Below are 57671 nucleotides of genomic sequence, written 5' to 3' on the forward strand. Positions count from 1 at the left end.
TAGTTCATAAACTTCTCTGCAAGCTCTTTGTTTTTCGCACCTTTTGGAATTGCTAACGTATCAGCCCAAATTGTGCCGCCTTCTTTTGGTACAACGTACTCTACATCTTTATTATCTTTTGCGATAAATGCTGCATCTCCAGACCAAACTGTTCCGATCCAAGCATCTTCTGTAATGAATTTTTGTTTAATATTATCTGTATCAAATGCTAATAAGTTTGGAAGCAGCTTCTTTAAATCATCTGCTGCTGTCTTTAACTGTGTATCGTCTTTCGTGCTGTTTGAGAATCCATGCTTTTTAAGACCCATTCCTAACACTTCACGAGAATCATTTAATAAAGTTACATGCCCTTTATATTTTTCATTCCATAGGTCAGCCCAGCTTGTAGGAGCTTCTTTCACATACTTTTTATTGTATGCAATACCTGTTACACCCCAAGTATATACTAAAGAATATTTATTCTCTGGATCAAACGCCGGTGTTTTGAAGTTAGAAACCATATTTTCGATATTCGGGATATTCTTTTTGTCTAACGGCGCTAATAAATCCATTTTCGCCATTGTTTTAACCATGTAATCAGACGGCTGAATTAAATCATACTTCGCGCCACCTGCTTGTAATTTCGCAAGCATTTCTTCATTACTTGCATACTTATCATAGTTAACTTTCACGTTATATTTCTTTTCAAAATCTCTTAGCACTTGCTCATCAAAATTGTCAGCCCAGCTATAAATATTTAACTCTTCTTTCTTTTCACCACAACCAGCAAGTACACCAGCAACAAGGCTAAAGCTAATTGCTGCGCCGGCTAATCTTTTTATTAATTTCATCGGTTTATTACCTCCTCGTACTTTCTATATCGTTCGTATTATAAAGGAAGGTGTCCTCCAGAGTTTTCTTCACCATCTGCACCTTTGTTACGGAAGATTTCAGATAGAACCATTAATCCTACGATAGCCACAATTAAAATTGTAGAAAGTGCATTAATTTCTGGTGATACTCCGCGCTTAACCATACTGTAAATGTATAATGGCAATGTTGTTGATCCTGGTCCTGATACGAAGAAACTAATTACAAAATCATCAATTGATAATGTGAATGTTAATAATGCGGCTGAAACAACTCCTGGTGCAATTGCCGGGAACGTTACATAACGAAATGTTTGCCACGGCGTTGCTCCTAAATCATTGGCAGCCTCTTCTAAATCACGTCCCATTCCAGAAAGACGTGCTGCTAAAATAACGACAACAAATGAAATACTAAATGTAATGTGCGCAATAATAATTGTTGTTTTGCCAAGCTCCATACCTAATTGACTAAATAAGATAAGTAAAGATAATCCCATTAAAATATCAGGAATTAAAATTGGTAAATACACAAGACCGTTAATAGCCCCTTCATAACGATATTTATAACGATGTAATGCAATCGCGAAAATCACACCAAGAACTGTCGTTACAACCGTCGTTACGATCGCAATCGTCATACTATTTACAAACGCATCAATAACATCTTGCTTTTGAAATAAATCTGTATACCAATGGAATGTAAAACCTTCCCATTCCGCATTAATGCGAGAATCATTGAAGGAATATACCATTAAAACCATCATTGGAAAATACAAGAACAATAAAATTAACCAAGAATAAGAAACTAAAAACTTCTTCATCTTTGCCTATTCCCCTCCGTTTCCATCATATTTATATACTTTCGTTGCACGATAATATAAGTAAATTAACAGAACAGAGAATAGAACAACAATCATAGATAACGCAGATCCAAACGGCCAGTCACGCGCTCCTAAGAATTGATTTTGAATTACGTTTCCGATTAATGCTACTTTCGATCCACCCATAACGTCTGATACAACAAACATTCCGATAGAAGAAACAAACACTAAAATAGAACCAGTAGCAATCCCTGACATCGTCATTGGTACTGTTACATTCCAAAATGCCTTTGCTGGTGTTGCTCCTAAATCATAAGCTGCTTCTAGCTTACGCTTATCAAGCTGCTCAATCGCTGCATACACCGGTAAAATCATAAATGGTAATAAAGAATAGACCATTCCGAGTATTACAGAAGGTGTGTTATATAGTAAATTTAAAGGTTCACTTATAATACCTAGTTTCAATAGCAATGTGTTTACAAGACCTTGTGAACGTAAAATAACAATCCATGCGTATGAACGAACAAGGAAGTTAATCCAAAACGGGATCGTTGCCAATAATAAAAGAATGGAACGGTATTTGCGATCAACAATTGTAATTGTATAAGCAAATGGATAACCAATTACTAAACAGATTACTGTTGTAATAACTGCAATCTTAACAGTTTCCCATAACGTTCCCATGTATAGTGGATCAAACACACGAGCTATATTCTCTAACGTAAATTGCATTTCCACTGTTCCATATGCCCCGCGCTGCATAAAAGCAAATGCCAATACAAACAGAAGGGGAATTAGGAAGAAGATTAACAGCCACGCGACTGTCGGTAGTGCGAGTAATTTCCCTTTTTTCAATTTAAGGTCACCTCGTCCTCTTGCTCCCAGCCTACGTATACATTATCTCCAATGCTCCACTGCGCTGCTTCTTCAGCAGTTTGATATGCCATTAGTAATTCTGATGTTTTCTCGTCACGTACATACAGCTTTTCCATATTTCCAACAAACTCAACGTCTTCAATATGTCCAAGATGGTATTCTTTTAAAATCGGCTCTTCAACCGAACGTACCTTTACGTTTTCAGGGCGAATTGCTACATAGCCTTCCCCGTTTTTCACAATATTATTTTCACCGATAAATGTCGCAACGAACATTGTTTTCGGCTTATTGTAAATTTCTTTCGGCGTTCCAATTTGCTCAATATGTCCTTTATTCATAACGACAATACGATCACTCATGCTCATCGCTTCTTCTTGATCGTGCGTTACGTATATGAATGTAATTCCTAAATTACGTTGTAAGTTTTTTAATTCACGTTGCAAATCTTTTCTTAACTTAAAGTCTAACGCCCCAAGTGGCTCATCTAGTAATAATACACGCGGGTTATTTACAATCGCTCTCGCAATTGCTACACGCTGTTGCTGTCCACCAGAAAGCTTTGCAGGTTTACGATTACGGAACTCAAGTAACTGCGTTAAACGCATTGCCTCTTCAGCACGCTCTTTCTGCTCTGCTGCCGGTACTTTCTGCATTTTCATACCGAAACAAATATTTTTCTCCACATTCATATGTGGGAATAGCGCATAATGTTGGAACACTAAGTTCATATGACGCTTATATGGTGGCAAATCGTTAATCTTTTCATCATCTAATAAAAGATTCCCTTTAGTTGGCGTTTCAAAACCTGCGATCATGCGAAGTAACGTTGTTTTCCCGCAACCACTCGGCCCTAAAATCGTTAAAAATTCCCCTTCTTTAATGTCTAAAGAAAGAGGTGGGATAATCACTTGATTTCCAAAATGTTTTTCTACTGCTTCAACTTTAATAATCTTTTTCATTTTCCCGTCCTATCTACCTTAAATTTTAATTTTTATATTCATGAATAAATATTTATGTTCTATAGACTATTTTTTGTTTCGATCCAAACAAAAATGGTTGTTTAGCAGCGTTCTCTTCTATTCTTTATGTAGTATGTTTGATTCATTTTTGCATGATACATATGTCGAACAGAAAAACCCCTTCCATTGCGAAGGGGCTATTATCATACGGCTACGCCTACTGATAAACACCATCATCATTTTAACAACTTTCGTATGAATTTTAAAGCACTTTTTGTAGAAGAGTAACGAATTTTCATATCGAATGCCGTAGATTGGGCTAAAATGCTTTTATAATGTGAAAAAGTCCGAAAACTTTCTTCCCCATGATAACTACCTAATCCACTACTTCCAACACCACCAAAAGGTAAATATGGCGTTGCAAGATGATAGACAACATCATTAATACAGCCTCCGCCATATGAAATATTACTCGTCACTTTCTTTTGTACTTCTTTATCTTCAGAAAATACATATAACGCTAACGGCTTTGGTTGTTGCTGAATTGTTCCAATTACCTCTTCTATGTTGTCGTATTCTACAATTGGTAAAATCGGACCAAAAATTTCATCTTCCATAACAGTACTTTGCCATGTAACATTTGTTAACACTGTTGGTTCTATATGTAAAGTTTCTTTTTTATAGTTCCCGCCGATTACCGTTTTACCATCTTTCAAAAATGCACATAAACGTTCAAAATGACGTTCAGTCACAATTCGTACATAATTGTCATTGTTTAGTGAATCTTTTCCATACTGCTCCGCAATTTCGTGTCGTAATGCCTCGATTAACTGTTCTTTCACCGAAGCATGCACATACATATAATCAGGCGCTACACACGTTTGCCCTGCATTTAAAAACTTCCCCCACACAATTCGTCTTGCTGTTACATCTATTTTTGCATCTTTATGTACAATACATGGGCTTTTTCCCCCAAGTTCTAACGTGAGTGGCGTCAACCGTTTCGCCGCTGCTTCCATCACAACTTTTCCAACACCGACACTACCTGTAAAGAAAATATAATCAAACGGTTCCTTTAACAATTCCGTACTCTTTTCTACACCGCCTTCTACTACCGCTACAAGCTCTTCTTGGAATAATTCCTCTAACATCCTCGTAAGCACTTTGGAAACGTTTGGCGTTAACTCTGATGGCTTTAAAACAATTGTATTTCCAGCCGCCAACGCTCCTACAAGAGGTGCAATTGCTAATTGAAATGGATAGTTCCATGGTGCAATAATAAGTGTCACACCGTACGGTTCAGGAACTACTTTCCCCTTTGATCCAAAATGAGTGAGTGCTGTTCGAACCCGCTTCGGTTTACTCCACGATGAAATATGCTTCAATTGAAAGGAAATTTCTTTTAATACATATCCAACTTCCGTTGTAAACGACTCATGAACTGACTTATTTAAATCTAATTTCAATGCCTGAAATATTTCTTCTTCAAAACGCTGAATGCCTTCATAAAGCTTCTTCAAATTATTCTTTCTCACTTCTACACTTCTTGTATGGCCATTATAAAAATATGCTTTTTGTTTATTTACAATAGAAGAAACACTCATTCATTCACCTTCTCCCACTATTTTTATCCAATTCTTTCATTATTTATATAGACTTCATATATAATAAATTTCTATTCGTAAAGTTACATTATATATAATTTCTTCTTTTATATAAAATTCATTGCTCACAAAAAAACTACCGAAAGAAAATCTCTCGGTAGTTTTACTGTATTAACGATATAAGCGAACAGCACCTGCAGAATTATCATCAGCTTGTCCTACTACTTCAAACTTTAGGCCAAGGTTCGGTAAAATACGTCCTGCATCTGGAATCTGTTGATTAATATACGTTTTTGAATCATCAAACTTCGACACACCTGCTAAGCCGTTATACGTATACGTTCCACGAGTTGGAGATACAACTTTCCATGCTGGCGTTTTATCGAATGAGAACGCCGCATCAGCGATTTGGAATCGTGTACTACTGTCAATTGTCGGTTTACCATTTAAAGTTCCTACAATTGCTTCTGGATGAGAGTCAACTACACCAAGGAAACCATGTCCTGGATGTAAACCAACCCAGTTATCTGTGTAAGCTGAGTCTGCATACCATACAACCATACCAGAGTTATATTCTGGACCGCGAGCAAATTTCAATGCGCTATCTGATCCAGTATGATTTCTCCACTCTACATAGTAGTTATGTTTTTTCTTCTCAGTTCCGTTAGAAACTGCGAAACCATCTAGTTTAAATTGTGGTGTACCTTCTGCATCATCAGAGAATACTACTTTGCCATCTACTGTTAATGAAGCATTATCAAGTAGGAAACCGTTTAATGCTAAACCACCATCTGTAATGTATTCAAATGTTAATTTTACTTTCTTACCTTTGAATTGGCTTAAATCATATGATTTATCAACCCATTTTCCATTTGTCGAATGTGCATTTCCACTATTTGCTTTCTCACCAAGTTTTTCAATTAGCGTTTTTTGCCCATCTTCTGTTACAGCATGTACTTCAAGGAAATCATACTCTGCTTCAATTTCATATAACGATTTGAAATCAAATTTCGCATTCGTTGCATTCGTTAAATCGAACAATGGTGTTTCTAACGTTGTATGAAGATTGTCACCTTTTGTGCTGTAGTAGTACTGCTTACCAAATGCTGGAGCAATCGTTTTTATATCTTTATCAGGTAAGTTTACACGAATCATACCTGGACGGTTCGTTTTCGTAACACTTTGGTCTAAATATGTTGCTAGACCGATACCTTTATTTAATTTCTCGTAATCTACTTCTACGATATTCGCCCAGTTACCACCAATTGTTTTTTGGAAAAACTCTTTATTTTGTGGTGAGAAACTCGTTGGCGTTGTTCCTGCAATCTTACCAGCCCAGCTTCCGCCACTCATAACAGACCAAGCTTGAATTGGCTCACCATGACCAGTATAGTCTGTATCATACTCATCTGGAAGGCCTAAATCATGACCATATTCATGCGCGAATACACCAACTGCGCCATCTTCTGGCTCAATTGTATAGTCGAATGCCGCTATCTTTCCGCCCCAATATGGAACTTTCGCTTGTGTACCTTCAATTGGGAATGGTTTTGGTCCAACTGTCCAGCGATGTGACCAAATTGCATCGTCACCTAATTTACCACCGCCTGCTTCTTGTCCAACACCTGCATGAATAATCATTAAGTGATCAATTAACCCGTCTGGTTGCTTTTGATTTCCATCACCATTTACATCGTATTGATCGAACTGATCAAACTCAGATAAATCAATACCGCTATCTACAGCTGCTTTTAATGCATCTTTTACTAAATCACGTGGTCCTTTTGGTCCTTTATTATCATGACCTGTAGCAGCATCCGCACCGTAATCAGCAGCTTTACCAGGAACTGTTAACCATTTTGTAACCGTTCCGTCTACTGTGTAACTACCACCAGATTGCTCTTCATAATATTGTTTAAACGTTTCGATTTTGCTTCCATCCTCTAACGCAAATGGCTCATTACCGAATAACATTTTTTCATAATGTTCTTTGTTAAAGTCTTCCGAATACATATAGCCAGGCTCTTTATCGATATTGTTATGTTTAAAGTCAGCGTACTCTACAAGTAAAACGAGTACTTTATCTTTACGAACTTCACCGTTATATTCTTTTCCCTTTGCTGGAGATGTTGGTACTTTACCATTTAGACCACCCTTAACTGGGCCTGTCGCTGCAGGTGTTCCTGTTGCTGGTTTGTCTAACTTTTCTTTCGTATCTGCTTTTGCATCTTTCACTTTCTTTAAAAAGTCAGATGCTTCTTTCGTAAGTGGGTCCCCATTTGTTACTTCTTTCCCAGGATTTTCACCCTTTTTGTTCTCTACGTATTTTTCGACAGCTTTCTTTGTTTCTTTCTCTGAAGCCTTCGAATCAATTACCCCACGTTTTTTTAGCGCATCCGCTAAACGTTCTTCTGGAATTAAATGATCATCAACTGGGCTCGTAGCTGTCTTATTCACAGGCGTTTCAGCATATGCAGATTGAGTACCAGCTCCGAACGAAAGACCTAATACAGCTGTCAAAGCGATTGATGACAAAACTTTGAACGGTTTCTTGTTCATCCCTTATTGCCTCCCCTAATAAATAATATGTATTACAAATTGAATTTTATTAAAAATTCAATATTTTTTCAATATTTAGTCATATTATGTAATGTTTTTAATATATTTGTAAAAATTCCATAGTTAGCATACGAATATATCACAATTCAACAATGTTTTCTGAAAATATTGAAAATACTTGTCAGAAACTTTATAATTTCCATAGAGGGAATTTAATGGGGATTTTATCTTTGTTTTATCTACAAAATATTTGATAATTCACTATATAAAACACAAAATGCGATTGCATTATCATATATTCTGTAGCAGCAGTTATGACCGATAATTAGGGAGGAATTACATTTGTACAAAGATAAGACTGACGCACTGGACCAAGAATGGATTGATTTAATACTTGAAGCTCTAGATGCTGGTATCGCCCTGCAAGATATCGAACATTTTTTCCAACGTATGAAGCCATCCAGTCAGGCTCAATAGGCTTGTTCTTTTTAACGAAGTTTATGTTATAATAATGACATCATAAGACGACTACATATTGATAGAAAGGTGCGCAAATATGATTGGAGAACGTATAAAACGCCTTCGCTTACAAAAAGGTATTTCATTAACTGAACTTGCCGAAAAAGCTGGTGTTGCTAAATCTTACATTAGTTCTATAGAACGAAATTTACAAAAAAACCCTTCCATTCAGTTTCTTGAAAAAATTGCAGCAGTTCTACAAATTCCAGTTGATACTCTACTTCATGATGAAACAGCAAAGGAAAATCACTTAGACTCCGAATGGACACAACTCGTTAAAGATGCGATGAGCTCAGGTGTCTCCAAAGAACAATTTCGTGAATTTCTTGAATTTACAAAATGGAAGCACGATCAAAAATAATAAATAGAAAGAAGTGCTTACAACCAGCACTTCTTTTTTCTTTATAAAAAAAGCGGGGAATCCCCGCTTTTTAATTATTTTTCTTCGCCAGCTTCTTGGTTAGCATTGAATGTCCATTCTAAATTCAATGAATCACCTTGGAAGATATTTTGTTCTTTCCCATTATCTACAAATTCAAATTGTACCCACAGATAATCCTCTGTGCCTGCTTCTAATCCACCCTTTTCTCCCCACTCAGGAGCAAAGATGTCTTTAGCTAAAAGATCTGGATCAGCATTTTGTAAATCTGCTAAAGTTGTTTCATATACAGGCTCACTTTGTTTATCCCAGTTCCAAAGGAATTTCACTTTAACGTGCTTACCAAAGTCTTCACCAGCATTATCGCCTTTTGCATCTTTCACAGTATACTTTGTTGCTAGTTTAACGTCTTTAATTGTTAATGTACCGCTATTCTTTAATAAGAACTCTTTCTTAATAGAATCCCCTGGTTTTAAATCTTTAATATCTACAAGCGTTTTAGGGTCTAATGTAAGATCTAACGTCCCAGCTGCAAATGTATTGTTAGATACTTCTTTATCGCTAAAGTAAGCGAATGTTCCTCCACCAATTAAAGATAACCCCAATGCTGCTGATGCAACTCCCATACCTAATTTCTTTTTCAGACTCACAATCAATTCCCCCTAGCTGTTTTTTATATTTTTATTGCTATCTCTTATTTAAAATAAGAGATGTAACTAAAACTATATTAGCTTAGCTAATATTTGTTCTTTTTTAAAAACCTTATGTTCATTATAACGAACAAACCTATATAAATACAACACATATTTGTTAATATTTTCAGTTATTTTTATTTCTCAATATTATTTTGATTTTTCAGTAAAATATCAAGAAATCAAGAAAAGATTTTGTTGATTTCTTGACCTATCTCCACTAATTAGTATCCCTCATCCATCTAACTACCTCTAGGTGGCTAAATAAGATGAGAAGGATACGAAAAATAGGCGAGTGATAGTGCCCTCCTCACCTATTTGTTTTATGATCCCTATTTGCTCTGGAATGTTACTATATTTTACTTACTATCTTTATTTTTCTGTTCTTCTTGTTTCTTCTTCTCTTCTAGCTTTTTCGCTTCTTCTTGTTTCTTCTTCTCTTCTAACTTTTTTGTTTCTTCTTGCTTCTTACTCTCCTCTAGCTTTTTCGCTTCTTCTTGTTTCTTACTTTCTTCTAACTTTTTCGCTTCTTCTTGTTTCTTACTCTCTTCTAACTTTTTCGCTTCTTCTTGCTTCTTCTCTTCTAATTTTTTCGCTTCTTCTTGTTTCTTACCCTCTTCTAGTTTTGCTGTTTCATCTACTAGTAACTTCTCAAAATCTTGAATTTGTTTATCAATCACCTGTAACTTTACCTCTTTATCAACATACTCACAATTGTCTTTCACTATATGGAAGCCCGCATTCACATACGAGAATACTTGCTTATTCGATTCGGTTGTATTACTTTTTAACTCTTCTTGCACTTGATTATAAGGACTCTCTATTGATACATATACTTTTTGTAACAATTCTCTTTCCGCAACTATTTTCTCACGCCCTTGCTTCCACGTAGTAAGCACCTGCTCTAACTCTTGAATGGAAGTAAAGGTTAATTTCAATTTCATCCCTTCATACTCACGCAAAATAACTTCCTTATGTTGCTTAGCTTGTTCTGTTAATTGATCAACTGTTTTTGGAAAAATACTTGCTGTAGAAATGGTAGCCGTTACTTTCGTTTCATGAACGAAAGCTGCTTCTGTATAAGTCATCATTTGAGAGCCTAAATAAAAAGTAATAGAACATAAACATGGCAATATAAGCATCTTTTTGAAATTGCTAGGTGGCTTCAGCATTTTAATCTCTCCTATCGAACAACTTGTTCTTTATCAAGAACTATATCTTTATTATAATAAAGTGAATTATAAAATGATATAAGAAATTATGTTTCTTTTTACATTTCACTTTTAGCAGAAAAAGAGACTATCACTTTTGATAGTCTCTTTTTATTGTCCTTATTATTTTGCTTCAGCATCGCCTTGTTGTGCATCAAACGTCCAAGTTAATTGTAGTTTATCACCTTGGAATTCATTTTGATCTTTTTTATTATCAACGAACTCAAATTTCACTTTGAATTTATCAGATTTACCTGCAGAAATACCTTTTTCATCCCAGAACCAAGCAGCTAAATCATTATCTACTGCTGTAAGTGTATCACCCTTCAATTTATCTAATGTAGTTTGTTTCACAATCGTCTCATGCTTATCTACATTTTTTAAGAATGTTACTTTAATATGTTTACCAAAATCATCTTTATTATCTTTCTTCGTATCTTCTACACTATAGTCTGTTTTTAATAGAACTTTTTTAATATCTAATGTACCTTTATTTTCTAATTTAAATTCTTTTTCAACTGTATCACCAGGTTTTAAATTCGATACATTAACAACTGTTGATGGATTTAATGCTAAATCAAGCGTACCAGCCGCAAATGTATTGTTTGATACTTCTTTATCGCTAAAGAATGCAAATGTTCCTCCGCCAACTAATGCTGCTCCTAATACTGCTGATGCAATACCCATCCCTAATTTTTTCTTTAAAGTCATGTCCATATCCCCTTAATCTATATATTTGTCAACTTCCTAAACGGAAAGTATAACCAAAATAACTAGACGGATTGTTCTACTTTTTTCTCTTTCTTTTCTCCGTCAATGCTACGAATAGCGCTAAAAATAGAAATCGCGGAATAGCCTAGCAAAAAGACTCCTGGAATAATAAGAAGCAATGCCGCTCCCGCTTTTGAATTCGCATAATTTAATGCATACCCTGCATAAGGTACTGTTATATCCGCATATTTACCAATAACATTGTCCGCAAGCACCGGTTCTAAGTCTGGTCCGTTGTTGTTATCCCCTTTTGTTTCATACATTACTTTTCCATTTATATCTTTCACACCGATAATACGGTGGGTGATAATTTTTTCATCTTTCTCTTTAAAAGTAATAACATCACCTTTTTGATATTTAGAACCATCTTTCGTCGGCTCTATTGCAATGATTGATCCTGTTAAAAATGTTGGTTCCATTGATCCTGAAAGTACGCTCTTAAATTGATATCCCAGCACTGTTGGATCACCACCACTCGCTTTTGAAGAAATAACTATAAAAGCTAAACAAACCATCAACGCAAATAAAACGAATGAGATAACGTTGCTAATCACCTTCCAAATTAATTTCATCGTCTCTCTCCCTCTCCGTTGTTTTATATTATTTGAAGTATGCAATATTCACTATTGTTCTTTAACAAGAACACAAGTAAATAATATAACGAACAAAACAGAAATGCAATAAGAAAATTTACAATTATTAGTTATTTTTAATATATAAAAAAAGACTGTGACAAAGTCTCTTCACAGCCTTTTAACTAGTAATTTATTTTTCTTCTGATTTCATTCCTGTTGTATTTCGGCGTAGCACTACAAATAAAATAGCTCCAAATAATAGAGCGGCACCTATCCCAATGCTTATTATTTTCACATTTGATTCGTTTACTTCAGGCGTAGCCGTATCTTTTTTAGGCATCGCAAAAGTAACATCTTCTTTGGAAAGAACATTTATCGTCGCAATTGTTTGATTGTTTTTCGTAATATCAACTGCACCAACTACCTCACCACGATGAATTCCTTTATGATACAAAGAATCTTTATCTAATGAAGCTGTACGGAAAATCGTCCTCACGTTTTTCCCTTCATCTTTCTTAAGCATAAGTTCTGCACTTTTTTCAAGTTCGCTATCAATATTTTTATTTAAATACGTTGTCTTTTGGTGCCAACTATGTTTATCTAGTACAGTTTGCTTCACAAATTGACCGAAAGAATAGTCCGCCATCTGCTTCAAATCTTCATAAATTTCAGGTCTTTGAGAAGCCATCACTACATTTATAATACGATTTCCATCCTTCTCATTTAATAAAACGAGCGTATTGCGCGCTTCATTTGTAAAACCCGTCTTCCCGCCAATGCTATATGGGTTTTCAAAATAAGTAGACTTGTTAAAAATAGAAACCGTCTGTCTAGATGTCGTAACTGTCGTTCTTTTCGTATTCATTGCTTGCAAAATTTCAGGATACTTTTGTACGCCTCTCGTAATCATAGCCATATCAAATGGCGTTGTATAATGGTTCGGATCATGCAATCCATTTGGCGTTACAAAGTGACTATCTGTAGCACCTAATTGCTTCGCTTTCTCATTCATCAGATGAGCGAAATTCTCAACACTTCCCCCAATACGCTCCGCAATCGCATGCGACACATCATTTGCACTCAGTACCATTAAAATCATAAGCGCAGTATTTCTATTAATCGTCTCACCAGGTTGAAATTCAATTTGATAATTACTCTTCTCTTGATCTAATGCTAATTGTGAAAACGTAAATTGATCCTCTGGCTTCGTATGCTCCATAAGTAAAATCGCCGTTAATACTTTCGTCATACTAGCGGGAAATGCACGATGATGTGCGTTTTTATCATACAAAACATCTCCAGTTTTCGCATCAATCGTAGTTGCAAACTGACTAAAAACATTTGGCCCTTCCTTAGGTGGTGGTGCCACTTGCTCCGGATTCACTCCAATATTCGTCTCAGCACGTAACGTCATAGGTGTCAAAAAAAATAAACAAATAACGGTAATAAAAGCCAAAATTTTCTTAAAATTTACCATATGACTCTCCCTTTTCCTATACTCTCACAGTCTAAAAACTGAATCTACCAATCCATACGTAATTTGTATTAAATTGGAAGAATATTCACTGTTTTTTACTATATCATACTTTTACGATAAAGAACATAAATATACAATAAAAAATAAGAAAGAATTATTCTTTCTTATCCTTCTCATCAATTAATGAATCTATTAAATTTTGACTAGCTTCCTCAGGTGTAATCTCATCTGTCATCCCCATAAATGACCAACCTTTAGAATCGACCCACTCAACAAACTCTTGTAAAAACTCATCATGTGTAACATCCACATCAAGAATTGATCCATTAATCGAAATCGTTCTATTTCTAGATACACGCATCTTGAACGTTTTCCTTACCATTACAATAATTCTCCCTCTACTCTTGAATATTTATAAAGTGAAACTTTAATCCGTGGGGGTTTTCTTCATCTCCCACGGATTATTAGTTGAACCAATCGGGCTTTTACGGGCAGTTAATCTCCCACCTAACTTCTTCGCTTTCGCTGAATTTTGAGCAGGGATCTTACTGCCCGTTAATGCGGGGTAAAATAATCTTGTATCTCTGTTATACATGATTTTAAGTAAATTGTAAAAAGGATATATTGGCCAGTTTGCATATTGAATCCAAAAACCTATCATCCTGCAAAAATATCAAACGATATGTAAATGATCATAAATGACTAAATAAATTCACATAAAAATAAAACAACTTACATTTTATCACACCAAATACAAATGACTTTCGTACAATAGAATGGAATATAATGGTAGAAAACTTAACATGAGGAGGAACTCTATGGCGCGTTGTACGTATTGTAAAACGAAGTGGACAATAAAAGATGTATGGTCAATACTCGTGACATTTGAAAAAGATTGTCCGTATTGTTTCGGAAGGCAGTATCTATCAAAGAAAACATTGAACGCTATGCCAGAACTTATTAGCTTACCTTTACACTTCTTATTCCCTTTTCTTGTTGATTTAAGTGATGAAGGTCCTTTAGATTGGTATCGAAAAAAATAATATAACCACTTTATTCGAATCGACTTTTCATTACATTCTCTACTTATATATTCCTTAATACACGACTAGCACCATTCCAACTACTTTCCCTTCAAAAGTTTAATATAAAAATATTGTAAAATTTCAGTCAATTATATATAATTACTTTAGCATAAAGATTAAAGTTGCTGGTACATACGCATTTTTGAAGATCCCGTAGCTCAGCAGGGAGAGCGCCACCTTGACAGGGTGGAGGTCGTGAGTTCGAGCCTCTCCGGGGTCATAAAACCTAATAGTATCAGGGCTTGAGAGGATATTCTCAAAAGCTAAAACTGTGGGGGTCTCCATCAGACACCACAAGTTAACAGAGGACTACTTCTAGTCAGCAAATCAGCTGGCTCAGGGGTAGTCCTCTTTTTTGTTTCTATAAAACCGAGAAAGGACTGACAAGAAAATGCTACTTAAGTTTGTATAGTAATTAAAATTATAGTTTTTACACTCTTTGAAATCAGTGAGATAACTCTTAAGACTACTGTTTATTTAACTCAGATTCCCAGTTTCACCTACAGTAATCCCCCTCAGATATCCTAATTTAACGATACTCTACTTAGTAATTCTATACAAAAAATAAAGCAAGGATTTCTCCCTGCTTCTGTTAGCTTCTTTTATTGAGAAGATTAACCACCAATATTCTTATCTGCCATTCTATACAGTTTATATCTATTTTGCCCTCTTCTTTTTTCGATTTCTAAATATTACCTCTAACACTACTACTGCGATGAATCCTACAGTTAGTTGTAAACCTGTAAACAGAAGTTTAACATTTAGAGGAATGTCAGGTGCACTCCACATTAACGTTGGAGGAATAAGGATACCAATAATTACAATAATTCTCATTACCTTCCCCATTTTTTTCTCCTATCATATCTTTAAGATTTACGTTTCTTTTTACAATTCTACTAATTTCTCACGTAGAGCCAATTCACTCTCAGTCATATACCCTCTCATTTCTTCCACAATCTTATCGTGATTAAAGCATAATACTTTTTCCTCACCCAAATAGCCAACTGGATAAGGAACACCTATATAATTGAACTCACGATTATCCGCTGAAATAACCATTCTTCCAATAATCATCACAAATTGTTCTATATCTTCTAGCTTCACAACTGTTCCAATCGGTAAAAGTTTCATTTATTTATTCCCCCTTTTTTTATTGACTTTTTCCATAAGATTTATAACAAATGAGTTCCACACTAGAGAAAATCCAGTAAATATAAGAACAGCCAGCGAAATAACAATTTTATCTTTCCACGTTTCTCCATTTATCATAGCTAGTATAATTAATAGTACCGCTGCAATACATATTACTACTTGTGTGACTCTACGCATTTTAACCCCATCCTCACTCTTCCTTCTTAAATTTAAATGAGAATCCTCCACCATAACCATTAGGTGCTGTTGCGGAAAATCCTGATTCTTCACCTGCACGGATTTTATAACCATATCCACCCAGTATGATTTCACCTTTAACATCTATATCATAGTCACCTAATACAGGGATATAATCAGGGATCTTAATCTTCGTAATTTCCGCTTCGTATACTTGTAAAGCTATCATGCTTTCACTTTTAAAAGAAAATCCCTCAATCCCCTGTACATAAGAAGCTACTCCTTGTTTGCTAGTAAGAGTTAATTCCTCCCCAAAACCTTTAGAAGAATTATATTTATAGGCTATCGTCTCTTCTGCAACAGCGCCTTCTATTTTTAGTAGTTTTTTTACTCGTTTCGATTTTCTTCGTTACTTCTCCGAGCCTTTGCCCGACTTCTTCTGCTTTGACAGGTTCATTCGTAACATAGTATTCTTGATCCTTCCATACTAACATCGGTGGCACTTGTTCTCGTTTGTTACATATTATATAAGTAATACTAGCTATAAGTAGTAGGCATGTTAATAAAAAGAAGATAGTTTTTTATTCATATACTATGCTCCCTACCTATCATTTTATTAAATTATATAATACCCATTATATGTAGTAAATGGATATAGTGGGAATTTTCGGATTTTATATCAAAAAGAAAAACCTTACTCAAGTAAGGTTCATTCTATAGTGACTGATTTATTAAAACGATCATTACGATAATCGCTATAAACATAACAACTAAACAGCCGATCATTTTATAAAAGCCTCGTTTCGTTAACGTCCCACCTTGAACGTCTTTCCGAATAAATAAGAATACGGCTAAAAATAATACAATCCCAATGCCAAAAGCATACATCATTTGCATATATTAATCTTCCTTTCTCTCTTCCATCTTAATATCTTTTCGATAAAACAACAAATGAGATAAAAACTGTACTCATCGTAAGTGCCATTAGTATGTTTAATAGTTCAACCGCAGATAGTGTAATTACGTGTAGATTTAAACCGAAAGAGAAAAGAAGGTAATATGCCGTTAGCGCAAAAAAGCTGAAGAACATTCCTTTATAACGAATGAGTTTCATTCGCTCATCTTTTTCTTTAAATTGCGGATGTAAGTAACTTAAGCAGAAACACATAATCATCATCGCAAGTACTGTATACGTTGGAGCCGGTGGTGCGGAATGCGTCATTATGCCCGCTAATATCATGGTTCCACTCATAATACAGAAAATAATTCCCATAATTAAAAAGTACTTTTGTGAATAATTCATCCCTATTCCCCCTCTTCTTTTCCTTCATAAATAAATACATGTTCTATCGTTGTCTGAAATGTTTTTGCTATTTCAAATGCTAACGGAAGTGATGGATCGTATTTTCCCTTTTCAATTGAAATGATGGTTTGTCTGGAAACTCCAAGTTTCTCAGCCAATTTTTCTTGAGATAGTCCAAATTTTTTTCGGTATTCGACCATTTTATTTTCCAAGGAAATTTCTCCCTCCTCCCTTATCTCGAGTATATATGTAAAGTAAGCTTTACGTCAAGTTTCCTTTACATGCATTTCAGTTTGTTTCACTCTATTTATATAGAAGAAACTTTTTCATTTTCAGCACGTCTATTTTAAAATGAAATATGGAACACTGTAATGAACCTTTACTATATCTCCTCCTCTCTATTTTTAAAATTTAATATCTCCCTATTTGTTTTATCCTTTTAAAATATTTCATTCATCTCTTTATTCCACGAAATGCGTTATTGGTTTTACGGTGTTTTTCGTCATATTTATAGAAACTAACTGTTTATGAAGCATTTTTTATGTTTAGCAACTTTTTTTGTAGAAATCCTTCACTTTCCTTTCAATATTTAACACTATCTAAATAAAGTTTACGATAAATTCATAATTTTTTATTTTTTATACTATATTCCGTTATATTGTTGTATAATATCAATGAAAGCGCTTATTATTTCAATATACATAATTCGAACTCGCTTTTATCGAAACATTCCAATTATTATACTTATATTTACATGCAACAATTTTAGTTATTCGTGTAGGTATACCAAATATATCCACCCCATTTTTCTGTAAAATTACTTTATAACATGAAAGATTAACTTGGGTGATAAGTTATTGTGAATGTTTTTTTACAAAACAGATAAGTAATAGTGTTTGGTATTATGTAAATTATTGTAATAACATAAGAGTAAAGAAAACATTTACATTGATTATTGGTTCATCAATTATTGAAAAGAGCAAAATGCACCTTTTGTATGGAAAAAGGATTATATGCATTGGGAGGTTTAAACAAATGACGAGGAAGAATACAACGACAAACCCTTGGGCCAAGTTCCATGGTCCGAACCTTGGTTATGTTATTGAGCAGTATGATCTTTACGTAACTGGAGCAGGTTCTGTTGATCCGGAATTACAAGAGCTTTTTGAAATTTTTGGAGCTCCTTCGTTTCAAGATGATGTCGTAACAGGGGACAACACAGCAACAAATTTTTCTCCTCAAAACACAGGGAACATTGAAAAAATTCTTAAAGTCGTTCAGCTTGTTGAACAGATTCGTTCATTCGGGCATACGTTGGCTCACATCAATCCGATGGAAGATGCTGCTAATGGACAATCTCTTCTTGAGAAAGCAATGAACGAACTGAGCGATGCTGACTTGAAAGCGATTCCAGCAAAAACAGTATGGCAAGATGCACCAGAAGGTATTCACACTGCACTTGATGTAATTCATAGATTAAAAGACGTTTATACAAAATCTTTAGCTTATGAATTTTCTCATATACAAGATAGTGAAGAACGCGCGTGGTTGCATCAAATGGTGGAATCAAATTCATTGCGTCAACCACTACCAAATAAAAAACGAACTGCTCTTTTAAAACGTTTAACAGCTGTTGAAGGTTTCGAGCAATTCTTGCATAAAACATTCGTTGGGCAAAAGCGTTTCTCTATCGAGGGCGTTGATATGCTTGTACCTGTTCTAGATGAAATTGTTCTAGAAGGTGCAAAGGGCGGCGTAGAAGATGTCATGATTGGTATGGCTCACCGCGGTCGTCTAAGCGTACTTGCACACGTATTAGAAAAACCATATAGTCACATGTTTGCTGAGTTCAAACATGCAAAAATAGAAGGCGCAGTGGCAAATTCTGGCTGGACTGGCGACGTGAAATACCATTTAGGTAGAGAACAAGTCGTTAGTAACGAAGAAGTTAGCACTCGCGTTACATTAGCAAATAACCCAAGTCACCTTGAGTTCGTTAACCCTGTTGTAGAAGGTTTTGCACGTGCGGCTCAAGAGAATCGTAAAAAATCTGGTCTTCCAGAACAAGATACTTCAAAATCATTCGTAATTTTAGTTCATGGTGATGCTGCATTCCCTGGTCAAGGTATTGTATCTGAAACGTTGAACTTAAGCAGATTGAACGCGTACCAAACAGGCGGAACAATTCATGTTATCGCAAACAATGCAGTTGGTTTTACGACTGATAGCTATGATTCTCGTTCTACGAAATATTCAAGTGACCTTGCAAAAGGTTTCGATATTCCGATTGTTCACGTGAACGCTGATGATCCAGAAGCTTGTCTTGCTGCTGCTAACCTTGCGATTCAATATCGTACATTGTTCAAAAAAGACTTCTTAATCGATTTAATTGGTTACCGCCGCTACGGTCATAACGAAATGGATGACCCAGCAGTTACGCAACCACAAGTGTACAAAAAGATTAAAAATCACCCAACTGTAAGAGCGATTTATGCAGATCAATTACAAGCTGCCGGTGTTCTAAATGCAGATGAGGTTGAAACAATGACTCAGTTTATACAAGAGCAATTAAAATCTGACTATGCACAAGTACCGCCAGCTGATACGAGCGCTGCAACAATTCACGTTAAAGTGCCAGATGTTGTTGCAAAAGGCATTCAGCCAATTGATACTGGTGTTGAGATTGACTCACTTCGTGCAATTAATGAAGGTCTACTATCTTGGCCAGAAGGCTTTAACGTATATCCGAAAGTGAAGAAAATTCTTGAGCGCCGTAAAGATGCTCTTGAAGAGAACGGTAAAATTGAATGGGCACTTGCTGAGTCATTAGCATTCGCTTCTATTTTACAAGAAGGTACGCCAATTCGTTTAACTGGTCAAGATTCACAGCGTGGTACATTCGCGCACCGTCATATCGTATTACACGATACTGATACAAATGAAACATATTCACCATTACATCGCTTACCAAACATTAATGCATCCTTCTCTGTTCATAATAGTCCGTTATCAGAAGCTGCTGTTGTTGGTTACGAGTATGGTTATAACGTATTCGCTCCAGAAACTCTTGTTATGTGGGAAGCGCAATATGGTGACTTCTCAAATACTGCGCAAGCATTATTTGATCAATATGTTTCAGCTGGAAGAGCAAAATGGGGTCAAAAATCTGGTTTAGTTCTTCTATTACCTCACGGTTATGAAGGTCAAGGACCAGAGCATTCTAGTGCACGTCCAGAGCGATTCTTACAGTTAGCTGCTGAGAATAACTGGACAGTTGCAAACTTAACGAGCGCGGCACAATACTTCCATATTTTACGTCGTCAAGCATCTATCTTAGGAACAGAAGCTGTTCGACCATTAGTATTGATGACGCCAAAGAGTTTATTACGTCACCCACTTACGCTTTCAACTGCTAGTCAGTTAAGCGAAGGACGTTTCCAACCTGCTCTAGAACAAGAAAACCTTGGTACAAAACCAACTAAAGTAAAACGTCTTGTTTTAAGCACAGGTAAAATGGCGATTGACTTAGCAGCAGAAATTGAGTCTGGTAAACATGAGTATAACTTAGATGAAGTTCATGTCGTTCGTATTGAACAGCTTTACCCATTCCCCGCTGAGAAAGTTCAATCTATTATTAAACGCTTTAAAAACTTAGAAGAAATTATTTGGGTTCAAGAAGAACCTCGTAATATGGGCGCATGGCATTACATGGCTCCAATTCTGTTCGAACTTGCTGGAGATAAAGTGAAAACAGGTTATATTGGACGCCCAGATCGCTCTAGCCCATCTGGTGGCGATCCATTCGCTCACAAAGCTGAGCAAGAACTAATTGTTGCACACGCTTTAGATGTGAAATATAACTTCCGTCAAGATAAACAAGAAATTGAAGTTTTCAGCAACTGAAAGTAACAATGAAGGTTTCTAGCCTGCTCCCCGGACAGATATTCTGCCCGGGGGCAAGCTAACAAATGGAGATTACCGAAGACAAAAGAAGAAAAAACACACCGTTAGGCAAATAAGGGGAGGACATTTAAAATGATCGAAATTAAAGTACCTGAGCTTGCAGAATCTATTACTGAAGGAACTATCTCACAATGGCTTATCAACGTAGGCGACAAAGTTGAGAAAGGTGGCAGCGTTGTTGAGCTTGAAACTGATAAAGTCAATGTAGAAATCATTGCAGAAGATTCAGGTATTGTATCGAAGTTACTAGGCGAACCTGGGGATACAGTTGAAGTTGGTGCAACTATCGCAATTTTAGATGCAAACGGAGCACCAGTTGCAGTAAGTACACCTGCACCGGCTGCTGAACAGCCAAAACAAGAAACAACTGAAGCACCGAAAGCTGCGGCACCAAATGCTGAGCAAACTACAACTTTACAAGGTTTACCGAATACGAACCGTCCTATCGCATCACCAGCTGCTAGAAAAATGGCTCGTGAATTAGGTATCGACTTAAACGATGTACGTAGCACAGATCCACTTGGACGTGTGAGACCACACGATGTACAAGCTCATGCTGCCGCACCAAAAGAAGCACCAGCTGCTCCAAAAAGTCCAGCTCCTGCTCCAGTTGCAAAAACGGAATTCGAAAAACCAGTTGAGCGCGTGAAAATGTCCCGCCGCCGTCAAACAATTGCAAAACGCCTTGTAGAAGTTCAACAAACATCTGCAATGTTAACAACATTTAACGAAGTTGATATGACTGCAATCATGGAATTACGTAAAGAGCGTAAAGATGCTTTCGAGAAAAAACATGATGTACGTCTTGGTTTCATGTCATTCTTCACAAAAGCAGTTGTTGCAGCATTAAAACAATTCCCATTATTAAATGCTGAAATTCAAGGCGACGAGCTTATCATTAAAAAATTCTATGATATCGGTATTGCAGTAGCAGCTCCAGATGGATTAGTTGTTCCAGTTGTACGCGATGCTAACCAATTGAACTTCGCTGAAATTGAAAGCGAGATTCGTAATTTAGGTATGAAAGCACGCGATAACAAACTTTCATTAAAAGAGTTACAAGGTGGTACATTCACAATTACAAACGGTGGTGTATTCGGTTCTCTAATGTCAACACCAATCCTAAATAGCCCACAAGTAGGTATTCTAGGAATGCATAAAATCCAAGTACGTCCAGTTGCGATTGATAACGAGCGTATGGAAAACCGTCCGATGATGTACCTTGCACTATCTTACGATCACCGTATTGTTGATGGTAAAGAAGCAGTTAGCTTCCTTGTTGCTGTTAAAGATATGCTTGAAGATCCAAAATCATTATTATTAGAAGGTTGATAGATTAATAATCTATTAAAGGCTGTAGAATGAATTATTCTACAGCCTTTTTTTATTGCATTCATACGGGACAAATTTCATAACATAAGCTAATAATGTATGCCTAAAACGTAAGGAGGATTAAAATGAATAACCTTCCAATTGATGCAAAACTTAAAGCAAATAAGGATACTTTTTTCCTTCCCGACTCAAACGGGGGTGTCTATTTTCGAAATAATGCCAGTTCATTTCGTATGGACGGTGATGGAATTTACAACTGGATTGAAAAATTAATGCCAATGTTTAACGGGAATTATTCTTTAGCAGAAATAACCGATGGTCTCCCTCTCCCCTATCAAAATCGTGTATTTGAAATTGGAGAGATTTTATATGAAAATGGTTTCGTTCGGGATGTAAGTCAAGATGCACCTCATGCATTAAATAGCGCATTACTTGATAGATACGCTTCACAAATTGAATTTTTAGAAGCTGATTCTCATTCAGGCGCTCTAAAATTCGAAACGTATCGCGCGGCAAATGTCCTTATAATTGGTTCTGGAGATATGCTTACTTCCTTAGTTTCTTCTTTATTAGAATCAGGATTACCTACCTTTCATTACCTTGTTACAGATTATGAGGAAACAAATTACGATCGCATTCATGAGCTAGTAGAACTTGCACATGAAGTTGATGATCATGTCCTTGTTCAGGAAATAGATACGACAATTGATCGTCCCCTGCATGAAGTGTTCGAGCCTTTCGACTGGATTTTGTATGTTTCTCAAAATGGAGATATTGAAGGCCTAAGAGCAGTTCACACGATTTGTAGAGAAGTAGGAAAGAACTTCATACCTGCCGTCTGTTTATCAGCACTTGGTATAGCCGGCCCTATCGTAATAGCTAATCGTGAAGAATGCTGGGAATCCGCATGGCATCGGCTACATGAAACGACTTTACAAAATGAACATTCATCAGCATCATTTTCACCACTTCCATCTGCAATGTTAGCAAATATAATCGTATTTGAATTACTTAAACATGTCGCTGATGATTCTTACCGGGAAAAAGAACCACAATTCTTTTTATTAAATTACGAAACACTCGAAGGAGCATGGCATCCTTTTATAAAACATCCTCTCGCAACTGATGAAAGTTTTACAATTGATACGATAGAAAACCTTTCTGAACAACTTGAGCAGCGTTCCAACCAACATACCTCAACTGATTTATTCCGCTTTTTCGACTCATTAACTTCTAAAGAAGCTGGTTTATTCCATGTATGGGATGAACAAGATTCATATCAATTACCGTTATCACAATGCCATATTCAAGTAGCTACTCCACTATCAGATGGCCCTGCTTCCCTCCTGCCTCTTATGACTTGTGGTGGTTTAACTCATAATGAAGCGCGCCGAGAAGCTGGTTTAGCAGGAATTGAAACATATGTAGCGGAAATTATGCACCGCCTTATTCCTGAACATAATGATATCGGTATTGGCGCTGGAGAAACGATGACAGAAGGTGTATACCGGGCGCTACAACAACATTTAAATAATAAATTGTATGAGCGGCAGTCACATATGCTAGAAGAAATTACGACGATTGATTTAACTGAAATTCATGATAAACATTGTAGATTTTATTACGATGCTCTCTCTACAATTCATGAAACACCTAAAATAGCAGTAAGCGAAGAGATTCTCAGCTTCCCTGTCGTTTGGGTCGGTATAAATGATCGCTGGTACGGTGCATCTAATATTAATATGACGTTAGCCTTACGAAACGCACTACAACTATCACTTCTTCATATTCAAAATGAAGAGACTCCTTACAGAGCTAATATCTTGCCTGAATCCTCTATTATTTTATATGACACGGATTCTTTTAGAGTGGAAATACAAGCGGAAGAAGAAGTTCCAGGTGTGCAATCTGTGCAGCTTGCCTTGCAACATTTAGAAGAACATAATTTTTATCCATTCGTGTTTGATTTAGCCATTGAATCATTTTTGAAAGAAAACTTAGATGGTGTGTACGGTGTATTAATTGCAAAGGAGGACAGTCTATGACTCAAAATATATTGCTTATAGGAGATGGCTTACTTGCAAACTATGCACATGATCAACTATGCAAACAATATTCTATCATTCGCCAACATAGCCTTACAGAAGAACTCCCTGAAAATATTCATCTCGCTCTCGTATTACATGATGGCTCTCCTTCTACTATTCATCATGATGCCGAGCTAATGTTTCGGTCAAATCATATTCCATGGCTACGTGCATTCACTTCATTTGGTGAAGGTATTATCGGTCCTTACATTCATCCTCTTGCAACTGGCTGTTCCAACTGCTCTGATGGACGCCGCTTTATCGCCGGCTTTGATCAACAAGAAATGTGGGAACTACAGCGGAAATATACGTTAAAGGCAGATAATGTAACAAGGCGTGATGTACGTGCCACCCAAAATGGTATGTTACAAATGTGCCATCTTATTCGTGCAGAAACAGAGAAAATATTAAATCATAGCCATTCTTCTTTAGAAAATGAACTCATTTTACTAAACTTACAAACACTGCAATGTACACGGCATTCTTTTCTTCCCGATCCGCTCTGCCCTGTATGTAGCAATTTGCCTGATGATACGGCGGATGCAGCAGCGATTTCGTTACAACCGAGCTTAAAAGCAAGCGAAGCAGCATATCGCTGTCGTTCCATTCATGAACTAAACACATTTTTAACGAGAGATTATTTAGATTATCGCGTCGGTATGTTAAACGGAAAAATGCAGCACTCTTTATTACCATTTGCTGACGTTATTATAAACATGCCATTAATGTTTGGAAATGAAGGTGTTGCAGGCCGAACTCATTCATTTGCAATAAGTGAAGCGACTGCTATTTTAGAAGGTTTAGAACGATATTGTGGTATGTCACCTCGAGGAAAAAAGACAAATGTACACGGCAGTTTTCATGAGTTAGAGGATCATGCACTTAATCCCCCCTTACTCGGTGTACATACAAATGAACATTATAATCGTAATAGTTTTCCGTTTAAACCGTTTGATCCTGACTATGAACAAAACTGGGTATGGGGCTACTCTTTATTACAAAACCGACCACTTTTAGTTCCTGAATCAATTGCTTATTATAGTCTCGGTCATCGAGATGCTTTCGTGTATGAAACATCAAATGGATGTGCAATTGGTGGTAGTTTAGAAGAAGCAATTTTTCACGGCATTTTAGAAATTGTAGAGCGTGACGCCTTTTTGCTCACTTGGTATGCCGAATTACCTCTCCCCCGCCTTGATCTTAGTTCAGCAAATGATACGGAATTACAATTAATGATTCAGCGACTGTACACGATTACTGGGTATGAGTTACATGCTTTTAACGCAACGATGGAACACGGTATCCCAAGCTTATGGGTAATTGCGAAAAATACGCGTGAAAATGGAATGAACGTTGTTTGTGCGGGAGGCTCTCATTTAGATCCTGTCCGTGCTTTAAAGAGTGCCATCCATGAAATAGCTGGCATGTTACTAATAGCAGACGATGAACTCGAACAAAAAAGAGAGCACTACGAAAACTGCTTACACGATCCTTATCTCGTTAATAAAATGGAAGACCATAGTATGCTGTACGGATTGCAAGAAGCAGAAGAACGGCTTCACTTCCTTTTACGTGACGATGCCCCTGTGCAATCGTTCCAAGAAATGAATGCATTACAATCAGTTAATATAGATTTAACATCCGATCTTCATCAACTTTTAAACCGTCTGCAGCAATCTGGACTTGAAGTAATCGTTGTAGATCAAACAGTACCTCTTATAGAAAAAAACGGATTACATTGTGTAAAAGTCATTATTCCAGGCATGCTCCCGATGACGTTCGGTCACCATCTCACTCGGGTTACAGGACTAGATAGAGTGTATACTGTACCGATGACACTTGGATATAGCGCTGAGCCTTTAACGAATGCACAATTAAATCCACATCCGCATCCGTTTCCATAGTAAAGGAGGGGATTCTATGCAGCTGGATACTTTTTTACATCATCTCCATTTTTCTATCGATGAAATTATGCCGAATCATGAAGTGGACTGGGCAGATGCACCACTTCCTTATAAATTATATCGAAATGTACCTGTCATCCCTCTCTCTTTAGAAATTTCATTATCTTTACCTAACTCTTCTACTACACCTACTTTAAAGAAGATTGGTCATTACCTTGGGTACTCATTCGGTTTAACTCAGTTATGTCAGCTAAATAGCGAAAAAATTTTATTCCGAAGATCTATCCCTTCAGGTGGTGCTTTATATCCGAATGAATTGTATATATATTTAAAGATTGACGATTATCCAGACGGCATTTACCATTACGATGCCGCGCATCACCGGCTTGTTTTACTTCGTGAAGGAAATTTCGATTCTTATCTTTCGGAAGCACTTGGCAACCGTTGTAACATACAGTCTTGTTTTGGCGCTGCATTCGTATCCACTATGTTTTGGAAAAACTTCTTTAAATACAATAATTTTTCGTACCGGCTTCAAGGCTTAGATAGCGGTGTTCTCATCGGACAATTACTTGCATGTGCCAAACAATTTGGCTACACAAATGGCGTATATTTTCAGTTTTTAGACCGCGCAATCAATCATTTACTCGGACTGCCAGAAGGCGAAGAAAGCGTGTATGCTGTTGTTCCTTTAAGTACAGAACCGCAAACTGGTTGGTTTCACAATGATTACCATGAAAATAAAACAGTTACTTCTCATGAGTTGTTGCAACAAATTCCGCCGTTAGCCCACGAACATTTCGTTCGATCAAAGCAAGTAGATAAACATCCTATGATAACCAAAATAAATGAAGCTTCTATGATCGAATCGACAGCACACTTCCACACACTACATCATGAAGAGCACTATCAACATCATGCGCACGCTGTACAGTTGCCGCAAGTAGAACGGTTATCGTATGATTTCTTACAACTTTGTAAAGAACGGTATTCCCCTGATGCTGACTTTACTTTCACGAAATGGGATGCAGCCGAGCTCGCTACTTTACTACAAGAAGCGAGCCTCTCCTTCCCTTATTACAACGACCTTGATGGTCAGTATGTAAATGAAAATGCGCGCGTCTCCTTATATGGATGTTTTTATAACGTAAAAAATATAGAAAACGGTGCTTACGCTTATAACAGTAAAACGCATTCCATACAACCACTTCGATATGGAGACCTTCGTTATCCCCTTCAATCTAGTATGACGATGGATAACGTGAATCTTTTTCAAGTACCGCTTTGCCTACATGTAGTCGGAAAGAAAGATTACTATACACGTGCATTAGGCTATAGAGGGTACCGTATTCACCAAATGGAAGCTGGCATACTCGTCCATAAACTCGTTTTCGCCGCAACCGCGATGGGGATGGGCGGTCATCCATTACTAAGTTTTGATACAAATTCATGTGATCAGTTATACGGGATAGATACTGGAAATGAAACGTCTCTTATTCAAATTCCTGTTGGGGCGTATCGAGCGCGGAATTGGTTAAAAGGGGATTTGCGTAATTAGAAGCACGCCGGTGGACGGCGTGCTTTTTTACTAGATTAATTTAAAAATACTCTTAATTTGTCTAGCAAATAACCAATTTTTCGTACCGTAGTTATCATTTAAACTATCTAAATTAATAGATTGTCCGTTAGCAAACTTTAATTCTAACGTTGTATTTTTGTCATTTGTTTTTAAATTACTATTTGTAATGGCATCATACTTTAATTTTTCAATCTCAATATATTCGTCTTTTTCTTGTCCGATCACGACATGGTCTTGGAAGAAGAAAAATACTTCTACTTTTTTACCGAAACAAAATACATTTTTCGTATAAATTAATGTCGCGTTATCAAGTCCGACACATACTTCTTTCATTTCTTCCACAACATGTCCAAAGTCTTCTTCATGTCTTGTATTTGATTCAACAATCCATTCTTCGATTGTTTTCATATTAATTGCCATACTGCGCCCCCTGGTTCGTTCAATGCTTTATTAAAAAATAAATACTATATGAAAATATAAGCGATAAGTACTATGTTTTCAAGGGTGAACGGTATATTCAAAATAAAGTGAAACTTTAATCAATAGGGGTCTTCATCCCCACTGATTATTAGTTGAACCAATCGGGCTTTTACGGGCAGTTGATCGCCCACCTAACTTCTTTGCTTTCGCTGGATTTTGAGGTGGGGGTCTTACTGTCCGCAAATAGCGGGATAAAGTTAAATTTCAAAGTAATATAAAAGGAACACCAATTTCATTAAATTTTAAACGTGTGAACGAGGCATTCTTCATCATCAATTAACTGCTCTCTCTCATCAAATTCAATGTTCAGTTCTTTATATACTTTCTTCCAAAACGACACTGCTGGTACATTTTTTAGAAGTTCGATAACGAAATACTGCCCTCGTTTCTCTTTTAGTACATTCGCAATAACTTGTTTACCGATTCCTTTCCCCTTGTACTGATTCAATATGAAAATGTCATTTATACCAAAGTCGTTTTCCTTCTTCAAAAAAGGACGTTCCAGTAGTAATAAAAATCCTACAATCTCATTATCACTTTTAATAAAATACGGAGTGATTCCGTCATTTTCCCAAAACATGTGCAAATCTTCGTATTCAAAAAATCCATTTGCCCCAATCTTTATATTAGGAGTGAATGTAGAGAGATCATGAAGATATAGTGCGTACAGATTACGTAATATTTCTTTTTCAGATTCTTGAACGGTTTGAAGTGCTACAAACATTTTTAATAATCCCCTTCCCTATATGTAACTGTTTCTCCCTCTTTATTATTCGCTAAAAAAGTTTACCTACCTTTGCAAAAAAATAGCACTTAAAAAGTGCTATTCCGCTCGTCTTGCCGCTTGCTGAATTGGATCCCAAACGCTGTTATATGGTGGTGCGTAACTTAAGTCGACATCTTCTAAATCGTGAATGCTCATTTTATTGAAAAGCGCCATTGCAATCACATCAATCCGTTTATCTACACCTTCTTCTCCAATTACTTGTCCGCCTAATAATTGTTTCGTGTCAGAACGATATAGTAATTTCAAATAAAGTGGTTTCGCATTTGGATAATAGCCCGCCATATTTGTTGAATCTACTTTGACTGTTTTATATGGGATATGTAGCCCTTTTGCTTCTTTTTCATTTAAGCCTGTTCTTGCGAGCGTCAAATCCATAAATTTAATAATACCTGTACCTAACGTACCCTTAAATGCTCTTCGCTTATCAAGCATATTCAGTCCAGCAAGTCGCCCTTGTTTATTTGCAGTCGTTCCGAGCGGGATATGATCATGAATTTCCTTTATAACGTGGTAATGTGTTGCGCAATCACCAGCTGCATATACGTCCTGCACATTCGTTTGCATATATGTATTTACTTCGATTGCCCCTTTATGATTTGTACGTATATTTGTTCCTTCAAGAAAATCAGTATTCGGCTTCACTCCAACAGATACTAAAACAAGATCCGCTTTATACGTACCTTTATCCGTTTCAATTTGTTCCACTCTTTCGTTTCCTTTAAACGCTTTTACATTTTCATTTGTTAAAATTTCAATATGATGTTTATCTGCTTCTTTATGTATATACTCCGCCATATCTGCATCATAAATTGTACCGATATGATCATTTCTCTCAATCATTCTTACTTTCTTACCAAGTTCGACGAATGTTTCTGCCATCTCAAGTCCAATTGCACCGCCGCCAATAATCGTTACATCTTCAACTTTATTCGTCTCTAACGTTTTTAATATGCGCTCAGCATCCGGAATTGTTTTTAAAAGATGAACGCCTTGTAAATCTCGTCCTTCCCATTCCGGCATAACAGGGCGTACTCCAGTTGCAACTAGTAAACGGTCATATGGAAATTGAAAAATATCTTTCGTCTCTGTATGCTCTGCGTACACCATTTTCTTTTCCGTATCGACTTTCGTTACTTCATGACGCACTTTCGCATCAATTCCGTATTTATCACGAAACGCCTTTACATTGCGCGCGATTAATTTTTCTGTTGAAGCGATAGCACCACTAATGACATACGGTAATCCACACTGCGCGTACGAATAAATTTCACCTTTTTCTAATGTTACAACATTTGCATTTTCATCGTTTCTAACAATTTGCATAGCTGCACTCATACCAGCTGCATCTCCACCAATAATGACATAGTTCACTTTACCACTCCTTATTTTTTACATACTCTTTACGTTTTCCATATTTTATAGAAATAACACCTACTCCCATTGTAAAGAAAGAGAATTCCATCTTCAAATTTGGTGCACGAACCTATGCCTTAATAGGTAATCGTCGTGTCTTAAAAACAACATGTTTAATATGCTATAACAGTTACTATTGAAAGTAGGTGAAACATACATGTGCGCCGGCCTTCTCGCCCAGCTTCCAGAGGAACCACAAGAACCAAAAGAACCGAAACCCGCTCTCTCACTTGACCAAGAATTTTCCATTAATGCAACAATATATAGTGCCCGTGCTTGGTTATCTAACGATGATACGTTTGCGCAAGATATTTGGAAAGCTACCCAATTCGCTTCAGCATCACATGCTGGCAAGTCCACCTTTCCAGTCGGTTCTGTTAAAATTATGAACTTTTCTGATGATACAATAACCGTTACTGCCTCACCAGAATCAGATCATGCGCTCAAAATAGTCGTGCCACCCCATTCCGAGGCAGCTCTAACGTCTGGTCCTTTATCCCATATACAAGCTAGTACATCAGGAGGATCAAGCAAAGTCACATTTCTCTTTCACATCTTTTTCTCAAGGGATCCTGGTTCAGATAAATAACCATAAAAAAGGTACAGTTATGCACTGTACCTTTTTTCACGTGTTCTATTCTCTTGATTTGATGAGTTCAACATTATAAGATTCAATATCTGTTAGCTTTCCTGTAAAATACGGATTTTCTCTATACCAAGACTGTTTTGAGAAATACGCTTGCATATCTTTCGTTTGAAACATGTGTCCATGTCTTGCGTATATTTCATTTCTCGCTATTTTCAATTGTTCTTTCGATAAATATGTTAAGTCTGCACTCGTTAGTTTTCGAATATCACTATCCGGTAAGATGAAACCATTATATACATACCGAGTCGCGGAGGGAGGAGTAACATTATAAACAACTGTTTTTTCTGTACTCTTCTTGTGGAATGGAAGATTATAAGACGGAAGTGCCGTTACCGTTTCTACCTTCGTCGTCTCCCTTCCATTTTCTCCATTTCGTTCTAAATAAATCGTCGTACTTCCATCAGTTGCTACCGGTCCCCACTTAATTTCTTCTCCAGCCAGAGCTGTAACTGGCTTTTGATTCACATACAATGTTGCACCAGGTGCATTCGTTTGGACAGTAATATATTGCCCTTGCAACGTTAAATCTATCGTTACATTATTTTGACCTTGTTTTATAAGTACAACCTTTTCTTCACGTGATAGTTTTACATAGTCATTTTTATATTCTGCTTGAAACACTTGAGCCCCTGGAAGAAACGGTCCATATTGCTTCTCAAACTTTTTGTCATCAGACTTATCAATTTCTTTTCCGTTCATTTTTAAAGATGTACCTTTTTCATTTGTAAGCACCGTCGTATAATACGTCTTCGCTTTCAATTTATACCGATCAAAGATAAAGAAATACTTTCCGTCTTTCGTTAACGAAAAGTCTGCTCTTTCAATTCCATTCCCTTGTTTTTCACCTATCCTCAACTGTTCTTTCAATTCATTCAAGTAAGATGGATTTTCTTTTATATACGAAAATAGCGGCATTAGACTCTCTCTCGTTGCAATAACTGATGGATCATCTGCCGTGACGATTTCAGCTAACTTCTCCCCGTCCCTCTCTTGTACAATAGTAATCATTCGATCTACTTGTGCCGCCTGCTTATAATACGATGATCCGTACAAATACAGTCCCACAATCACTACAGCAAGTAATGTTAAGAGTGTAATGCCAAATTTTGTACCGCTGCTCATTGTCTTCTTTACTACAAGACTTTCCCTCTTCTGACCGCAGTTTTGACAAAATTGCACACCGTCTTCAAAATGAGTCCCACAATTTGTACATACATTCATCCATTCAACCACCTTTTCTTTAGAGGCCAGTTAATCCCTGAGTAATGGTTTGAATTATCGTGCTAATGTAAGACCAAAGTACAATGAATGTTGCGATTCCAATTAAAACATTTGCGATAATAAGTGTGTAAACAAGATCTAATCCGCCGTTGTCTAATTTTAATATGGCAACAGTTACACTAATCCCTATATAAGTTGTAGCTACAGATAATAATATTGGTAAGAAAAAGATTAATAGAAAACTAAAAAGAAAAGTAAGAACTAATATAGCGATAGCCGGCGTTGCTATCGTTCCCCATACGCCAAATACTTCAAGAAATGAAAAAGAAGATTTCATCATCTTACCACTTACAAAAATAATAAATCCGACAAACAAAGTTAAAATCAATAAAAAGAAAAAGACCGTTACAGCTTCTCCAAAAAATGTAAGAGTAGAAACATCTGGCACTAACGTTCTCGTAACTGCTGCCCCAGCACTCATCATTCTATAAAAAATACATGCCCCTAAAAAACAAATAAGAACAAGACTTACAATTCCATTTCGTACTTCAACCTTGCCGCTTTTCATAATCGCTGTCGGTGCTTTGAAAGCATGTTTAAAGAACTGAAAATAGCCACTTGCAAACCGCTTCGCTTGCTCTACTGTTTCATTTTGTCGAGTTTCCTTTTTTGGTGCTACGCGTGCTTGTTGCTCACCTTCTTCTTGTGCACCACTCGCTACTGCTTCCTCCGTCAACGAATGTCCACACTTTCCGCAAAATTTTGCCTCTGCTGCATTTTCCGTCTGACACGCTGGACATTTCATTCTCTCATTCCCTCCTTAAGCAGATACCATATAGGGTGTTACAAGTTCAATATATGACTTTGTACATAAAACATGACTACAAGAAAAAGATTATGAAATCCTTCTTTCAAAAGAAATATATGTGCTAGCAATCTTGAAAAATAATGCTATTATGAAACAGAACAAATAACATTTTTAACAGATTGGATGACTGGCAATGGAATTGGTAAACTCAATTTTTCAAATACTCCTTACAAGCGTAATCCAATTATTTTCTTTAATTGGCGTTATCATTGTAATTGGATTTCTATTAGGCTATTTAGAATCTCTCACACGCATGTATTGGTCGAGAGCTTTCGGAAGAAAAGGATTCCTTTTAACGGCGTGGATCGGTGTTCCTATTCATGAACTTGGACATGCCATTATGTGTGTACTATTTCGTCATAAAATTGTAGCAACGCAGTTTTTCCCAACAGATACAAGTCAAGGTGCTTTAGGCTACGTACAGCATCAATACAATCAAAAAAGTGTATATCAACGAATTGGGAACTTCTTCATTGGAATCGGTCCTATTATTTCTGGTATTACTGCACTAATCCTTTTAATGCGCTATTTCGTACCAAATTCATATTTCTTATTTAGTACCACTCTCGAAAAAACAATCGCTTCTACTTCTATTAATATAGAAATGGTTCAAAACATGCTCTTGTCGACGTTCGTATTATTGAAAAGCTTATTTACAATAAGTAATTTATTGAATCCTTCCTTTTGGCTATTTTTATTTATCGCCATTTGTATTTCTGCACATATCGCTTTAAGTAAACCAGATATTAAAGGATCAATAGACGGTGTCATCGTCATGTTTATCGTATTATTTTTATTCAACATAATCGCAGGACTATTTCAGTACGACAGTAACCAGCTAATCGGCAAAGTGATAAAGTATAATATGTACCTCATCGCATTTTCTAGTGTGGCACTACTGTTCTCTTGTCTTTCTACACTTGTTAGTTTTGGGTTTTATAAAATAAGAGGAGGGCGTTCTTTTTGAACGCCCTCCTCTCATCACTTATTGTTCTTATAATCACAATGCTCAACCGGAACACGAGCGTGCCCATCTTCATCTGTACACCATGACTGCGACTGGAAGGCAAGAAAAATACCGATCCATGATTCTTCCTTTTCGAAGTGAATGAGTATACCTCCGTCTTGCCATATACCATTATCACCTTTCCATTTCTCTACATTCCCTTGGTTCATATGAATATCGTGTATACCGTTTCCTGGTTCGAAATGGAAGTAAGAATCCGGTGTATTTTCTTCTGGCCCCCATCTTTCACCAAATGCGTAAATAATCGCTTTTTCTTCTATCGCTCGTTTTATATAACGTTCTATTTTTTCATTTAAATCATTATCAACACCTGCTTTTTCAGCAGGTAAAGGAATCATTTGTTTCGATTCAAATACATTACCTCTTACGTAGTCTAAAGCTACTTTCGGTTCATTGTTTTTTATTTCTGTAAAACCGAATGGTAATGTCGGTAAAATATTAATTGCTTCTGACCGAATATTGTCGCTCGCAAAATATAAAACTTCTGACGGATAACTTTGCGATTTGACGTTAATTGCAATACGATAATCTACTTCTGCTTCACCTTGTAAATGAACTTGATAATGAGGTGTTTTCCCTTTTCCAATCTTTGATTGTATAACTGTACCTTTTAACACGCCGTAGTTTTTTAGGGGCATACATTTCATCTCCTATTCATTTAGTAGAAGCTTTTCATATTTAAAACATTATCCAATCATAAAGAAAATCCTCCTATGTTAGGAGGATTTTTAATTTCTCAACATATACCAAACAATAACCTCTACCACTACTAGCAAAATTGCACCAAAGATCATTAACGTCGTCTTCTTTAACAATTCATTTTCACGATAAGGAATGTTACATAAATACGCCCCTAGTGTAATCCGTGACGGGCAAGCGATTGTCGCTACTGACGATGCGGTGTTTTGCAGTGTTGTGACGTATTGCCACGGAAGCGCTACGTTTTGCGCAGTTTGCATTTGTAGTTTTATAAACATCGCATTTGATCCGGCGTTACTACCTGTTAAAAAGCCACCGATTCCGCCGATAAACGGGGCAACGAAAACGAAAAACGTTCCAAATGTTTCACCAGCTGTTTTTGCCAGTAATGAATGCATGCCAGATGCACCCATTAGTTCTGAAATGGCGATAAACATCGTCGTTGTAATCGCAAAAGGAATCCATTGTTTTATCGTTTGCGAGAGTGATTGTTTAATAATATGAGATGGAATACGGAAGAAGATAATAGTAAATAAGCATGTCATACCGAGCCAAAATCCTGGTGAATATAGTAGCTCTAGCTTGTAAGAGTATGATTTCAAATCAAGAACGGCATATGATCTGAATACATCATGTAATGCTGGTACGAGGCGAGAAAGCAAAATACAAACAGTTAAGAATATATAAGGGCTAATAATTTTTATAATAGATACTTCTCTCTCCGTTGCTGCAGCATGTTCTGTTATTAAATTTTGCTCACTTTTTCCTTTTAATTTAATGATAAGAAAGCCAAATGTAATTGTAACGATAGAACTTAATATACCTGCTAGTTCAACACTTACGTATGCGTTAGAAAGATAGATTCCGAGAGAAAATAATAGAAAGAAACCGAATCCTTCTTTCCACTTTTCAATTACGGCCCGCCAGCCACCAACAACGTGTAAAGAAAGAATGACGAAATAAGCAAACATCGGAATACTTAGTAGTGCCGTATTTGCACCAAGTGTTGTAAGCGGCATATTTATTAGCTGCGAACCGATAATCGTACCAGTTGCCATTGCGCCCCACGAACTAGCTAGTAAGCCGATAAATGAAAGCAGTACAGCCTGAAACGGTTTATAGCCCAATGATAGAAAGATAGGTGCTGCAACCATGAAGCCAATTCCGAACCCACTTACTGATTCGATTAGCGGACAAATACCAAAACACATAAGGAGCATTTGTAATAAACGATCGTGCGTCACTTCTTCTAAAAAACGCGCTACTTGATCGATGTACCCCATTTTGTTCATGAGGTGAAATAAAAAAATACCGAAAAACAAAACGTACCCAACAATAAAACAAATTAACCAACCTTTAATCGTTGCGTGCACAGTTTCACTTATCCCTAGTTGAAACGTTGGCGAGAGTAAAACGATTCCAACAGACACAACGTAAGCAATTAAAGAGGATCTTAATGACGTTTGTTTAAATAAAAATAAACAAATGAAAATCATCATAATTGGGATAAGTGCCAACAATATGGCCATGTTATCATCTCTTTTCATTAAAAATACAATTTTTAACTATTATATAACAGATGTCATAATTTTCAATTGTTTTTACAACAGGTTCAAAAAAGGAGCCAAATGGCTCCTTTCACTCCCATTTTCTTTTATCCTGAAAAACGCTCTGCTGTCCGACTATTTTATCTAACAAAACAAACACAATATAAGCACATATTACTTGCAATACAACATTTCCAAATTTCATTAATTCAAATGAATGGATCCATCGAAATAATTCGTTTAATAATACAATCGAAACGATACTAAATAGTTCTATACTAATCGAAAATATACATATTTCTAAAATAGATTGCTCTTGAATGCGATTTAAGTTGGAAAAGATAAATACATATCCTATAAATAGAGCCATCAATTCTATTTTCGTCATGCTAATGAGCCAAGCGTATAGTGGTACAGTTAAAAGAAGATATAGTAGTTTTCGTCTTAGCATGCTTTCTCACCCTCTAAGTTATATGTATTTTCTGTATATTTTAACATTTATTACGTAAAACAAAAAGAAGAGACTTATGCCTCTTCTTTTTGTTTTGTTGCCTGTATTAATTCACATATTTCTTCTCGCTTTTCATTTTCTAACAGCTCAATGACTTTACTTCCAACGACTACTCCATCACATATTGTAATCATTTCTTCTACATGTTCCTTCGTTGAAATACCGAACCCTGCCACTACCGGTAAATGCGTATGTGATTTTACTTTTTCTAAGTAACTATGAATCTCACCTTTAAAGTTTTGACGTACTCCTGTTACGCCTGCTACTGTAACGGCATAGACGAATCCTTCTGATTCACTCGTAATTTTTTCGATTCGCTCAATTGGGCTCGTTACGGTAACGAGTGGAATTAGCGCAATGTTTGCCTCTCGAAGTAACGGAGCAATAATATTTTGCTCTTCATACGGTAAGTCTGGAACGATGATGCCGTCTACACCTGCTTCTATACAGTTTTCGATGAATCGTTCTTTTCCGAATGCGAGTACTGGATTTAAATATGTCATGAGTACAAACGGAATTTGCACTTCTTTCCTTACCTCTATCAATGCTTGAAAAATACCTTTTACTGTTACACCGCTATCTAGTGCTCGTTTCCCTGCTCTTTGAATCGTTGGACCGTCTGCGACTGGATCTGAAAACGGGATGCCAATTTCAACGATGCTCGCTCCTGCTTCATCTAGAAAACAAATTCTTTCTTTTAATTTTTCAAGGCCACCATCTCCGCCCATTACGTACGGAATAAATGCTTTCTTACCATTTTCAAACGCTGCTTTAATTTTTTCTACTCCCATTTTTTACACCTCTTCCATATAACGTTTTATACTCTCTACATCTTTATCCCCGCGACCAGATAAACAAATGACAAGTCCTTTGTCTTTCTTCATTTGCGGCGCTAATTTTAATGCGTATGCGACAGCATGTGAGCTTTCTAACGCCGGAATAATCCCTTCTTTTTTCGTTAATAATTGAAATGCTTCTAACGCTTCTTCGTCTGTTATTGAATGATACGAAACGCGTCCAATATCTTTTAGCAAGCTATGTTCTGGCCCAACACCTGGATAATCGAGTCCCGCTGAAATAGAATGCGCTTCTTGAATTTGTCCTTCTTCATTTTGCAGAAGGTACATCATTGATCCGTGTAAAACACCAACGCTTCCTTTCGTTAAAGTAGCTGCGTGCTTTTCTGTATGAACACCTTTCCCAGCTGCTTCTACGCCGTAAAGAGCGACTTCTTCATCGTGTAAGAACGGATAAAACATGCCCATCGCATTACTACCACCACCAATACATGCAACGACTGCCTCTGGTAATTTCCCTTCTAACGCTTCATATTGTTTTTTCGTTTCTTTCCCAATTACACTTTGGAAATCACGAACAATTTGCGGGAATGGATGTGGTCCAAGAACGGATCCCATAATGTAGTGTGTATCGTGTACATGTGAAACCCAGTAGCGAAGCGCCTCGTTTACCGCATCTTTTAATGTACCGCTACCTGCCGCTACGCTTTCTACTTTCGCTCCGAGTAATTCCATTCGGAACACATTTAATTTTTGACGTCTCACATCTTCTTCTCCCATAAAGATGACGCATTCTAATCCGAGTAGGGCACATACAGTAGCTGTTGCAACTCCGTGTTGTCCTGCTCCTGTTTCAGCGACAACTTTTTTCTTGCCCATTCGTACTGCAAGTAGTGCCTGACCGATTGTATTGTTAATTTTATGAGCTCCTGTATGGTTCAAATCTTCACGTTTTAAATAAATCTTTGCACCGCCGCAATACTTCGTCATATTTTCAGCGAAATAAAGCGGTGTTTCTCTTCCAACGTACGTTTTTAAATAATGATTTAATTCCTTTTGAAACGCTTCATCTTGCATCGCTTCTTTATACGCTTCTTCTAGTTCTAATACAGATTGCATTAACGTTTCTGGAACGTATCGTCCTCCATATATACCGTAGTGACCTTTTTCATCTGGATATGCGTAGTTCATTTGGAACACTCCTTCGCTTTTATAATAAATTGTTTTATTTTCTTTAGATCTTTCTTTCCTTCTGTCTCTACTCCGCTACTTACATCGACCATGTATGGCTGAATAGTTCGAATCGCTTCTTCTATATTAAGTGCATTTAATCCACCAGCTAATATCGTTTTCTCTCGCAACTCTTTTGGCATATGCACAAGTAGTTCCCATGAAAATTTCTTTCCATTTCCTCCGTGAAACTTTTCTTTCGGGCTATCAAACAATATATAATCCGTTTCATATGTTTGAGCATCTTTCATATCGTCCTCCGAAGTCACTCCGAGAGCTTTTATAGACGGAATATTCAATCTTCTGATTTGGTGATTATCTTCATCCCCATGTAGTTGCACATGCGTTAACCCGCATTCATCTGCAATTTTCTGTATTTCTTCTACTGATTCATTTACGAAAACACCGACCTTTAACACGTTTGCTGGAATCTCCTCAATGATTTCTTTCGCTAGCCCTGGAGTGATTTTCCGCTTACTTTCTGCAAAAACAAATCCGAGTGCATCTGCTCCGTATTCACAAGCACGCTTTGCTGTTTCAACATCAGTGATGCCGCAAATTTTCACTTTCATATGTTCACCTTACAGTCTTCGAAAAAGGTACTTATAGAAGATGATGTCATAATTGCTTCTCCAACTAATACACCTTTTGCTCCCGCTTTTTTAACACGGATAATATCTTCCTTTGAATGGATCCCGCTTTCACTAATCCAAAGTAATTTCTCCTCGTTTAATCGTTTTCCAAGCTTTTCTGTTTGGCTTAAATCAACTTCGAATGTTTTTAAATTACGGTTGTTAATACCGATAACGTGCGGATTTAATTGGATTGCAATTTCTAATTCCTGTTCATCATGAACTTCAACAATCGCTTCTAATCCTTTTTCTAGTACGTAGCTGTACAGCTCTTTTAATTTTTCTTTCGTTAACGCCGCTACGATTAGTAAAATAATATCTGCACCAGCTTCATACGCTCTATCAATTTGAATCTTATCGATTATGAAATCTTTACATAAAAGCGGAATGTTACTTTCTCTTCTTGCCGTTTGTAAATCATGAAACGATCCTTTAAAAAATTGACCGTCTGTTAAAACAGAAACTGCTCCTGCGCCGCATTCTTCATATGTTTTCACTTGTTTTCGTACATCAACGTGTAAATTAATATCTCCTTTTGATGGTGATGCTCGCTTTACTTCTGCAATGACAGTAAACTGCTGTAACGCTTCTACAAATGAATGTGTCTTTCTAATTTCTTTTAATGGTGTATACGTTTCATATAATGCCGCAACTTCCTTTTTCTTTTGGTCTACAATTTTGTCTAAAATCGTCCCCACTTTAATTCACCCTTTCTAATTTTTCATTGCTTGCTGCAATTAATAAGTTTAGTTTGGCTAATGCTTTTCCAGAGTCAATGCTATGTGCCGCTAGTGTAATTCCTTCTTCGATCGTTTCTGCTTTTCCATTTGCGAAAAGGGCTAGACCTGCATTGAATAAAACTGTATCGCGGTAAACACTCTTTTCTCCTCTTAATACGCCGAGCGTAATCTTTGCATTTTCTTTCGAATTCCCGCCTCTAATCTCTTCATTGTTCACTATTGAGAAACCGTATTTCTCGGGTTCAATACTCGTTTCTACTATTTCATTATCTTTTAAAATGACAACATGATTTTCTCCTTGCAATGATGCTTCATCTAAAAATCCACTTCCGTTTACAACAAGCGCCTGCTTCCTTCCTAGTTTCTGTAATACTTGCGCAACTGGTAGTAACATATCTCGTTTATAAATGCCGACAAATTGTGTTTCTAAATTCACCGGATTTGTTAAAGGGCCAATTAAATTAAAGATCGTCGGTACATTTAATTCTTTTCTTATTTTCATAATGCGCCTTAATGCTGGATGCATAGCTGGTGCGAATAAAAATGCAATGCCGACATGCTCTAATAAATAATCAATTTCGTTTGGCGTACTGCTAATATTTACACCGAGTTCTTCTAATAAATCGGCACTTCCTGTTTTACTAGATACAGCACGGTTACCATGTTTTGCAACCTTTACGCCAGCTCCTGCCAGTACAAATGCCGATGTTGTACTAATATTAAACGTTTGTGCACCGTCACCACCCGTTCCGCAATTGTCCATTGCTCCTTGTATATGGTTCGAAAACGGTAATGCCTTTTCGCGAAGAGCTCGAACAAGGCCGTATATTTCTTCTGCTGTTTCACCTTTCGCTTTCAGTAATACTAAGAAGGCTGCAATTTCACTTTCCAATATGTTTTCATTTAATAAAAGAAGCCCTGCTCTATACATTTCCTCTTCTGTTAAATGTTGTCCCTCCACTAATTTACGAAGATAGTTATTCATACTCTTTCCTCCTCCTTCACTTCTGTTAAAAAGGCACGTATTAACTTTCCGCCTTCTTCTGTCGCGATTGATTCTGGATGAAACTGTAATCCGAATAGCGGATAATAATTGTGACGAACTGCCATAATTTCTCCGTCGTCCATCGCTGTCGCTAGTATGTCAAAACACTCTGGCAAACTCGTTTGTGCTGCAACAAGGGAATGGTAGCGCATCGCTGTTAGCGGCTGGGTCACGTATGAAAAGATTGACGTTCCATTATGTTTCACACGAGATGTTTTTCCATGTTTAATGCGCTCCGCTCTAACAATTTCTCCTCCAAATGCTGATATAATCGCCTGATGTCCGAGGCAAATACCTAGTATGGGAACGTTCTTATAAAAATGACGAATCACTTCGATACAAATGCCAGCATCCTCTGGTTTTCCTGGTCCTGGTGAAAGCACAATTCCTGTTGGATTCATCCCTTCTAGCTGTTCTATCGTTATTTGATTATTTCTTACGACTACAATATCTTCTTCGTATTCACCTAACAGCTGATACAAGTTATATGTGAATGAATCATAATTATCAATTAGTACAATCATTTCATTACCTCCAATAGCGCTCTCGCCTTATTTAACGTTTCTTCATATTCAGCTACTGGGTCTGAATCATAAACAATTCCCGCTCCTGCCTGAACGTATGCTTTTTCATCCTTTACGACCATCGTTCGAATGGCAAGTGCCATATCAAGATTTCCAGAAAAACTAACATACCCAACTGCACCGGCGTATACATTTCTTTTTTCATTCTCTAGCTCATTTATAATTTCCATCGCTCTAATTTTCGGAGCACCTGACACTGTTCCTGCTGGTAGGCAATACGCTAATGCATCAAATCCACTCATTTGTTTTCGCAATATTCCGTAAACTTCAGATACAATGTGCATAACGTGAGAGTATTTTTCTACTTTCATATATTTATCTATCGTCACGGATCCAATTTCGCTCACTCTGCCAATATCATTTCGCCCAAGATCTACAAGCATCATGTGCTCCGCTCGTTCTTTCTCATCTTCTAACAGTTCTTTTTCGATTTCCGCATCTTCCTGCTTTGTTTTCCCTCTCGGCCTCGTACCCGCAATTGGATTCGTCATCACCTTATCTTCTCTAACTGATAACAAGCTTTCCGGCGAAGAACCGAGTACAATATAATCTTGAAAATCGATATAAAACATATACGGTGACGGGTTTGCAATGCGAAGTTTTCGGTATAGCGCGAAAGGATCACCAATACATTCACTTTGCAAACGCTGTGACAGTACGACTTGGAATATGTCCCCGGCTCTTATATGTTCTTTCGCCGTTTCTACCATCTCACAAAACTCTTTTTCCGTTATAGAAGAAGTGAATGATAATGTTGACCTTATTTGAATTACTTCCACTGCTTCTCCCTGTAACACTTCCTCTTTGTATACTTGCAACCTTTCATATACTTCTTCATAAGAAGCTGAATCGTCTTCCCTGCATACATATACAAATGATAATTTTTGGCGTAAGTGGTCATACACGATAAACTCACGGTACAGTAAAAGGTGTACTTCTGGAATATTCAATGGATCGTGTAAATCTGTTCCAATGTTTTCATATTGCCGAATGACGTCATAACCAATATAACCAACTGCTCCTCCGCAAAATGGGAATGGACTGTCTACTTGCGCTGACTTGATTACTTCTTCTAACACTTGTATTACGTTACCTTGCAGCTTTTCTGTTTGGCCATAAATCGTTCGTTCCACTTCCGTACCAACGCTTTTCACTTCACCATACGGGTTACATCCTAAATATGAATAGCGTCCTTTATCTTGATGAAGCTGGGAGCTTTCTAATAAAAACTTTTTCTTTCCCTTCATACGTCTATATAAAGAAATTGGCGTAATGCTATCTCCTTCTTCTTCAGCGATTACTACAAATGTTCTTCCCTTTTCTTTTTGCTTCATAAATTCCTCTTTTGTCATCATGCCTTTCACCTCAATCTGAAAAATAAAAAAGTCCTCTACATATCGAAAATATGTAGAGGACGATAAATTTACCGTGGTACCACCTCATGTTGGACGCAAAAGCATCCGCTTTATTCAGGTACAAAATATATACCTTATCCTTGTAACGGCGGAACCCGGGTTGCCTACTGAAAATAATTGTTCAGCATACCTCTCGTAAGCCCATTCCGTATATGGCACCGCACCGGGCTCCCACCTATCCCCGGCTCTCTGTAACGTCTCCAATATACGTACTCTTCTTACTTCAACGATTTCATTTATTTAATTTTTTGTACACAAAAAGGGAGTACTCATCCTATAGAAAGGACGGGTACTCCCGTGGTGCCACCTTAATTCGTTACAAATGTAACGCACTTTACCGTATCAAAAACAATACGTGTCTCTTGTATCGATGAGATCATGTCGCCAAAGCCTACTTCTTTCGTTTCGGTTTGGAAGCTCCGAAGCCCATTCCACATCAATCCCATACTGATTCGCACCAACCATCAGCTCTCTGACATGTTCATCATGTGTACTCTTCTTCATCAACGCTTGCATTTTTTTAAGTTGCACTCATTATAGACCTAACTTTTTTCATAAGTCAATACTTTTAAAAGAATTTTATTTTTCTCTCCTTTCAATATTATATTGACAAAACAACCTCTTTTTATGTAAATATAATAAATACTCTATTAAAAATAAGGTTTTTTGCATGAATATTATATATTAAAAAAGTAAAATGATGTCAAAAAACGCTTACATTTCTGAAAATTCATATTTCTGTATGGATTTTTCAGAATAATCATGATAGATTATAAATATGCATAACGCATCAAAAGACATGACAAAAGGAAGGGGAACTACATGAGTACGCAGATGTTAACTTTAACTTCTATCTCTATTTACATGCTCGGGATGTTAGTAATTGGCTATTTCGCCTACAAACGAACATCCAACTTAACAGATTATATGCTTGGCGGGCGTACACTAGGCCCCGCAGTAACAGCATTAAGTGCTGGAGCAGCTGATATGAGTGGTTGGCTTTTAATGGGATTACCCGGTGCAATGTTTAGCGTTGGATTAAGTAGTAGTTGGATTGCGATCGGCCTAACATTAGGCGCATACGCAAACTGGATCTATGTCGCTCCTCGCTTACGTACCTACTCTGAAATTGCAAACAACTCTATTACTATCCCAGAATTTTTGGAACACCGTTTCCACGACAAATCCCATATGCTACGCCTAGTATCTGGACTTGTTATTATGATATTTTTCACGTTTTATGTAGCTTCAGGATTTGTCTCTGGCGCTGTATTATTTGAAAATTCATTTGGACTCAATTACCATGTTGGTCTTCTTATCGTTGGTGGAGTTGTCGTAGCTTACACATTATTTGGTGGTTTTTTAGCTGTAAGTTGGACAGACTTCGTGCAAGGAATCATTATGGTAGTCGCTCTTATTCTTGTTCCAGTCGTAACAATTATGCACGTAAATGGACTTGGTCCAGCATTTGAAACAATTAAATCTATCGATCCGGCATTATTAGATATTTTTAAAGGTACTTCTGTATTGGGAATTATTTCATTATTCGCATGGGGCCTTGGTTATGTTGGACAACCACATATTATCGTACGCTTTATGGCAATTTCTTCTGTAAAAGAAATTAAAAGCGCACGACGTATTGGTATGAGCTGGATGATTTTTTCTGTTGTCGGAGCTATGTTTACTGGCCTTATCGGTATTGCATACTATTCAAAAGCAGGTTTAAAACTTTCTGATCCAGAAACGATTTTCGTTGAACTTGGCACTATTTTATTCCATCCACTTATTACTGGATTTTTATTAGCAGCTATTTTAGCAGCGGTTATGAGTACAATTTCATCTCAGTTACTCGTTACTTCGAGTGCTATAACAGAAGATTTATATCGTACATTCTTTAAACGTTCTGCTTCTGATAAAGAACTTGTATTTGTCGGTCGTATGGCTGTTCTTGTTATCGCTTTAATTGGATGTGCATTAGCACTTAAACAAGATGATACGATTTTAGCTCTTGTTGGATACGCTTGGGCTGGATTTGGTTCTTCATTCGGACCTGCTATTTTATTAAGCTTATATTGGAAACGTATGACGAAGTGGGGCGCACTTGCTGGTATGATTTCTGGTGCCGCTACAGTAATTATTTGGACTCAATTCAAATTCTTAAAAGAATTCTTATATGAAATGATTCCTGGTTTCACTATTAGTTTACTAGTAATCGTAATTGTTAGTTTACTAACACAACCTTCAAAAGAAGTTGAAGAGCAATTTGAGGATTTCGAAAAACAACATAGTCATAATCTATAAAAAGAAAGCTCTGCTGTTATGATAACAGCAGAGCTTTTTTACAGTTCGACAATCTTCTTCTCAAATTTAACAAATTCTTTATGTTTCGTTAAATTTAACATAACACTACTCCTTTATAGTATGAATATCAGCACTTATACAGAAAGGGGACTTCAACATGTTAGCAGCTTTTCAGCGACAACACACACGAAAATTTTCACCTATCACAAATACTTCTACCTCTTGTTTGAACATACAACCTAATCCACCTAAAATTTCAATTGCTCCTTCTGTTATTTCAGTCATCGGTGTTCATATGGAAAAAAATAAGTTAAAGGTAAGAACTGGACAAAGCACTGAGCTATCAGCTTCCGTTTTACCAATGCAAGCGACGAATAAAGAACTTATTTGGACAAATATGAATGCTGATGTTATCACAATGTATCCAAAAGGTGATACGGTAACGATTACTGGAAAAAGTGCAGGAAGAGCAGTAGTAATTGTCACAACTACTGAAGGAAAGTTCCGTGACCTATGTATGATTCATGTACAACCTTATATGACAAATCCAAAGTAAAAGAGTGGCTTCCTAGCCACTCTTTTACTTCATTTCAATGTTTGAATTTTTACTTGTAACAAGATTGATGAATTGGTCTTTATCTTTAGGAGAAATAACTTCTGTTTTATGTGCACCGTAAACAATTTCAAGTCGTTCCAATGACAATGCATGAGCAGCTATTGGATTTTTCGTATTTGAAATTTGTTTTATATCTCGTATAAATATGCGTTTTTTAACGAGACCTGATCTAATTGTAATTGTTTCTTCTCCGACGATGTATTTTGTCGAAAACCAACTCCACATAAATAATATTGCTAACGGAATTGTAAAAAATAAAAGAAAATACTCTTTTCCTGCAAATAGAGGAGCAAAACACGCTCCAATGACAACGAAAAAAATCGGATATAACCATATATCTTTTTTTGATGGAAATTCCATTAAACTTCCCCTCTCTTGATTTAAGTCAATGAATCTCCTCCTCTTCCCTATTACAATGAAAACAACATTAGAATAGGAGGACGTATTATGACTGAACGAAAGTATGCTTTATTTGCTGGCTTTTCTCTTCTTGTTATGGCATTCATTGCATTTTTTTCTTACGGTTTTGTTCATGGAAATCTCGTTGTACAAGAAGATGCGAGCACGACATTCCATAATATCCAAACTTCAAATTCACTTTTCAAAGCGGAAATCTTCGGTTGGATTATCATTTTCATTACTGATATTGTCGCCGCGTGGGCTCTTTATTTCTTTCTAAAACCAATTCATACTAGCCTCTCATTACTAGCTGCCTTGCTTCGTCTTATGTATACAGCGATACTTGGAATCGCCATATTCAATCTAATATTGGCATTGCTACTTTCAAAAAGTACGATTGCGAATCCAGAAACATATGTGATGTTGTCTCTCAGTGTATTCGAATACATTTGGTCTGTAGGATTAATCATTTTCGGCTTACATCTTTTCTTTTTAGGTTATGTAGCTTTTCTAGCTAAACATATACCGAAATGTATTAGTATACTACTATTCTTCGCGTCTATCGGTTATATCGTAATTCACGTCATGAATACGATGTTTTCACAATACGATACGATGTTTTCAATCATACAAACACTGTTCCAACTGCCAATGATTGCAGGTGAACTCGGATTTAGTATATGGCTATTGATTAGAGGTGGAAAAAACGCTACTGTTTGAGTCTTTTCTTAATTCTACTTAATGATTCTGGCGTAATACCTAGATAACTTGCCAATTGATATTGAGGAACACGATTGATTAAATGAGGTCGTTTTTGTAATAATGATTTGTAGCGCTCTTCTGGTGTCGATGCAATAAATAATGAAAGTTCTTCTTGTATCTCACCGAAATTGTATTCAATCATTTGGCGTGTCATTTCTTCTAATTGTGAATATTTCTTATACACGTCCTTTTCACTATGCAGGTCGCCAATTACAACTAGACAGTCTTCTAGGCACGTTAACGTATGCGGGGATGATTTATCTTGTTTATGATGATTAAAATTTGTGATTGCTTGTTCTTCTGTATAAAAATTTGATGTAACCTCTTTCCCTGTTTCATCTATACGATGTTGCCTAATGCATCCCTTTAATACAAAATAACATTTCGAAGGGACATCTCCTTGCCTTAGGAGCACTGTTCCTTTTTTATATTCTCCAATTTTTAATTCACTGAGAATCATGTGTTGCTCTTCTTCACTTAGTGTTGTAAGGTTTTGCATATACTTCTTTAATATTTCTTCCATTCCCTTCCTCCCCTATATTTCTGTAAAACAAAAAGAGAAGTATCACAACTTCTCTTTTCTTCTCTAACATTATATTTCCTGTGTATACGCCGGCTCGTTTACTACATTTTTTGCTGTTCGTTTTTGTTGCTGTAGTAAGAAAACAGATACACCAAACAATACGAGCATGCTACCGATAATTTGCATTACATTTAGTCTTTCACCGAGTAAGAAGAACGCTAGTATAGATGCTCCAACGGGTTCTCCTAAAATACTCATTGAAATTGTTGTTGCATTTACGTAGTTTAATAACCAATTATTAATGACATGTGACACTGTCGGCACAACTGCAAGTAAAAGAAAAACGGTCCAGTCCCACTTCGTATAACCTGTAAAAGGCACTTGCAATACTATATTATAAATCCCCATAAAAATACCTGCGAATGCAAAAACTGTAAAGCTATAAATCCAGTGTGATACTTTCTTTACTGTTGTTTGCCCGATAAATAAATAACCGACAACCGCTATGACACTTAAAAAGGATAATATATCTCCATAAATTGCTTGTTCACTTAGCCCTAAATCTCCCCACCCAATACACATGACGCCTAGTATTGCAATTCCCATTGTTGCAATGGCTGAGTATGTTGTTCTTTCTTTAAATAAGAAAAAACCTCCAACTAAAGATACAATTGGTTGAAGCGCTAAAATAATCGTCGAACTAGCAACTGTCGTATGCTTTAAAGATTCAAACCATAAAAGAAAATGCAGCGCTAAAAAGAAACCAGATCCAATTAAAAATCCCCAATCTTTTATTTGAATCTTACTAAACTCTTCCCGTTTTTTCCAAACGATAGGCAGCATAATAAGTACGATAATCCATAATCGATACATACTTAATATGGAAGATGGTGCTGAGGACATCTTTACAAAAACTGCTGCGAATGAAATGGCTATAATGGAAATTGCTAATGGTAGTGCGATTGATCTTTCTTGTTTCAAATTCCGTCTCCCCTCTCACCTGTCAAAAATCCCACTTCATTATATCCGTTTTCTTTCACAACTTAAATACTAATTTTTTAGATTCTTCGTACCATTATGGTAAAATAGAAACGAAAGCACCTATTAGTGAATATTTCTTTCTTTTTCACTACAAGCGTCGCTCTTACAATCATTACAGTAAATTTTTATTTAGGGGGATCTACATGAATCAAACAATAGGGAGAATTGAAGAAATTTCATTTTATAGCGCATCACTTCAAGAAGATGTTACACTTCTTGTTTACTTACCGGTAAATTACACACCACTGCACAAACATACAGTTGTAATTGCACAAGATGGTAGAGATTATTTTCAGCTTGGTAAAGCGCACCGTGTAATTGAGCGCCTTCGTGAAACTGAAGAAATTGACCGTACAATTATTGTCGGTATTCCATATAAAAATGTACACGATCGTAAAGAAAAATATTTTCCAAACGAAGTGAAAAACGCTGCGTATATTCGTTTCCTTGCTCATGAACTTGCACCATATATCGATGAAAATTATCCAACTTACCAAATGGGAAAAGGTCGTGTGTTAATTGGTGATTCTCTTGGCGGGACAGTTTCCTTCATGACTGCACTTATGTATCCGCATACATTCGGTAAAGTCATTATGCAATCACCATTTGTGGATGAAACAGTGATGAGCTTAGCAAAAGACTTCAAAAATCCGGAGGCGCTAGACCTTTATCACGTCATTGGGACAGAAGAAACAGCCGTAAAACGCACTGATGGACAAGTTTCTGATTTCGTACAACCGAACCGTGAGCTCAATACGCTTCTGACAGATAGAAATTTCATCACGCATTACGAGGAGTTTGAAGGTAACCACACGTGGAAATATTGGCAAACTGATTTACCGAAAGCTTTCTCTCATATTCTATCAATGAAATAATAGAGAGCAGTATTCAGAATAATTTGATATAATAGATTAAGAGATTTATTTTCTCAAAATCTAACTAGACTTACAAAGGGAGGAATTGGAACATGAAATTAGGCATTGTAATTTTTCCATCTAAAATGATTCAAGATAAAGCGAACGGATTGCGTAAACGTTATGATCCGCACTACGCATTAGTTCCGCCACATATTACATTGAAAACACCCTTTGAGACGCAAGATGAACAATTAGAATCGATTGTAAAAGAGTTACATACAATCGCAAGTAAAACGAACCCTTTCACCCTTCATGTCGGAAAAGTTGGTTCATTCGCACCTGTTAATAATGTTCTTTATTTTAAAGTAGAAAAAACACCTGAACTTACTTTCTTAAATGAGGAAATGCATAGCGAATTCTTTATACAAGAACGCGAGTACGCTTTCGTACCTCATTTAACAATCGGACAAGGCTTATCAGATGCAGAGCATGCTGATGTATTAGGTCGATTACGTATGAAAGATTTCTATTATGAACAACCAATTGATCGCTTCCATCTTCTATATCAATTAGAAAACGGAACGTGGACTGTATACGAAACATTCCACCTTGGAAAGGGGAACAACTAATTTGCACGCACAGATCGTACAAACGGACGAACAACTAAGAGATGCATTCTCTGTACGTAAGCAAGTATTTGTGAATGAGCAACAAGTTTCTGCTGACGAAGAGTATGATGAGTTTGAAGAAACTTCAACACACGTTGTTATATATGATAATGATGTTCCAGTTGGTGCTGGTCGTTTTCGCATACTGGATGGAATAGGAAAAATGGAACGTATTTGCGTACTAGCTTCCCATCGTAAAAAAGGCATTGGAAAAATTGTTATGGATGCACTTGAAGCATATGCGAATGAAAACTCGCTACCAAAATTAAAGCTGCATGCCCAAACACATGCTGAAGATTTCTATAAGAAACTTGGATATGTAACGCATTCTGATGTATTCATGGAAGCAAATATTCCTCACATCGTTATGATAAAAGAATTGTAATTTGAAAACAGGAGGTATCCCCTCCTGTTTTTTACATTGCTATTTTCTTTTTCTTCCGCTAAAGTTAAATGTTGATGCTATAGTTTTGAAGGTGAATATATGACACAAGAAAAATTTTCACAAAAATCATTAACGCACGCTGATATTCCGCGTGCAACATACCATATTCCAAAAACATCTACCCATTTAATTATGGAAGAAGATGCTGATGCAGCGTATTTCCGCGCTCTCGAGCAACAAAATGTATTTTTAAATGAGAAACAATTAGAGGCCGTGCGAACGACAGAAGGTCCTGTCCTTACATTAGCTGGTGCCGGAAGCGGGAAAACCTCTGTTTTAACAACCCGCGTAGGTTATTTAGTAAATGTAAAACAAGTTCATCCACGCAATATTTTACTGCTTACATTTACACAAAAAGCAGCTGAAGAAATCCGAAACCGTGTAGCAAATTTACCTGGTATGAATCGTGCTGCAAGTAGCTACGTTGTTGCTGGTACGTTCCACTCCGTCTTTTTAAAATTGCTTCGTAGTCAAGGATATAATCAGCAAATTTTAGCAAACGAAAAACATAAACAAATTATGATAAAGAAAATCTTAAAAGAGTTACGCTTAAAAGACGATTATGATGCTGAAACGATGCTCGCTATGATTTCACTTGAGAAAAACAAATTGAATCGTCCGAAAGATGTAAAAGCAAAAACACCCGTTGAACAAGAATTTAAAGAAGTATACGAACGTTTTGAAGAAGTGAAACAACGATATAATTATATTGATTTCGATGACATCTTATTAGAAACATATTATATGTTAGAAAATAACACTCCTTTGCTTACCCAATTACAACAACGTTTCCACTATATTGAAGTAGATGAGTTCCAAGATACATCGTATGCACAATATGAAATTGTAAAATTGTTAGCCACGCCAAGAAATAATTTATTTATCGCAGGTGATGACGATCAGGCGATATATGGCTGGCGAGGAGCAAGTCACCAAATTATTTTATCTTTTCCAAAAGAATTTGATAACACTACGATTATCGCACTTAATACGAATTATCGATCCAATCCTTTTATCGTCGGACTTGGAAATGAAGTTATCAAACTAAATCAGGAGCGTTTTGATAAAGAGCTATATTCTGTGCGCGAAGAAGGTGTACAACCTTTTTACGCAAGACCTGCTACGACTCTTGATGAAGCAAATCAAATTTTGCAGCTCATTCAAGAAAAAGTAGATAGCGGCGAACGCAACTATAAAGATTTTTGTTTACTGTATCGCACACATTCTGTAAGCCGTTCGTTACTCGATCAGCTTACAATTCACAAAATCCCGTTTATTAAGCACGGGGCGAGTCAATCATTTTATGAACATTCTTTAATTAAGCCTGTATTAGATCATTTAAGACTGGTGATTGAACCGTTTCGACTAGAATCACTTTCAAATATATTGCCAACGATGTATATCGGGCGTGATGATTGTATTTCATTTATTGAACGTGAACAATGGAAATATGGTGAGGGGCGGTTCCCTTCTCTTCTTCATTTCTTATTATTAAATCCGAGCTTAAAACCTTTTCAAGTGAAAAAGGTAAATGAGCGTATCGATTTTATTAAATTTATAAAAGAATTAGAACCGAAAAAGGCATTAAAAGAAATTATTCATGGTAAAGGAAAGTATTTAGAGTACTTAAAAAGTAACGATCGTTCTTCCTTCACGATGCATAAAGATATACAAGAAGAAATGTTAGAAGAATTAATGGAGTCAGCAACTCGTTTCACCGATATTCCAGCATACTTACAATTTATTGATGAAGCAATTCAAGGTCAAAAAGAAATGGAAGCATTAAAAACAATGCCGGAAAAAAATGCTGTCTCGCTTATGTCTATTCATAACGCAAAAGGCCTTGAATTTCCATGCGTTTTTTTACTTGGAGCGAGCGATGGTATTCTCCCCCATACTTCTTCTTTAAAAGATGCGAATGATCGTGTTACAGAGACTTCTGAAGCTTTAGAGGAAGAACGCCGACTACTTTATGTCGCAATTACACGTGCGAAAGAAGAACTTTACATTTCCTCTCCTCAATTTTTTAGAGGGAAAAAATTAGATATCTCTCGTTTTTTATATACTACGCGAAAAGATTTACCTGAAAAGACATCCACTAAATAAGGATGTCTTTTTTTCATATTGCATTATGTACATCCCTCCTATATAAATTCCATGTTCTTATCATAAGAATTAACGTAATATCAACCATATCCCATTCATATTGTAATAGTGTATGTCAGAACTCACGATAAGGAGTGAACATAATGAGCTGCAATTGTAACGAAGACCATCATCATCACGATTGTGATTTCAACTGTGTATCAAATGTCGTTCGTTTTATACATGAATTACAAGAATGTGCAACCACAACCTGTGGATCTGGTTGCGAAGTTCCATTTTTAGGAGCACATAATAGTGCATCAGTAGCGAATACACGTCCTTTTATTTTATACACTAAAGCTGGAGCACCTTTTGAAGCATTTGCACCAACTGCAAGCCTTTCTAGCTGCCGATCTCCAATTTTCCGTGTCGAGAGTATAGACGATGATGATTGCGCTGTATTGCGTGTATTAACTGTAGTATTAGGTGATACTTCTCCTGTACCACCTGATAATGATCCAATTTGTACGTTTTTAGCTGTACCAAATGCAAGATTAATATCGACCAACACTTGTCTTACTGTTGATTTAAGTTGCTTCTGCGCTATTCAATGCTTACGTGATGTTACGATTTAAAACTAAATAATGAGTTAAGCATGGATTGGGTGGCAGAATTTTCTGCCACCCAATCCATGCTTAAAAGGTATTATTATGTATTTTTTATAAAATTGGGAACTTGTCTAGAACATAGAACCTGTCCTTTTCATTAACTGAAAGTAGAAACAGATAAAGGAGTGAAAAACATGTTCTCTTCTGATTGCGAATTTACTAAAATCGATTGTGAGGCGAAACCAGCTAGTACACTACCTGCCTTCGGTTTTGCTTTCAACGCTTCTGCCCCTCAGTTCGCTTCATTATTCACACCATTACTATTACCTAGCGTAAGTCCAAACCCAAATATTACTGTTCCTGTAATAAATGATACAGTAAGTGTCGGAGATGGCATTCGAATTCTACGAGCTGGTATTTATCAAATCAGTTATACATTAACAATTAGTCTTGATAACGCACCTGTTGCACCAGAAGCTGGTCGTTTCTTCTTATCATTAGGTACGCCAGCTAACATTATTCCTGGATCAGGTACAGCAGTTCGTTCTAACGTTATTGGTACTGGTGAAGTAGACGTATCCAGTGGTGTTATTCTGATTAACTTAAACCCTGGCGATTTAATTCAAATTGTACCAGTTGAGTTAATTGGAACCGTAGACATCCGTGCGGCAGCATTAACAGTTGCACAAATTAGCTAGTAAAAAGCGGTATTTCTTCCTTAGAAATACCGCTTTTTATATTTATAATAAAAAACACTCACAGTAATATGAGTGTTTCATTCTTCATAATGTTTTATTGTGTTCTTCTTTTTCCCGCAATTACATCCCTTTTTCTTCACAAATCCTTGTTGTTGTAATTGTTCTTGGTATGCCTGTTGTTGTGCTTGGTGTTGTTGCTGTATATGATACCATTGCTGCAGGTCATATGAATTTTGCCTTGGACTATTACTCACAGCAAACATCTCCTCTACTGTCAATTCTGTCTATTTACTATATGAACAACTCTTTATTTCCGTTCCCTCATTCTTTTAAACTCCGCTTTTTCTCGTATTATGAAAATATATTATTCTCCTATAAAGTATCCTGTAATCGTTTCAATGATTGCTGCTGCTCCTGCAATAGCTAATAATGCAAGTAACGGCTCTGCAACGATAGGAATCCAATTATATAAAACTAATAAAAAAGCACTAACCCATACACCTGTACACCAATAACAGCTTAATAATTCTCCAATCCACTTTCTTAATCCTTTACCTTTTACTTTTGTAAAAGTTGATACACTTCCATCCGGCTCTGTAATCTCTAATTCATCAATAAACGGTCTTCGCAAAAAAGCTGTAATTTTATCATAAACAATTAAACGGGTGAGCCTAAAAGCAGCTAACGCGAAAATGAAAAATAAAAGCCAACTTGTAAACAGCATGATTCCACCTTCCCTTATCTTCTTTCGCCTATTTAAAAAAAAAGCTCTTGAGATTGTGACCAAATCTCCTCGACTCCAATATCTTATTAATGTAAATACAAACAAGAAGATAAGGAGTGACATTAATGAGTTGTAACGAAAATAAACACCATGGCTCTTCTCATTGTGTAGTTGACGTTGTAAAATTCATCAATGAATTACAAGATTGTTCTACAACAACGTGTGGATCTGGTTGTGAAATCCCATTTTTAGGAGCACACAATAGTGCTTCAGTAGCAAATACACGCCCTTTTATTTTATACACAAAAACTGGAGAACCTTTTGAAGCATTTGCACCAACTGCAAGCCTTTCAAGCTGCCGATCTCCAATTTTCCGTGTGGAAAGTGTAGATGATGATAGCTGTGCTGTATTACGTGTATTAACTGTAGTATTAGGTGATACTTCTCCTGTACCACCTGATAATGATCCAATTTGTACGTTTTTAGCTGTACCAAATGCAAGATTAGTATCGACTAACACTTGTCTTACTGTTGATTTAAGCTGCTTCTGTGCGATTCAGTGCTTACGCGACGTTTCTATCTAATAAGTGAAGTAAACTAAAAAACTATTGGGGTGGTAGAAGATTTCTACCACCTTTACATATTTAAAAGCCGGCCATACTAATCGATTGGATATCATCTATAGACAACTTAATATCTCTCATACTATTTTGCGGCATAATGGATACAATGCCATTACGATACGATATGATTGATCCAATATAAGAAACTGTAGCCGTTTTTATTCTGCACCTTACTTTCGGAATGTAATGAGGACGGTTTAATAAGAAATGAATTTTCTCATCATTATTCATATCCTTAAATGATTTATTATACGGAACAGTTCTCACTGGCTCTTGCTGTTCTTGTACTTGTTCCTCTTCTTCTATTTTTTCTTCTACTTGTTCTTCTTGTTGCTCTTCTTGTTGTTGTTCTATTACTTCTTCCACAGCACTACTTACAGCATTTTCGTTTCTATTACTGCGCTCTTTTCGATCCTCATTTTCAAAGTTTGTTAAGATAATCCTTTTTATTTTCGGTGCAGCAAGTTCCAAATTTACTTGCGCAATATATAACAACGGTTTTCCAACTGTTGAACTTTTATTTTTATTCTTCACACTCGTCCCTCCCACTTCCATACGTAGCTGAATAAATCGTGTACTATTATAGTTATATTCATAACGTGGTAAGAACTTTCGTTAAAAATCATTCTTTCTAAGAACAAATAAAAAGGACAATCTCAACATTTAGAGATTGTCCTTTAAAAATGAAAATTATATTTATCCTAGGATATGATACCCTGAATCAACGTGAATGTTTTCTCCTGTTACGCCGCGTGCTAAATCACTGAATAAGAATACTGCTGTATCGCCAACTTCTTCTGGAGTTGTTGTACGACGAAGTGGTGCGCGCTCCTCAATTTCTCTTAAGATTGAGTTAAAGTCGCCTACACCTTTTGCAGACAACGTACGAATTGGTCCTGCAGAAATAGCGTTAACGCGAATGCCGTGTTGACCTAAATCGTTAGCTAAATATTTCACGCTCGCTTCTAATGAAGCTTTCGCAACACCCATTACGTTATAATTTTTCACAACGCGCTCGCCGCCAAGGTATGTTAACGTTAAAATATTTCCGCCTTCTGTCATTACTTTCTTCGCTTCTCTTGCTACAGCTGTTAAAGAGAATGCACTAATATTTTGTGCAAGTAAAAATCCATCGCGAGAAGTATCTACAAATTCACCTTTTAAATCATCACGATTTGCAAAAGCAATACAGTGTGCAACACCGTGAATTGTACCAACCTCTTGCTTAATTGTTTCAAAGCAAGCTGTAAGTTCTTCATCATTTGTTACATCACAAGGTAATACAAGTGATTCTTGTCCTTCTAATGTGTCCGCTAATTCACGAACGTTTCTTTCTAAACGTTCTCCTGCATATGTGAATATTAATTTTGCACCTGCATTATGCAAAGAGCGAGCAATTCCCCACGCAATACTTCTTTGGTTCGCAACGCCCATAACAACAAATGTTTTCCCTTGTAATAGTTCCATGATATATCCTCCCAGAATTGCTTATACTTGTTATTAGTACCTGATACTATAATTATAGTACCATAAAACCTCTTAAAGGCAAACAAAAAAGTCATTAACTTAAATTTTGTTAATGACTTTTTGTTTCTATAAAAAACCGCTCTAATCCTTCTTCCCAAGAAGGCATTTGTGAAAAACCATTTAATCGTAGCATGTTATGTTGAAAAACAGAATATTTTGGTCTCGCTGCCGCTGCTCCAAATTCTTCAGTTGAAACTGGTAATACATTCACTTTCATATTTGCATACGCAAATATTTTTTTTGCAAATTCAAACCAAGAACATGAGCCTCTATTTG

At 36.5% G+C, this 57671-nt stretch carries 62 protein-coding genes, 1 tRNA gene, 1 pseudogene and 2 other annotated features (2 of these 66 only partly in view); of the genes and pseudogenes, 21 read left to right on the top strand and 43 right to left on the bottom strand.

The window, feature by feature from the left end; all coding sequences use genetic code 11:
• From potD to inhA1, 6 genes are all read right to left on the bottom strand, one after another.
• Window positions 1-830 carry the 5' portion of a spermidine/putrescine ABC transporter substrate-binding protein PotD gene (gene potD, locus ILT06_RS09975; protein ID WP_064476750.1) on the bottom strand. Its footprint begins 220 nt before the window's first position, so the window shows 830 of its 1050 coding nt (coding positions 1-830); its start codon is at window positions 828-830; the stop codon falls past the left edge of the window.
• A gap of 38 nt (window positions 831-868) precedes the next feature.
• On the bottom strand, window positions 869-1669 hold the full coding sequence (potC, locus tag ILT06_RS09980; RefSeq protein ID WP_064476751.1) for a spermidine/putrescine ABC transporter permease PotC: 801 nt from the start codon (window positions 1667-1669) through the stop codon (window positions 869-871).
• A 6-nt stretch (window positions 1670-1675) separates the two neighbouring features.
• Window positions 1676-2524: a spermidine/putrescine ABC transporter permease PotB gene (gene potB, locus ILT06_RS09985; protein WP_000715495.1), complete on the bottom strand. Its 849-nt coding sequence runs from the start codon at window positions 2522-2524 to the stop codon at window positions 1676-1678.
• Window positions 2521-3504 carry a spermidine/putrescine ABC transporter ATP-binding protein PotA gene (gene potA / locus ILT06_RS09990; RefSeq protein ID WP_000720323.1) on the bottom strand — a complete coding sequence of 328 codons (984 nt, stop codon included), beginning with the start codon at window positions 3502-3504 and terminating at the stop codon, window positions 2521-2523. Before potA ends, potB begins: the two co-directional genes overlap by 4 nt.
• Window positions 3505-3740: 236 nt before the next feature.
• The gene (locus tag ILT06_RS09995; RefSeq protein ID WP_064476752.1) at window positions 3741-5108 is read right to left on the bottom strand and encodes an aldehyde dehydrogenase; all 1368 of its coding nucleotides are present in this window, start codon (window positions 5106-5108) and stop codon (window positions 3741-3743) included.
• 171 nt (window positions 5109-5279) lie between these two features.
• Window positions 5280-7667 carry a M6 family metalloprotease immune inhibitor InhA1 gene (gene inhA1 / locus ILT06_RS10000; RefSeq protein ID WP_064476753.1) on the bottom strand — a complete coding sequence of 796 codons (2388 nt, stop codon included), beginning with the start codon at window positions 7665-7667 and terminating at the stop codon, window positions 5280-5282.
• Between the two features lie 342 nt (window positions 7668-8009).
• Between inhA1 and ILT06_RS10005 the strand changes: the two genes are divergently transcribed.
• Entirely contained in the window at window positions 8010-8144 is a 135-nt protein-coding gene (locus ILT06_RS10005) for an anti-repressor SinI family protein (RefSeq protein WP_000276217.1), read from the top strand.
• Between the two features lie 79 nt (window positions 8145-8223).
• Complete coding sequence (locus ILT06_RS10010) at window positions 8224-8547, top strand: helix-turn-helix domain-containing protein (protein WP_000578867.1); 324 nt, start codon at window positions 8224-8226, stop codon at window positions 8545-8547.
• Between the two features lie 74 nt (window positions 8548-8621).
• On the opposite strand, the gene calY is transcribed toward ILT06_RS10010, so the two are convergent.
• The 6 genes from calY to ILT06_RS10040 all read right to left on the bottom strand — a co-directional run bounded on the left by calY (window position 8622) and on the right by ILT06_RS10040 (window position 13673).
• On the bottom strand, window positions 8622-9215 hold the full coding sequence (gene calY / locus ILT06_RS10015; RefSeq protein WP_064476754.1) for a biofilm matrix protein CalY: 594 nt from the start codon (window positions 9213-9215) through the stop codon (window positions 8622-8624).
• Window positions 9216-9616: 401 nt separating this feature from the next.
• Entirely contained in the window at window positions 9617-10429 is an 813-nt protein-coding gene (locus ILT06_RS10020) for a DUF4047 domain-containing protein (protein ID WP_064476755.1), read from the bottom strand.
• A 162-nt stretch (window positions 10430-10591) separates the two neighbouring features.
• Window positions 10592-11179, bottom strand: coding sequence for a CalY family protein (locus tag ILT06_RS10025; RefSeq protein WP_064476756.1), 588 nt, complete (start codon window positions 11177-11179; stop codon window positions 10592-10594).
• 62 nt (window positions 11180-11241) lie between these two features.
• Entirely contained in the window at window positions 11242-11811 is a 570-nt protein-coding gene (sipW, locus tag ILT06_RS10030; protein WP_064476757.1) for a signal peptidase I SipW, read from the bottom strand.
• 193 nt (window positions 11812-12004) lie between these two features.
• Window positions 12005-13291 (bottom strand): D-alanyl-D-alanine carboxypeptidase family protein, encoded by a 1287-nt coding sequence (locus ILT06_RS10035; RefSeq protein ID WP_088048348.1) that lies wholly within the window; start codon window positions 13289-13291, stop codon window positions 12005-12007.
• Window positions 13292-13445: 154 nt separating this feature from the next.
• Window positions 13446-13673 carry a hypothetical protein gene (locus tag ILT06_RS10040; RefSeq protein WP_000251865.1) on the bottom strand — a complete coding sequence of 76 codons (228 nt, stop codon included), beginning with the start codon at window positions 13671-13673 and terminating at the stop codon, window positions 13446-13448.
• A gap of 436 nt (window positions 13674-14109) precedes the next feature.
• Between ILT06_RS10040 and ILT06_RS10045 the strand changes: the two genes are divergently transcribed.
• Window positions 14110-14334, top strand: a complete 225-nt coding sequence (locus ILT06_RS10045) for a hypothetical protein (RefSeq protein WP_063260295.1) — start codon at window positions 14110-14112, stop codon at window positions 14332-14334.
• Window positions 14335-14523: 189 nt separating this feature from the next.
• Window positions 14524-14596, top strand: a tRNA-Val gene (locus tag ILT06_RS10050).
• Window positions 14597-15033: 437 nt separating this feature from the next.
• On the opposite strand, the gene ILT06_RS10055 is transcribed toward ILT06_RS10050, so the two are convergent.
• The 8 genes and pseudogenes from ILT06_RS10055 to ILT06_RS10090 all read right to left on the bottom strand — a co-directional run bounded on the left by ILT06_RS10055 (window position 15034) and on the right by ILT06_RS10090 (window position 17220).
• Window positions 15034-15222: a hypothetical protein gene (locus ILT06_RS10055; RefSeq protein ID WP_222655031.1), complete on the bottom strand. Its 189-nt coding sequence runs from the start codon at window positions 15220-15222 to the stop codon at window positions 15034-15036.
• A gap of 39 nt (window positions 15223-15261) precedes the next feature.
• A complete protein-coding gene (locus ILT06_RS10060) occupies window positions 15262-15507 on the bottom strand; it encodes a DUF4176 domain-containing protein (RefSeq protein ID WP_064476760.1) in 246 nt (81 codons plus the stop codon).
• Window positions 15508-15705 (bottom strand): hypothetical protein, encoded by a 198-nt coding sequence (locus tag ILT06_RS10065; RefSeq protein WP_064476761.1) that lies wholly within the window; start codon window positions 15703-15705, stop codon window positions 15508-15510.
• A 13-nt stretch (window positions 15706-15718) separates the two neighbouring features.
• Entirely contained in the window at window positions 15719-15934 is a 216-nt protein-coding gene (locus ILT06_RS10070; protein ID WP_064476762.1) for a hypothetical protein, read from the bottom strand.
• 142 nt (window positions 15935-16076) lie between these two features.
• Window positions 16077-16280 (bottom strand): annotated as a pseudogene (locus ILT06_RS10075) (hypothetical protein); the annotation flags it as partial.
• 139 nt (window positions 16281-16419) lie between these two features.
• Complete coding sequence (locus ILT06_RS10080) at window positions 16420-16602, bottom strand: DUF3976 domain-containing protein (RefSeq protein ID WP_064476764.1); 183 nt, start codon at window positions 16600-16602, stop codon at window positions 16420-16422.
• Window positions 16603-16630: 28 nt separating this feature from the next.
• Window positions 16631-17008: a permease gene (locus tag ILT06_RS10085; protein WP_088048347.1), complete on the bottom strand. Its 378-nt coding sequence runs from the start codon at window positions 17006-17008 to the stop codon at window positions 16631-16633.
• Between the two features lie 2 nt (window positions 17009-17010).
• Window positions 17011-17220, bottom strand: coding sequence for a helix-turn-helix transcriptional regulator (locus tag ILT06_RS10090; RefSeq protein ID WP_000428506.1), 210 nt, complete (start codon window positions 17218-17220; stop codon window positions 17011-17013).
• 823 nt (window positions 17221-18043) lie between these two features.
• Here ILT06_RS10090 and odhA point away from each other — a divergent pair.
• The 5 genes from odhA to ILT06_RS10115 all read left to right on the top strand — a co-directional run bounded on the left by odhA (window position 18044) and on the right by ILT06_RS10115 (window position 27852).
• The gene (gene odhA, locus ILT06_RS10095) at window positions 18044-20911 is read left to right on the top strand and encodes a 2-oxoglutarate dehydrogenase E1 component (RefSeq protein WP_088048346.1); all 2868 of its coding nucleotides are present in this window, start codon (window positions 18044-18046) and stop codon (window positions 20909-20911) included.
• A gap of 132 nt (window positions 20912-21043) precedes the next feature.
• Entirely contained in the window at window positions 21044-22303 is a 1260-nt protein-coding gene (gene odhB / locus ILT06_RS10100) for a 2-oxoglutarate dehydrogenase complex dihydrolipoyllysine-residue succinyltransferase (RefSeq protein ID WP_088048345.1), read from the top strand.
• Window positions 22304-22428: 125 nt separating this feature from the next.
• Window positions 22429-24348, top strand: a complete 1920-nt coding sequence (locus ILT06_RS10105; RefSeq protein WP_088048344.1) for a putative thiazole-containing bacteriocin maturation protein — start codon at window positions 22429-22431, stop codon at window positions 24346-24348.
• A complete protein-coding gene (locus ILT06_RS10110; RefSeq protein WP_088048343.1) occupies window positions 24345-26294 on the top strand; it encodes a TOMM precursor leader peptide-binding protein in 1950 nt (649 codons plus the stop codon). The genes ILT06_RS10105 and ILT06_RS10110 overlap by 4 nt, the downstream gene beginning before the upstream one ends.
• 16 nt (window positions 26295-26310) lie before the next feature.
• Complete coding sequence (locus ILT06_RS10115; RefSeq protein WP_088048342.1) at window positions 26311-27852, top strand: SagB family peptide dehydrogenase; 1542 nt, start codon at window positions 26311-26313, stop codon at window positions 27850-27852.
• A gap of 30 nt (window positions 27853-27882) precedes the next feature.
• Here ILT06_RS10115 and ILT06_RS10120 read toward each other — a convergent pair whose 3' ends face one another.
• The 3 genes from ILT06_RS10120 to ILT06_RS10130 form a co-directional block, all read right to left on the bottom strand.
• Window positions 27883-28293, bottom strand: coding sequence for a DUF3908 family protein (locus tag ILT06_RS10120; RefSeq protein WP_000996806.1), 411 nt, complete (start codon window positions 28291-28293; stop codon window positions 27883-27885).
• A gap of 295 nt (window positions 28294-28588) precedes the next feature.
• Window positions 28589-29077 carry a GNAT family N-acetyltransferase gene (locus tag ILT06_RS10125; RefSeq protein WP_098101831.1) on the bottom strand — a complete coding sequence of 163 codons (489 nt, stop codon included), beginning with the start codon at window positions 29075-29077 and terminating at the stop codon, window positions 28589-28591.
• Between the two features lie 99 nt (window positions 29078-29176).
• A complete protein-coding gene (locus ILT06_RS10130) occupies window positions 29177-30511 on the bottom strand; it encodes an FAD-dependent oxidoreductase (RefSeq protein WP_064476774.1) in 1335 nt (444 codons plus the stop codon).
• A 199-nt stretch (window positions 30512-30710) separates the two neighbouring features.
• Here ILT06_RS10130 and ILT06_RS10135 point away from each other — a divergent pair, with 199 nt between their 5' ends.
• Window positions 30711-31142 carry a hypothetical protein gene (locus ILT06_RS10135; RefSeq protein ID WP_222655032.1) on the top strand — a complete coding sequence of 144 codons (432 nt, stop codon included), beginning with the start codon at window positions 30711-30713 and terminating at the stop codon, window positions 31140-31142.
• A 45-nt stretch (window positions 31143-31187) separates the two neighbouring features.
• Here the strand turns inward: ILT06_RS10135 and ILT06_RS10140 are convergent, their stop codons facing one another.
• Together ILT06_RS10140 and ILT06_RS10145 are read right to left on the bottom strand one after the other, a co-directional pair.
• Window positions 31188-32423 carry a TcaA 3rd/4th domain-containing protein gene (locus ILT06_RS10140; RefSeq protein WP_088048339.1) on the bottom strand — a complete coding sequence of 412 codons (1236 nt, stop codon included), beginning with the start codon at window positions 32421-32423 and terminating at the stop codon, window positions 31188-31190.
• A 19-nt stretch (window positions 32424-32442) separates the two neighbouring features.
• Window positions 32443-33228, bottom strand: a complete 786-nt coding sequence (locus tag ILT06_RS10145) for a zinc ribbon domain-containing protein (RefSeq protein WP_064476777.1) — start codon at window positions 33226-33228, stop codon at window positions 32443-32445.
• A gap of 196 nt (window positions 33229-33424) precedes the next feature.
• Between ILT06_RS10145 and ILT06_RS10150 the strand changes: the two genes are divergently transcribed.
• On the top strand, window positions 33425-34258 hold the full coding sequence (locus ILT06_RS10150; protein WP_088048338.1) for a hypothetical protein: 834 nt from the start codon (window positions 33425-33427) through the stop codon (window positions 34256-34258).
• A gap of 14 nt (window positions 34259-34272) precedes the next feature.
• On the opposite strand, the gene ILT06_RS10155 is transcribed toward ILT06_RS10150, so the two are convergent.
• The 10 genes from ILT06_RS10155 to trpE all read right to left on the bottom strand — a co-directional run bounded on the left by ILT06_RS10155 (window position 34273) and on the right by trpE (window position 43458).
• Window positions 34273-34956 carry a DUF2278 family protein gene (locus ILT06_RS10155; protein WP_064476779.1) on the bottom strand — a complete coding sequence of 228 codons (684 nt, stop codon included), beginning with the start codon at window positions 34954-34956 and terminating at the stop codon, window positions 34273-34275.
• A 90-nt stretch (window positions 34957-35046) separates the two neighbouring features.
• Window positions 35047-36546, bottom strand: a complete 1500-nt coding sequence (locus tag ILT06_RS10160) for an L-lactate permease (protein WP_088048337.1) — start codon at window positions 36544-36546, stop codon at window positions 35047-35049.
• A 109-nt stretch (window positions 36547-36655) separates the two neighbouring features.
• A complete protein-coding gene (locus ILT06_RS10165) occupies window positions 36656-37015 on the bottom strand; it encodes a DUF4029 domain-containing protein (protein ID WP_088048336.1) in 360 nt (119 codons plus the stop codon).
• Window positions 37016-37089: 74 nt separating this feature from the next.
• Window positions 37090-37866: a tryptophan synthase subunit alpha gene (gene trpA / locus ILT06_RS10170; protein ID WP_048561487.1), complete on the bottom strand. Its 777-nt coding sequence runs from the start codon at window positions 37864-37866 to the stop codon at window positions 37090-37092.
• A 3-nt stretch (window positions 37867-37869) separates the two neighbouring features.
• Complete coding sequence (gene trpB / locus ILT06_RS10175; RefSeq protein WP_064476782.1) at window positions 37870-39063, bottom strand: tryptophan synthase subunit beta; 1194 nt, start codon at window positions 39061-39063, stop codon at window positions 37870-37872.
• The gene (locus ILT06_RS10180) at window positions 39060-39674 is read right to left on the bottom strand and encodes a phosphoribosylanthranilate isomerase (protein WP_064476783.1); all 615 of its coding nucleotides are present in this window, start codon (window positions 39672-39674) and stop codon (window positions 39060-39062) included. Before ILT06_RS10180 ends, trpB begins: the two co-directional genes overlap by 4 nt.
• Window positions 39671-40432: an indole-3-glycerol phosphate synthase TrpC gene (gene trpC / locus ILT06_RS10185; RefSeq protein ID WP_222655033.1), complete on the bottom strand. Its 762-nt coding sequence runs from the start codon at window positions 40430-40432 to the stop codon at window positions 39671-39673. The genes ILT06_RS10180 and trpC overlap by 4 nt, the downstream gene beginning before the upstream one ends.
• 1 nt (window position 40433) lies before the next feature.
• On the bottom strand, window positions 40434-41459 hold the full coding sequence (trpD, locus tag ILT06_RS10190) for an anthranilate phosphoribosyltransferase (RefSeq protein WP_064476785.1): 1026 nt from the start codon (window positions 41457-41459) through the stop codon (window positions 40434-40436).
• A complete protein-coding gene (locus tag ILT06_RS10195) occupies window positions 41456-42043 on the bottom strand; it encodes an aminodeoxychorismate/anthranilate synthase component II (RefSeq protein WP_064476786.1) in 588 nt (195 codons plus the stop codon). The genes trpD and ILT06_RS10195 overlap by 4 nt, the downstream gene beginning before the upstream one ends.
• Window positions 42040-43458, bottom strand: a complete 1419-nt coding sequence (gene trpE, locus ILT06_RS10200) for an anthranilate synthase component I (protein ID WP_222655034.1) — start codon at window positions 43456-43458, stop codon at window positions 42040-42042. Before trpE ends, ILT06_RS10195 begins: the two co-directional genes overlap by 4 nt.
• A gap of 52 nt (window positions 43459-43510) precedes the next feature.
• Window positions 43511-43754 (bottom strand) — a binding site (T-box leader).
• A gap of 42 nt (window positions 43755-43796) precedes the next feature.
• Window positions 43797-44034, bottom strand: a binding site (T-box leader).
• A gap of 306 nt (window positions 44035-44340) precedes the next feature.
• Here trpE and putP point away from each other — a divergent pair.
• Both putP and ILT06_RS10210 read left to right on the top strand, forming a co-directional pair.
• Window positions 44341-45819 (top strand): sodium/proline symporter PutP, encoded by a 1479-nt coding sequence (gene putP / locus ILT06_RS10205; RefSeq protein WP_048561494.1) that lies wholly within the window; start codon window positions 44341-44343, stop codon window positions 45817-45819.
• 157 nt (window positions 45820-45976) lie between these two features.
• Window positions 45977-46375, top strand: coding sequence for an Ig-like domain-containing protein (locus ILT06_RS10210; protein WP_088048334.1), 399 nt, complete (start codon window positions 45977-45979; stop codon window positions 46373-46375).
• A gap of 24 nt (window positions 46376-46399) precedes the next feature.
• On the opposite strand, the gene ILT06_RS10215 is transcribed toward ILT06_RS10210, so the two are convergent.
• On the bottom strand, window positions 46400-46795 hold the full coding sequence (locus tag ILT06_RS10215; protein WP_088048333.1) for a PH domain-containing protein: 396 nt from the start codon (window positions 46793-46795) through the stop codon (window positions 46400-46402).
• An 87-nt stretch (window positions 46796-46882) separates the two neighbouring features.
• Here ILT06_RS10215 and ILT06_RS10220 point away from each other — a divergent pair, with 87 nt between their 5' ends.
• Window positions 46883-47554 carry a DUF4386 domain-containing protein gene (locus ILT06_RS10220; protein WP_222655035.1) on the top strand — a complete coding sequence of 224 codons (672 nt, stop codon included), beginning with the start codon at window positions 46883-46885 and terminating at the stop codon, window positions 47552-47554.
• Here ILT06_RS10220 and ILT06_RS10225 read toward each other — a convergent pair.
• Window positions 47544-48119, bottom strand: a complete 576-nt coding sequence (locus tag ILT06_RS10225; RefSeq protein ID WP_064476791.1) for a Crp/Fnr family transcriptional regulator — start codon at window positions 48117-48119, stop codon at window positions 47544-47546. The genes ILT06_RS10220 and ILT06_RS10225 overlap by 11 nt on opposite strands.
• 69 nt (window positions 48120-48188) lie before the next feature.
• Window positions 48189-49100, bottom strand: a complete 912-nt coding sequence (locus ILT06_RS10230; RefSeq protein ID WP_064476792.1) for a DMT family transporter — start codon at window positions 49098-49100, stop codon at window positions 48189-48191.
• A 203-nt stretch (window positions 49101-49303) separates the two neighbouring features.
• Here ILT06_RS10230 and ILT06_RS10235 point away from each other — a divergent pair, with 203 nt between their 5' ends.
• The 6 genes from ILT06_RS10235 to exsF all read left to right on the top strand — a co-directional run bounded on the left by ILT06_RS10235 (window position 49304) and on the right by exsF (window position 54521).
• Window positions 49304-50035, top strand: coding sequence for an alpha/beta hydrolase (locus ILT06_RS10235; RefSeq protein ID WP_064476793.1), 732 nt, complete (start codon window positions 49304-49306; stop codon window positions 50033-50035).
• Between the two features lie 92 nt (window positions 50036-50127).
• Complete coding sequence (locus ILT06_RS10240) at window positions 50128-50646, top strand: YjcG family protein (RefSeq protein WP_000765870.1); 519 nt, start codon at window positions 50128-50130, stop codon at window positions 50644-50646.
• Between the two features lies 1 nt (window position 50647).
• Window positions 50648-51070 (top strand): GNAT family N-acetyltransferase, encoded by a 423-nt coding sequence (locus ILT06_RS10245; protein ID WP_046957039.1) that lies wholly within the window; start codon window positions 50648-50650, stop codon window positions 51068-51070.
• A 99-nt stretch (window positions 51071-51169) separates the two neighbouring features.
• Window positions 51170-53236, top strand: a complete 2067-nt coding sequence (locus tag ILT06_RS10250; protein ID WP_064476794.1) for an ATP-dependent helicase — start codon at window positions 51170-51172, stop codon at window positions 53234-53236.
• A 143-nt stretch (window positions 53237-53379) separates the two neighbouring features.
• Window positions 53380-53850, top strand: coding sequence for a spore coat protein CotY (gene cotY / locus ILT06_RS10255; RefSeq protein WP_064476795.1), 471 nt, complete (start codon window positions 53380-53382; stop codon window positions 53848-53850).
• Between the two features lie 167 nt (window positions 53851-54017).
• Window positions 54018-54521, top strand: coding sequence for an exosporium protein ExsF (gene exsF / locus ILT06_RS10260; protein WP_000492933.1), 504 nt, complete (start codon window positions 54018-54020; stop codon window positions 54519-54521).
• A 77-nt stretch (window positions 54522-54598) separates the two neighbouring features.
• Here exsF and ILT06_RS10265 read toward each other — a convergent pair whose 3' ends face one another.
• Both ILT06_RS10265 and ILT06_RS10270 read right to left on the bottom strand, forming a co-directional pair.
• Window positions 54599-54784 (bottom strand): hypothetical protein, encoded by a 186-nt coding sequence (locus ILT06_RS10265; protein ID WP_033657682.1) that lies wholly within the window; start codon window positions 54782-54784, stop codon window positions 54599-54601.
• Window positions 54785-54885: 101 nt separating this feature from the next.
• The gene (locus ILT06_RS10270) at window positions 54886-55245 is read right to left on the bottom strand and encodes a DUF1360 domain-containing protein (RefSeq protein ID WP_000899661.1); all 360 of its coding nucleotides are present in this window, start codon (window positions 55243-55245) and stop codon (window positions 54886-54888) included.
• A gap of 125 nt (window positions 55246-55370) precedes the next feature.
• Here ILT06_RS10270 and exsY point away from each other — a divergent pair, with 125 nt between their 5' ends.
• The gene (gene exsY, locus ILT06_RS10275) at window positions 55371-55829 is read left to right on the top strand and encodes an exosporium assembly protein ExsY (protein ID WP_001277728.1); all 459 of its coding nucleotides are present in this window, start codon (window positions 55371-55373) and stop codon (window positions 55827-55829) included.
• A 60-nt stretch (window positions 55830-55889) separates the two neighbouring features.
• On the opposite strand, the gene ILT06_RS10280 is transcribed toward exsY, so the two are convergent.
• The 3 genes from ILT06_RS10280 to rfbD form a co-directional block, all read right to left on the bottom strand.
• Window positions 55890-56423 carry a spore coat CotO family protein gene (locus tag ILT06_RS10280; protein ID WP_064476796.1) on the bottom strand — a complete coding sequence of 178 codons (534 nt, stop codon included), beginning with the start codon at window positions 56421-56423 and terminating at the stop codon, window positions 55890-55892.
• A 141-nt stretch (window positions 56424-56564) separates the two neighbouring features.
• Entirely contained in the window at window positions 56565-57335 is a 771-nt protein-coding gene (gene fabI / locus ILT06_RS10285; protein WP_000421885.1) for an enoyl-ACP reductase FabI, read from the bottom strand.
• Between the two features lie 109 nt (window positions 57336-57444).
• Window positions 57445-57671 carry the final stretch of a dTDP-4-dehydrorhamnose reductase gene (gene rfbD / locus ILT06_RS10290; protein ID WP_000664550.1) on the bottom strand. 628 nt of this gene lie beyond the right edge of the window, so 227 of the gene's 855 nt are visible here — the last part of the coding sequence; its start codon lies beyond the right edge, outside the window; its stop codon occupies window positions 57445-57447.

Source organism: Bacillus sp. 17RED48 (assembly GCF_019837545.1).
Lineage (GTDB): Bacteria > Bacillota > Bacilli > Bacillales > Bacillaceae_G > Bacillus_A > Bacillus_A wiedmannii.

What these genes read in the sequence shown, in the direction of transcription:
- ILT06_RS10145 (WP_064476777.1), bottom strand. Translation starts at nt 33,228, where the DNA reads ATGAAATGTCCAGCGTGTCAGACGGAAAATGCAGCAGAGGCAAAATTT.
- ILT06_RS10140 (WP_088048339.1), bottom strand. Translation starts at nt 32,423, where the DNA reads ATGAATGTATGTACAAATTGTGGGACTCATTTTGAAGACGGTGTGCAA.
- ILT06_RS10210 (WP_088048334.1), top strand. Translation starts at nt 45,977, where the DNA reads ATGTTAGCAGCTTTTCAGCGACAACACACACGAAAATTTTCACCTATC.
- ILT06_RS10150 (WP_088048338.1), top strand. Translation starts at nt 33,425, where the DNA reads ATGGAATTGGTAAACTCAATTTTTCAAATACTCCTTACAAGCGTAATC.
- ILT06_RS10270 (WP_000899661.1), bottom strand. Translation starts at nt 55,245, where the DNA reads ATGCTGTTTACAAGTTGGCTTTTATTTTTCATTTTCGCGTTAGCTGCT.
- ILT06_RS10080 (WP_064476764.1), bottom strand. Translation starts at nt 16,602, where the DNA reads ATGCAAATGATGTATGCTTTTGGCATTGGGATTGTATTATTTTTAGCC.
- ILT06_RS10010 (WP_000578867.1), top strand. Translation starts at nt 8,224, where the DNA reads ATGATTGGAGAACGTATAAAACGCCTTCGCTTACAAAAAGGTATTTCA.
- potA (WP_000720323.1), bottom strand. Translation starts at nt 3,504, where the DNA reads ATGAAAAAGATTATTAAAGTTGAAGCAGTAGAAAAACATTTTGGAAAT.
- sipW (WP_064476757.1), bottom strand. Translation starts at nt 11,811, where the DNA reads ATGAAATTAATTTGGAAGGTGATTAGCAACGTTATCTCATTCGTTTTA.
- ILT06_RS10065 (WP_064476761.1), bottom strand. Translation starts at nt 15,705, where the DNA reads ATGCGTAGAGTCACACAAGTAGTAATATGTATTGCAGCGGTACTATTA.
- ILT06_RS10155 (WP_064476779.1), bottom strand. Translation starts at nt 34,956, where the DNA reads ATGCCCCTAAAAAACTACGGCGTGTTAAAAGGTACAGTTATACAATCA.
- ILT06_RS10240 (WP_000765870.1), top strand. Translation starts at nt 50,128, where the DNA reads ATGAAATTAGGCATTGTAATTTTTCCATCTAAAATGATTCAAGATAAA.
- ILT06_RS10135 (WP_222655032.1), top strand. Translation starts at nt 30,711, where the DNA reads ATGTGCGCCGGCCTTCTCGCCCAGCTTCCAGAGGAACCACAAGAACCA.
- ILT06_RS10125 (WP_098101831.1), bottom strand. Translation starts at nt 29,077, where the DNA reads ATGTTTGTAGCACTTCAAACCGTTCAAGAATCTGAAAAAGAAATATTA.
- odhB (WP_088048345.1), top strand. Translation starts at nt 21,044, where the DNA reads ATGATCGAAATTAAAGTACCTGAGCTTGCAGAATCTATTACTGAAGGA.
- exsF (WP_000492933.1), top strand. Translation starts at nt 54,018, where the DNA reads ATGTTCTCTTCTGATTGCGAATTTACTAAAATCGATTGTGAGGCGAAA.
- cotY (WP_064476795.1), top strand. Translation starts at nt 53,380, where the DNA reads ATGAGCTGCAATTGTAACGAAGACCATCATCATCACGATTGTGATTTC.
- odhA (WP_088048346.1), top strand. Translation starts at nt 18,044, where the DNA reads ATGACGAGGAAGAATACAACGACAAACCCTTGGGCCAAGTTCCATGGT.
- ILT06_RS10115 (WP_088048342.1), top strand. Translation starts at nt 26,311, where the DNA reads ATGCAGCTGGATACTTTTTTACATCATCTCCATTTTTCTATCGATGAA.
- ILT06_RS10060 (WP_064476760.1), bottom strand. Translation starts at nt 15,507, where the DNA reads ATGAAACTTTTACCGATTGGAACAGTTGTGAAGCTAGAAGATATAGAA.
- ILT06_RS10160 (WP_088048337.1), bottom strand. Translation starts at nt 36,546, where the DNA reads ATGGCCATATTGTTGGCACTTATCCCAATTATGATGATTTTCATTTGT.
- ILT06_RS09995 (WP_064476752.1), bottom strand. Translation starts at nt 5,108, where the DNA reads ATGAGTGTTTCTTCTATTGTAAATAAACAAAAAGCATATTTTTATAAT.
- ILT06_RS10215 (WP_088048333.1), bottom strand. Translation starts at nt 46,795, where the DNA reads ATGGAATTTCCATCAAAAAAAGATATATGGTTATATCCGATTTTTTTC.
- ILT06_RS10025 (WP_064476756.1), bottom strand. Translation starts at nt 11,179, where the DNA reads ATGACTTTAAAGAAAAAATTAGGGATGGGTATTGCATCAGCAGTATTA.
- ILT06_RS10280 (WP_064476796.1), bottom strand. Translation starts at nt 56,423, where the DNA reads ATGGAAGTGGGAGGGACGAGTGTGAAGAATAAAAATAAAAGTTCAACA.
- trpA (WP_048561487.1), bottom strand. Translation starts at nt 37,866, where the DNA reads ATGGGAGTAGAAAAAATTAAAGCAGCGTTTGAAAATGGTAAGAAAGCA.
- ILT06_RS10235 (WP_064476793.1), top strand. Translation starts at nt 49,304, where the DNA reads ATGAATCAAACAATAGGGAGAATTGAAGAAATTTCATTTTATAGCGCA.
- ILT06_RS10250 (WP_064476794.1), top strand. Translation starts at nt 51,170, where the DNA reads ATGACACAAGAAAAATTTTCACAAAAATCATTAACGCACGCTGATATT.
- ILT06_RS10105 (WP_088048344.1), top strand. Translation starts at nt 22,429, where the DNA reads ATGAATAACCTTCCAATTGATGCAAAACTTAAAGCAAATAAGGATACT.
- ILT06_RS10085 (WP_088048347.1), bottom strand. Translation starts at nt 17,008, where the DNA reads ATGAATTATTCACAAAAGTACTTTTTAATTATGGGAATTATTTTCTGT.
- ILT06_RS10045 (WP_063260295.1), top strand. Translation starts at nt 14,110, where the DNA reads ATGGCGCGTTGTACGTATTGTAAAACGAAGTGGACAATAAAAGATGTA.
- ILT06_RS10020 (WP_064476755.1), bottom strand. Translation starts at nt 10,429, where the DNA reads ATGCTGAAGCCACCTAGCAATTTCAAAAAGATGCTTATATTGCCATGT.
- ILT06_RS10165 (WP_088048336.1), bottom strand. Translation starts at nt 37,015, where the DNA reads ATGCTAAGACGAAAACTACTATATCTTCTTTTAACTGTACCACTATAC.
- ILT06_RS10180 (WP_064476783.1), bottom strand. Translation starts at nt 39,674, where the DNA reads ATGAAAGTGAAAATTTGCGGCATCACTGATGTTGAAACAGCAAAGCGT.
- ILT06_RS10225 (WP_064476791.1), bottom strand. Translation starts at nt 48,119, where the DNA reads ATGGAAGAAATATTAAAGAAGTATATGCAAAACCTTACAACACTAAGT.
- ILT06_RS10035 (WP_088048348.1), bottom strand. Translation starts at nt 13,291, where the DNA reads ATGGTAAATTTTAAGAAAATTTTGGCTTTTATTACCGTTATTTGTTTA.
- ILT06_RS10055 (WP_222655031.1), bottom strand. Translation starts at nt 15,222, where the DNA reads ATGGGGAAGGTAATGAGAATTATTGTAATTATTGGTATCCTTATTCCT.
- fabI (WP_000421885.1), bottom strand. Translation starts at nt 57,335, where the DNA reads ATGGAACTATTACAAGGGAAAACATTTGTTGTTATGGGCGTTGCGAAC.
- exsY (WP_001277728.1), top strand. Translation starts at nt 55,371, where the DNA reads ATGAGTTGTAACGAAAATAAACACCATGGCTCTTCTCATTGTGTAGTT.
- inhA1 (WP_064476753.1), bottom strand. Translation starts at nt 7,667, where the DNA reads ATGAACAAGAAACCGTTCAAAGTTTTGTCATCAATCGCTTTGACAGCT.
- ILT06_RS10220 (WP_222655035.1), top strand. Translation starts at nt 46,883, where the DNA reads ATGACTGAACGAAAGTATGCTTTATTTGCTGGCTTTTCTCTTCTTGTT.
- trpE (WP_222655034.1), bottom strand. Translation starts at nt 43,458, where the DNA reads ATGATGACAAAAGAGGAATTTATGAAGCAAAAAGAAAAGGGAAGAACA.
- ILT06_RS10265 (WP_033657682.1), bottom strand. Translation starts at nt 54,784, where the DNA reads ATGTTTGCTGTGAGTAATAGTCCAAGGCAAAATTCATATGACCTGCAG.
- trpD (WP_064476785.1), bottom strand. Translation starts at nt 41,459, where the DNA reads ATGAATAACTATCTTCGTAAATTAGTGGAGGGACAACATTTAACAGAA.
- ILT06_RS10110 (WP_088048343.1), top strand. Translation starts at nt 24,345, where the DNA reads ATGACTCAAAATATATTGCTTATAGGAGATGGCTTACTTGCAAACTAT.
- trpB (WP_064476782.1), bottom strand. Translation starts at nt 39,063, where the DNA reads ATGAACTACGCATATCCAGATGAAAAAGGTCACTACGGTATATATGGA.
- putP (WP_048561494.1), top strand. Translation starts at nt 44,341, where the DNA reads ATGAGTACGCAGATGTTAACTTTAACTTCTATCTCTATTTACATGCTC.
- ILT06_RS10120 (WP_000996806.1), bottom strand. Translation starts at nt 28,293, where the DNA reads ATGGCAATTAATATGAAAACAATCGAAGAATGGATTGTTGAATCAAAT.
- ILT06_RS10040 (WP_000251865.1), bottom strand. Translation starts at nt 13,673, where the DNA reads ATGGTAAGGAAAACGTTCAAGATGCGTGTATCTAGAAATAGAACGATT.
- ILT06_RS10195 (WP_064476786.1), bottom strand. Translation starts at nt 42,043, where the DNA reads ATGATTGTACTAATTGATAATTATGATTCATTCACATATAACTTGTAT.
- potC (WP_064476751.1), bottom strand. Translation starts at nt 1,669, where the DNA reads ATGAAGAAGTTTTTAGTTTCTTATTCTTGGTTAATTTTATTGTTCTTG.
- ILT06_RS10070 (WP_064476762.1), bottom strand. Translation starts at nt 15,934, where the DNA reads ATGATAGCTTTACAAGTATACGAAGCGGAAATTACGAAGATTAAGATC.